This is a genomic window from Thermoanaerobacter thermocopriae JCM 7501, assembly GCF_001310975.1.
Classification (GTDB): Bacteria; Bacillota; Thermoanaerobacteria; order Thermoanaerobacterales; family Thermoanaerobacteraceae; genus Thermoanaerobacter; species Thermoanaerobacter thermocopriae.
The window spans coordinates 1-57,671 of sequence record NZ_BAZY01000007.1 but is presented as its reverse complement, the minus strand read 5'-3'; the positions used below and the strand labels follow the sequence as shown (position 1 = coordinate 57,671).

General features: G+C 32.2%; 45 protein-coding genes and 20 pseudogenes (1 of these 65 running past the window's edge). 56 read left to right on the top strand and 9 right to left on the bottom strand.

Going from position 1 to position 57,671, the window contains the following annotated elements; genetic code table 11:
- From spo0A to safA, 35 genes and pseudogenes are all read left to right on the top strand, one after another.
- Positions 1 to 742 carry the 3' portion of a sporulation transcription factor Spo0A gene (spo0A, locus tag JCM7501_RS04495; RefSeq protein WP_028991924.1) on the top strand. The gene continues 41 nt to the left of window position 1, outside the view, so only the last 742 of its 783 coding nucleotides appear in the window; the start codon falls outside the window, past its left edge; the stop codon is at positions 740 to 742.
- 205 nt (positions 743 to 947) lie between these two features.
- A complete protein-coding gene (gene steA, locus JCM7501_RS04490; protein WP_028991923.1) occupies positions 948 to 2,069 on the top strand; it encodes a putative cytokinetic ring protein SteA in 1,122 nt (373 codons plus the stop codon).
- Between the two features lie 11 nt (positions 2,070 to 2,080).
- Positions 2,081 to 3,007 (top strand): copper transporter, encoded by a 927-nt coding sequence (locus tag JCM7501_RS04485; protein WP_013150280.1) that lies wholly within the window; start codon positions 2,081 to 2,083, stop codon positions 3,005 to 3,007.
- A 10-nt stretch (positions 3,008 to 3,017) separates the two neighbouring features.
- A pseudogene (locus JCM7501_RS04480) lies at positions 3,018 to 3,703 on the top strand (glycosyltransferase family 2 protein).
- A gap of 117 nt (positions 3,704 to 3,820) precedes the next feature.
- The gene (locus tag JCM7501_RS14170; RefSeq protein WP_256201139.1) at positions 3,821 to 4,000 is read left to right on the top strand and encodes a hypothetical protein; all 180 of its coding nucleotides are present in this window, start codon (positions 3,821 to 3,823) and stop codon (positions 3,998 to 4,000) included.
- A 118-nt stretch (positions 4,001 to 4,118) separates the two neighbouring features.
- Positions 4,119 to 4,523, top strand: coding sequence for an MraY family glycosyltransferase (locus JCM7501_RS14165; RefSeq protein WP_256201138.1), 405 nt, complete (start codon positions 4,119 to 4,121; stop codon positions 4,521 to 4,523).
- Between the two features lies 1 nt (position 4,524).
- Positions 4,525 to 5,601: a DUF3866 family protein gene (locus tag JCM7501_RS04470; RefSeq protein WP_013150283.1), complete on the top strand. Its 1,077-nt coding sequence runs from the start codon at positions 4,525 to 4,527 to the stop codon at positions 5,599 to 5,601.
- 323 nt (positions 5,602 to 5,924) lie between these two features.
- Positions 5,925 to 6,464, top strand: a complete 540-nt coding sequence (locus JCM7501_RS04465; RefSeq protein ID WP_028991921.1) for an NUDIX hydrolase — start codon at positions 5,925 to 5,927, stop codon at positions 6,462 to 6,464.
- A complete protein-coding gene (locus JCM7501_RS04460) occupies positions 6,461 to 7,630 on the top strand; it encodes an endonuclease Q family protein (protein ID WP_028991920.1) in 1,170 nt (389 codons plus the stop codon). Before JCM7501_RS04465 ends, JCM7501_RS04460 begins: the two co-directional genes overlap by 4 nt.
- A gap of 65 nt (positions 7,631 to 7,695) precedes the next feature.
- Complete coding sequence (spoIIM, locus tag JCM7501_RS04455; protein WP_028991919.1) at positions 7,696 to 8,319, top strand: stage II sporulation protein M; 624 nt, start codon at positions 7,696 to 7,698, stop codon at positions 8,317 to 8,319.
- 82 nt (positions 8,320 to 8,401) lie between these two features.
- Positions 8,402 to 9,274 (top strand): site-specific tyrosine recombinase, encoded by an 873-nt coding sequence (locus JCM7501_RS04450; protein ID WP_013150288.1) that lies wholly within the window; start codon positions 8,402 to 8,404, stop codon positions 9,272 to 9,274.
- A 64-nt stretch (positions 9,275 to 9,338) separates the two neighbouring features.
- A pseudogene (locus JCM7501_RS04445) lies at positions 9,339 to 10,483 on the top strand (D-alanyl-D-alanine carboxypeptidase family protein).
- 113 nt (positions 10,484 to 10,596) lie between these two features.
- Positions 10,597 to 10,932 (top strand): anti-sigma F factor antagonist, encoded by a 336-nt coding sequence (gene spoIIAA / locus JCM7501_RS04440; RefSeq protein WP_013150290.1) that lies wholly within the window; start codon positions 10,597 to 10,599, stop codon positions 10,930 to 10,932.
- A 13-nt stretch (positions 10,933 to 10,945) separates the two neighbouring features.
- Positions 10,946 to 11,377 (top strand): anti-sigma F factor, encoded by a 432-nt coding sequence (gene spoIIAB / locus JCM7501_RS04435; protein ID WP_012995175.1) that lies wholly within the window; start codon positions 10,946 to 10,948, stop codon positions 11,375 to 11,377.
- 9 nt (positions 11,378 to 11,386) lie between these two features.
- Positions 11,387 to 12,125: pseudogene (gene sigF, locus JCM7501_RS15820) on the top strand (RNA polymerase sporulation sigma factor SigF).
- A gap of 61 nt (positions 12,126 to 12,186) precedes the next feature.
- Positions 12,187 to 12,544, top strand: a pseudogene (locus JCM7501_RS16535) (dodecin family protein).
- A gap of 52 nt (positions 12,545 to 12,596) precedes the next feature.
- Complete coding sequence (gene spoVAC, locus JCM7501_RS04420) at positions 12,597 to 13,043, top strand: stage V sporulation protein AC (protein ID WP_012995178.1); 447 nt, start codon at positions 12,597 to 12,599, stop codon at positions 13,041 to 13,043.
- A gap of 15 nt (positions 13,044 to 13,058) precedes the next feature.
- Positions 13,059 to 14,072, top strand: a complete 1,014-nt coding sequence (gene spoVAD / locus JCM7501_RS04415) for a stage V sporulation protein AD (protein WP_028991918.1) — start codon at positions 13,059 to 13,061, stop codon at positions 14,070 to 14,072.
- Positions 14,073 to 14,082: 10 nt separating this feature from the next.
- Positions 14,083 to 14,439, top strand: a complete 357-nt coding sequence (gene spoVAE / locus JCM7501_RS04410) for a stage V sporulation protein AE (RefSeq protein ID WP_012995180.1) — start codon at positions 14,083 to 14,085, stop codon at positions 14,437 to 14,439.
- Between the two features lie 101 nt (positions 14,440 to 14,540).
- A pseudogene (locus JCM7501_RS04405) lies at positions 14,541 to 15,708 on the top strand (CCA tRNA nucleotidyltransferase).
- A 2-nt stretch (positions 15,709 to 15,710) separates the two neighbouring features.
- Positions 15,711 to 16,319 (top strand): site-2 protease family protein, encoded by a 609-nt coding sequence (locus tag JCM7501_RS04400; protein WP_013150291.1) that lies wholly within the window; start codon positions 15,711 to 15,713, stop codon positions 16,317 to 16,319.
- Between the two features lie 2 nt (positions 16,320 to 16,321).
- Positions 16,322 to 17,053, top strand: a pseudogene (locus tag JCM7501_RS04395) (segregation and condensation protein A).
- Positions 17,043 to 17,549, top strand: coding sequence for an SMC-Scp complex subunit ScpB (gene scpB, locus JCM7501_RS04390; RefSeq protein WP_012995184.1), 507 nt, complete (start codon positions 17,043 to 17,045; stop codon positions 17,547 to 17,549). The pseudogene JCM7501_RS04395 and the gene scpB overlap by 11 nt, the downstream one beginning before the upstream one ends.
- A gap of 17 nt (positions 17,550 to 17,566) precedes the next feature.
- Positions 17,567 to 18,436 (top strand): DUF1002 domain-containing protein, encoded by an 870-nt coding sequence (locus JCM7501_RS04385; RefSeq protein WP_013150293.1) that lies wholly within the window; start codon positions 17,567 to 17,569, stop codon positions 18,434 to 18,436.
- A gap of 254 nt (positions 18,437 to 18,690) precedes the next feature.
- On the top strand, positions 18,691 to 19,299 hold the full coding sequence (locus JCM7501_RS04380) for a DUF2953 domain-containing protein (protein WP_028991915.1): 609 nt from the start codon (positions 18,691 to 18,693) through the stop codon (positions 19,297 to 19,299).
- Positions 19,300 to 19,305: 6 nt separating this feature from the next.
- A pseudogene (gene ytfJ, locus JCM7501_RS04375) lies at positions 19,306 to 19,754 on the top strand (GerW family sporulation protein).
- A 43-nt stretch (positions 19,755 to 19,797) separates the two neighbouring features.
- A pseudogene (locus JCM7501_RS04370) lies at positions 19,798 to 20,945 on the top strand (D-alanyl-D-alanine carboxypeptidase family protein).
- 143 nt (positions 20,946 to 21,088) lie between these two features.
- A pseudogene (locus tag JCM7501_RS15810) lies at positions 21,089 to 22,059 on the top strand (sulfide/dihydroorotate dehydrogenase-like FAD/NAD-binding protein).
- A complete protein-coding gene (locus JCM7501_RS04360) occupies positions 22,052 to 23,335 on the top strand; it encodes an FAD-dependent oxidoreductase (RefSeq protein WP_013150297.1) in 1,284 nt (427 codons plus the stop codon). The pseudogene JCM7501_RS15810 and the gene JCM7501_RS04360 overlap by 8 nt, the downstream one beginning before the upstream one ends.
- A 21-nt stretch (positions 23,336 to 23,356) precedes the next feature.
- On the top strand, positions 23,357 to 24,067 hold the full coding sequence (locus JCM7501_RS04355; protein WP_028991911.1) for a pseudouridine synthase: 711 nt from the start codon (positions 23,357 to 23,359) through the stop codon (positions 24,065 to 24,067).
- Positions 24,068 to 24,070: 3 nt separating this feature from the next.
- Positions 24,071 to 24,448 carry a GNAT family N-acetyltransferase gene (locus tag JCM7501_RS04350; protein ID WP_028991910.1) on the top strand — a complete coding sequence of 126 codons (378 nt, stop codon included), beginning with the start codon at positions 24,071 to 24,073 and terminating at the stop codon, positions 24,446 to 24,448.
- A 47-nt stretch (positions 24,449 to 24,495) separates the two neighbouring features.
- Positions 24,496 to 25,329, top strand: a complete 834-nt coding sequence (gene speE / locus JCM7501_RS04345; RefSeq protein ID WP_013150300.1) for a polyamine aminopropyltransferase — start codon at positions 24,496 to 24,498, stop codon at positions 25,327 to 25,329.
- Positions 25,330 to 25,331: 2 nt separating this feature from the next.
- Positions 25,332 to 26,198, top strand: a pseudogene (gene speB, locus JCM7501_RS04340) (agmatinase).
- A gap of 79 nt (positions 26,199 to 26,277) precedes the next feature.
- Complete coding sequence (locus JCM7501_RS04335; protein WP_028991909.1) at positions 26,278 to 27,675, top strand: oxaloacetate decarboxylase subunit alpha; 1,398 nt, start codon at positions 26,278 to 26,280, stop codon at positions 27,673 to 27,675.
- A gap of 225 nt (positions 27,676 to 27,900) precedes the next feature.
- Complete coding sequence (gene safA, locus JCM7501_RS12555) at positions 27,901 to 28,374, top strand: SafA/ExsA family spore coat assembly protein (protein ID WP_175576950.1); 474 nt, start codon at positions 27,901 to 27,903, stop codon at positions 28,372 to 28,374.
- A gap of 29 nt (positions 28,375 to 28,403) precedes the next feature.
- Here the strand turns inward: safA and JCM7501_RS04325 are convergent, their stop codons facing one another.
- Positions 28,404 to 29,042: a hypothetical protein gene (locus JCM7501_RS04325; protein ID WP_013150304.1), complete on the bottom strand. Its 639-nt coding sequence runs from the start codon at positions 29,040 to 29,042 to the stop codon at positions 28,404 to 28,406.
- 78 nt (positions 29,043 to 29,120) lie between these two features.
- On the opposite strand from JCM7501_RS04325, the gene surE reads away from it, so the two are divergent.
- From surE to JCM7501_RS04220, 21 genes and pseudogenes are all read left to right on the top strand, one after another.
- Positions 29,121 to 29,882, top strand: coding sequence for a 5'/3'-nucleotidase SurE (gene surE, locus JCM7501_RS04320; RefSeq protein ID WP_013150305.1), 762 nt, complete (start codon positions 29,121 to 29,123; stop codon positions 29,880 to 29,882).
- A gap of 307 nt (positions 29,883 to 30,189) precedes the next feature.
- On the top strand, positions 30,190 to 31,053 hold the full coding sequence (locus tag JCM7501_RS04315) for a MurR/RpiR family transcriptional regulator (RefSeq protein ID WP_012995199.1): 864 nt from the start codon (positions 30,190 to 30,192) through the stop codon (positions 31,051 to 31,053).
- A 154-nt stretch (positions 31,054 to 31,207) separates the two neighbouring features.
- Positions 31,208 to 32,146, top strand: a pseudogene (locus tag JCM7501_RS04310) (Glu/Leu/Phe/Val family dehydrogenase); the annotation flags it as partial.
- A 57-nt stretch (positions 32,147 to 32,203) separates the two neighbouring features.
- Positions 32,204 to 32,911, top strand: a complete 708-nt coding sequence (locus tag JCM7501_RS04305; protein ID WP_012995201.1) for a hypothetical protein — start codon at positions 32,204 to 32,206, stop codon at positions 32,909 to 32,911.
- Between the two features lie 18 nt (positions 32,912 to 32,929).
- Complete coding sequence (locus tag JCM7501_RS04300; RefSeq protein ID WP_012995202.1) at positions 32,930 to 33,553, top strand: histidine phosphatase family protein; 624 nt, start codon at positions 32,930 to 32,932, stop codon at positions 33,551 to 33,553.
- Positions 33,554 to 33,557: 4 nt separating this feature from the next.
- Positions 33,558 to 34,776, top strand: a pseudogene (locus JCM7501_RS04295) (NAD(P)/FAD-dependent oxidoreductase).
- 70 nt (positions 34,777 to 34,846) lie between these two features.
- Positions 34,847 to 35,308, top strand: coding sequence for a hypothetical protein (locus JCM7501_RS04290; RefSeq protein WP_012995203.1), 462 nt, complete (start codon positions 34,847 to 34,849; stop codon positions 35,306 to 35,308).
- Positions 35,309 to 35,379: 71 nt separating this feature from the next.
- Positions 35,380 to 35,726: pseudogene (aroH, locus tag JCM7501_RS14130) on the top strand (chorismate mutase).
- 10 nt (positions 35,727 to 35,736) lie between these two features.
- Positions 35,737 to 36,402: a (d)CMP kinase gene (gene cmk / locus JCM7501_RS04280; RefSeq protein WP_054644795.1), complete on the top strand. Its 666-nt coding sequence runs from the start codon at positions 35,737 to 35,739 to the stop codon at positions 36,400 to 36,402.
- A gap of 2 nt (positions 36,403 to 36,404) precedes the next feature.
- The gene (locus tag JCM7501_RS04275) at positions 36,405 to 36,983 is read left to right on the top strand and encodes a lysophospholipid acyltransferase family protein (protein ID WP_013150310.1); all 579 of its coding nucleotides are present in this window, start codon (positions 36,405 to 36,407) and stop codon (positions 36,981 to 36,983) included.
- A gap of 10 nt (positions 36,984 to 36,993) precedes the next feature.
- Positions 36,994 to 37,859, top strand: a pseudogene (locus JCM7501_RS04270) (4-hydroxy-3-methylbut-2-enyl diphosphate reductase).
- Positions 37,860 to 38,044: 185 nt separating this feature from the next.
- A complete protein-coding gene (gene speD, locus JCM7501_RS04265) occupies positions 38,045 to 38,419 on the top strand; it encodes an adenosylmethionine decarboxylase (RefSeq protein WP_012995208.1) in 375 nt (124 codons plus the stop codon).
- Between the two features lie 76 nt (positions 38,420 to 38,495).
- Positions 38,496 to 39,298: pseudogene (locus JCM7501_RS04260) on the top strand (CheR family methyltransferase).
- Positions 39,288 to 40,704 (top strand): annotated as a pseudogene (gene miaB / locus JCM7501_RS04255) (tRNA (N6-isopentenyl adenosine(37)-C2)-methylthiotransferase MiaB). The pseudogenes JCM7501_RS04260 and miaB overlap by 11 nt, the downstream one beginning before the upstream one ends.
- A 63-nt stretch (positions 40,705 to 40,767) precedes the next feature.
- Positions 40,768 to 43,366, top strand: a pseudogene (gene mutS / locus JCM7501_RS04250) (DNA mismatch repair protein MutS).
- Positions 43,366 to 45,213 (top strand): DNA mismatch repair endonuclease MutL, encoded by a 1,848-nt coding sequence (gene mutL, locus JCM7501_RS04245; RefSeq protein WP_028991906.1) that lies wholly within the window; start codon positions 43,366 to 43,368, stop codon positions 45,211 to 45,213. The pseudogene mutS and the gene mutL overlap by 1 nt, the downstream one beginning before the upstream one ends.
- Before the next feature lie 15 nt (positions 45,214 to 45,228).
- Positions 45,229 to 46,154: pseudogene (gene miaA / locus JCM7501_RS04240) on the top strand (tRNA (adenosine(37)-N6)-dimethylallyltransferase MiaA).
- 63 nt (positions 46,155 to 46,217) lie between these two features.
- Positions 46,218 to 46,478 carry an RNA chaperone Hfq gene (gene hfq, locus JCM7501_RS04235; protein WP_012995214.1) on the top strand — a complete coding sequence of 87 codons (261 nt, stop codon included), beginning with the start codon at positions 46,218 to 46,220 and terminating at the stop codon, positions 46,476 to 46,478.
- A gap of 69 nt (positions 46,479 to 46,547) precedes the next feature.
- Entirely contained in the window at positions 46,548 to 47,342 is a 795-nt protein-coding gene (gene proC / locus JCM7501_RS04230) for a pyrroline-5-carboxylate reductase (RefSeq protein ID WP_013150315.1), read from the top strand.
- A 2-nt stretch (positions 47,343 to 47,344) separates the two neighbouring features.
- Positions 47,345 to 47,803, top strand: a complete 459-nt coding sequence (gene rnhA, locus JCM7501_RS04225; RefSeq protein ID WP_013150316.1) for a ribonuclease HI — start codon at positions 47,345 to 47,347, stop codon at positions 47,801 to 47,803.
- 175 nt (positions 47,804 to 47,978) lie between these two features.
- Complete coding sequence (locus tag JCM7501_RS04220) at positions 47,979 to 48,965, top strand: tyrosine recombinase XerC (protein WP_012995217.1); 987 nt, start codon at positions 47,979 to 47,981, stop codon at positions 48,963 to 48,965.
- Positions 48,966 to 49,013: 48 nt separating this feature from the next.
- Here the strand turns inward: JCM7501_RS04220 and JCM7501_RS04215 are convergent, their stop codons facing one another.
- The 8 genes and pseudogenes from JCM7501_RS04215 to rny form a co-directional block, all read right to left on the bottom strand.
- Entirely contained in the window at positions 49,014 to 50,297 is a 1,284-nt protein-coding gene (locus tag JCM7501_RS04215) for a methionine gamma-lyase family protein (protein WP_012995218.1), read from the bottom strand.
- Positions 50,298 to 50,301: 4 nt separating this feature from the next.
- Positions 50,302 to 51,199, bottom strand: a pseudogene (gene spoVK, locus JCM7501_RS04210) (stage V sporulation protein K).
- Between the two features lie 69 nt (positions 51,200 to 51,268).
- Positions 51,269 to 52,690 carry an adenylosuccinate lyase gene (gene purB, locus JCM7501_RS04205; RefSeq protein ID WP_012995220.1) on the bottom strand — a complete coding sequence of 474 codons (1,422 nt, stop codon included), beginning with the start codon at positions 52,688 to 52,690 and terminating at the stop codon, positions 51,269 to 51,271.
- Between the two features lie 13 nt (positions 52,691 to 52,703).
- Positions 52,704 to 53,852 (bottom strand): annotated as a pseudogene (locus JCM7501_RS04200) (pyridoxal phosphate-dependent aminotransferase).
- A 95-nt stretch (positions 53,853 to 53,947) separates the two neighbouring features.
- On the bottom strand, positions 53,948 to 54,784 hold the full coding sequence (locus JCM7501_RS04195) for a PHP domain-containing protein (RefSeq protein WP_028991904.1): 837 nt from the start codon (positions 54,782 to 54,784) through the stop codon (positions 53,948 to 53,950).
- A gap of 71 nt (positions 54,785 to 54,855) precedes the next feature.
- Positions 54,856 to 55,116: a stage V sporulation protein S gene (locus JCM7501_RS04190; RefSeq protein WP_003866776.1), complete on the bottom strand. Its 261-nt coding sequence runs from the start codon at positions 55,114 to 55,116 to the stop codon at positions 54,856 to 54,858.
- 72 nt (positions 55,117 to 55,188) lie between these two features.
- Positions 55,189 to 55,971 (bottom strand): TIGR00282 family metallophosphoesterase, encoded by a 783-nt coding sequence (locus tag JCM7501_RS04185; RefSeq protein WP_012995223.1) that lies wholly within the window; start codon positions 55,969 to 55,971, stop codon positions 55,189 to 55,191.
- Between the two features lie 128 nt (positions 55,972 to 56,099).
- Positions 56,100 to 57,626: a ribonuclease Y gene (rny, locus tag JCM7501_RS04180; RefSeq protein ID WP_028991903.1), complete on the bottom strand. Its 1,527-nt coding sequence runs from the start codon at positions 57,624 to 57,626 to the stop codon at positions 56,100 to 56,102.
- Between the last annotated feature and the right edge of the window lie 45 nt (positions 57,627 to 57,671).

Here is a 57,671-nt window from a genome sequence, read left to right as displayed (position 1 = left end):
AGAGTTTGCTACTATTTTAGCTGAGTATTTATCTACCCAAGAAAATATTGAAGTGGTAGGTGTTGCCAATGATGGCAACCAAGCAATTGAATTAATCAAAGATCATTCGCCGGATTTGTTAATTTTAGATATTATAATGCCATATTTAGACGGTATTGGTGTTTTGGAAAAGATAAATGAGGAACAATTAAAAAAGCCTAAAATTTTAGTTTTATCTGCTGTTGGCCAAGAAAAAATAACTCAACGAGCTATTGCCTTAGGAGCCGATTATTATATTTTAAAGCCGTTTGATTTAGCTATGCTATCAAAAAGGATTTCTGAAATTATGGAATCTGAGTTAGATGTAGTATCAAAGACTGTTTTTCCTGTGGTAAAGGCAAAGAAAAATTATGACCTTGAAGCGATGATTACAGAAATTATTCATGAGGTAGGAGTACCAGCTCATATAAAGGGGTATATGTATCTAAGAGATGCTATTTCTCTTGTTATAAGCAATATGGAGTACTTGAATTCTGTAACCAAAATGTTATATCCTAAAATAGCGGAAAAGTACAATACTACTCCCAGCAGAGTAGAAAGAGCTATAAGGCATGCAATAGAGGTCGCTTGGAGTAGGGGCAAAACTGAAGTTTTAAATGAACTTTTTGGATATACTATAAATGACGAAAAAGGTAAACCAACAAATTCTGAGTTCATTGCGCTTATTGCTGATAAATTGAGGTTGGGAATGAAAGCAGGGTAAAAGAGCAGATACCTGCTTTTTCTTTTTTTAGCTCTCATTTAAAAATATGATAAAACATAAAAGTAGAGCCAAAAATCCTTCTATTTGTTGAGGATTCAACAAGTGGAAGGATTTTCATGTAACTGAATAAAATGACTTTTTTATTTCCTGTAAAAATTTTTTATGCTATAATAATAAACGATGTTACTTTATGGAGGAAACTTGTATGCAAATAACAGGAACAGTGAAAATGGATAAAAGAACTAAAAATTTAGTGAAAAGATTAAATCCTGGAGAAATAGCTATAATTGATCATAGAGATATAGATGAAGTGGCTGCTGAATCTTTAGTAGAGAAAAAAGCTTTGGCAGTCATAAATGCTGATAAATCTATAAGCGGTAGATATCCTAACATGGGACCTTCCATCTTATGTGAGGCAGGAATTCCAATTATTGACGATGTAGGAAAAGACATTTTTGATTTATTGAAAGAAAATGACAAAATAACTATAATTGATAATGAAATATATAAAGACGGTCTGCTTATAAAAAGAGGAAAACTTCTCACAAAAGACGTTATAAACTATAAATTGCAGGAAAGTCGTGAAAACATAGGTGTTGAATTAGATAAATTCATTGAAAATACATTAGAATATGCCAAGAAAGAAAAATATTTTATTCTAGGGGGAGTTGAATTACCAAATGTTAAAACTCGTTTTAAGAATCGACATGCTCTTGTAGTTGTTAGAGGAAAGGATTACAAAGAAGACTTATTTACAATAAAACAGTATATAAACGATGTAAAACCTATTTTAATAGGAGTAGATGGAGGGGCAGATGCTCTTTTAGAGTTTGGTCTTGTACCTGATATAGTCATTGGTGATATGGACAGTGTAAGTGATGAGGCTTTAAAAAAGGCTCGCGAAATCGTAGTTCATGCTTATCCCAACGGAAGAGCACCGGGCTTAGATAGAGTAAAGGCATTAGGCCTTAAAGCAGAAATTTTTAAGGCACCGGGTACAAGTGAAGATATAGCTATGCTGTTGGCATTTGAAAAAGGTGCTGACTTAATTGTTGCTGTAGGGACCCATTCCAGTATGATTGATTTTCTGGAAAAAGGGAGAAAAGGAATGTCCAGCACTTTTTTAGTGCGATTAAAAGTGGGAGAAAAATTAATCGATGCCAAAGGAGTAAATAAGCTGTACAGGGAAAATTTTAAAATTTCTTATATATTAAGCATTATACTGGCAGCGTTGATTCCTCTGGGAGTAATAGCGTATTTTTCTCCACCTATGCAGCAGCTGTTGAAATTATTACAACTTAGAATTCGTCTTTTAATTGGATTTTGAGGAGGATTTTTATGAATATAAATATTAAATACTATGTTTTAACAATTGCTTCTATTTTTGTTGCTTTAGGAATTGGCATTTTTATAGGCTTTATGTTAGATGGCCAAAAGGTTTTTTCGGAGCAACAAACTGCAATTATAAACGAATTAGAACAAAAGTTCAAAGATTTACAAACAGAAAATGATAATCTGAAAACCACTATTCAAGAATTAAATAAAAGGATAGGGTATTACAATCAGTTTCATCAAATTATTTTTCCTGAGTTAATAGATAATAAGTTAAGTGGAGTTAAAGTAGCAATTATTGAAACTACTAACGAATTTATATATTCTGGCATGAGGAACGCTCTTTTAAAAGCAGGAGCCACGATTGAGTCAATTACTGTTATAAAAAACAGTTTTAATACTGGTAATGAATTGGAAGTAGAAAATTTAATCAATTTCCTTTCTAACAAATATGAAGTTACACTAGATGAAAAACACCTGAACGAATTCGTAGCTTCGAAATTAGCTAATGCGATTGTAACTGGTCAGGATGTGGATCTTATTAATTATTTAAAGGCAAATGGTTATATTGATTTTACGGGGATTGCAGGTAATACAGATTTTGTGATTATAGCTGGAGGAAGTAATAATGAAGATAATAATGTAGCTTCTATAGATATTCCAATAATAAAACAAGCGAAATTACTCAATGTTCCTATTATAGGTGTTGAACAAAGCGATGCTAAATATTCCTATATTGATGCTTATAAAAAACAGCATATTTCCACAATAGACAATGTAGAAGATATAATAGGTCAAACGTCACTTATAATGGTAATGGAGGGTAAAGAAGGCAATTATGGAGTGAAGGCAAGTGCAATGAGTTTAATGCCGGATTCTTTTATAAAGTCTGACAATTCTAATCATACTTCCACTGCTAATTCTAAAAAGTGAGGGTGGATAGATGGATAAAAAAGTTAGTGTACTAATACCTGCTTACAATGAAGAAGAGAGAATAATTGATACCATAAAAGGACTAAAAGATGTTGAAGAAGTCGATGAAGTTATCGTAATAAACGATGGCTCAACTGATAATACTGCTGAAAAGTCAAAAAAAGCAGGTGCGAAAATAGTCAATATGAAGAGAAATGTTGGTAAAGGAACAGCTTTAAAGGAAGGTTTAAAATATGTAAAAAATGACGTTGTAGTTTTTCTAGATGCTGATGTAGGGCTTTCGTCGCGAGAAGTCAAAAAACTTATATTGCCTGTCCTTGAGGGAGAAGCAGATGTTACAATTGCAAAGTTTCCCAAAACAAATGTAAAAGCTGGATTTGGCTTTGTTAAAACTTTAGCTAGAAAAGGAGTAAAATATTTTACTGGATATGAAATTGAATCTGTATTGTCAGGCCAGAGGCTTTTAAAAAAAATGTTTTAGAGAGTTTAAAAACTTTTTATAAAGGTTTTGGAATAGAAGTTGGGATGACAATAGATCTATTAAAAAAAGGATACAAAATAAAAGAAGTAGAAGTGAATATGACACACTCTGTTACAGGCAGAAACTTAATAGGTTTCCTACACAGAGGAAAGCAGTTTTGGGATATTCTGAAAGTATTAATATATAAGTTTCTTTCGAAAGATATCAATGATTAGTAGGTGAGATAGTGTTTTGGACTAAAATATTGTTAACTCCTTTAATAATGACAGTTATAACAAAAAAGCTTTTTATAGTATTATTAGCAAACCTTTGTGTTTAAGAGAAAACTATAAATGATGATACCTGTTTGTGGTGGTATTGTATTTGTACCTTCTTTATTTGTGTCAATTATACTTCTCAATTTATTGGGACTTAAAATAGATTATCAAGAAGTAATTTTGTTAAGTTTATCCCTCATTTCTTTTGCCGGATTTATAGATGATGTATTAGGAGACAAAAATGTAAGAGGCTAAAGGGTCATATAACAATGCTTTTAAAAGGAAAGCCTACTACGGGCAGTTTAAAAGCTTTATCAGGAGTTTTGATTGCTTTTTTTACAAGTTTTAATATTGGAAAAATTATATAGGAGAATTGATAATAGATACCTTGATAATAGCACTTTTTACTAATTTTTTAAACCTTGTAGACTTACGACCTGGAAGGTCTGGGAAGACTTTTTTGGTTATTTCTTTAATTTTTCTAATAATAGGCAAAACTCAACCCTATTTCTTGGTTTTACTAACTATGATTCTTTTAGTGTATTTACCGGAAGATTTAAAAGCCAAAGTAATGATGGGGGATACCGGATCAAATGTTTTAGGAATGTCTTTAGGAATAAGTAGCATCCTTATTTTTGATTTATACGGCAAGTTAATAATATTAACATTGCTAATTTTATTACATATTTTTACAGAAAAATATTCGTTAACTGCTTTGATCGAAAAAAATAAAGTTTTAAACTATCTCGACATGTTAGGAAGAAAAGGAGAAAGATAACGTGATTAGCGTTTATTTAGCTAAAGTAAATAAAATTGTGTCACAAAGAGAAGGCATAACTGTTGTGGAGGTTGAGTCAGAGGACGAAAAGGCACTGGCTTTGAATTATGACGATGTAACCGGAAAAATAGAGGTAGGAGATAAAGTTTATGTAAACCGAACTGCTCGCCTTTTAAATCTTGGAACCGGTGGATATGATTTTATAATGGCAAATCTCAGACATTCTCAATTCGATGCTATAAGTAAAGGACATATTATGAAATTGAGATATACACCTTTTCAGATAAATGTACTAAGCATGGAGGAACAAAACAGTCCTTATCATACTGCTTTTGAAGAGTTTGAAAGTTTAGAAGATTTACCTGTAATAGTTGGAGAACTTCACAGTATGGTAGCGCCTGTAGCCTTAGTGCTAAAAAGTACAAATCCTAACCTTAAAATTACATATGTAATGACAGATGGTGGATGCCTACCTATAAGTTTTAGCAATACAGTTTTTGAACTTAAAAAGAGAGGAATAATAGATAATACAATTACAATTGGCCATGCTTTTGGAGGAGATTATGAATGTGTAAATATTTATACTGCTTTGATAGGTGCAAAGGAGGTATTACAAACAGACGTAGTTATAGTGGCAATGGGGCCAGGAATAGTAGGTACGGGAACTAAGTATGGTTTTTCAGGAGTAGAACAAGCCTATATAATAGATGCTGTAAATAAATTGGAAGGTAATCCTGTACTTATCCCAAGAATTGGATTTAATGACAAAAGAAATAGGCATCAAGGAATTAGTCACCATACTATAACTGTTTTAGAACTGTGTAATAGTTCCTGCGTTTTGACTTTTCCTACAATGGAAGAAGAAAAAGAAAAAATAATAAAAGAGCAGATAAATTCAAATCCTGTATTTTCACGATATAGAATAGAATTTATTGAAGCTGAAATTATAAGAAAATATATAGAAGAAACTGACTTTAACTTGACAACAATGGGAAAAAACTATGAAAGTGAGCCAGACTTTTTTAATGCTTGTGGAGCTGCAGCCCTTTATGTGTCTTTTAAATTATTGGAAAGCTGATTTAATTACTTCGAGTCAGGGGTCAGCTTCCAGCATCCTTGCCTCTGGCCTCGCTTTTGTCTCTCAGTCTCGCTAAGTTTAGCAACTGCTCTGTCAAGTTGCTTCTCTTGGGTAAGATGTTAACTAAATGAGTCTAATTCTTGACACGGATTACTTCTCCTAAAGTTTTGTATCTTTTATTTAGTTCCTTTAATAAAAATAATAGAGTAGAAAATTTTCCAGCATAATAAAGACTGTTTCCTATTATAATCATTTTATCACCTCATTTCTATAGTATGTTATGTAATTATTGCTAAAAATATACATAGAAAGGAAGATGAGTTTTGAAGCAAAAAGAAGTTACAGTCGGTACCAATAAGATTTTTGAAGGAAAAATAATAAATTTAAGAGTAGATGAGGTAAAATTGCCTAATGGAAAAGTTACTACGCGAGAAATAGTTGAGCATCCCGGCGGTGTATCCATAGTAGCAGTTACCGATAAAGAAAAAATTTTGTTAGTGAAGCAGTATAGAAAACCTGCTGAGGAATCTTTATTAGAGATACCAGCAGGAAAGTTAGAAAAAGGCGAAGAACCTTTGATTTGTGCTAAAAGGGAATTATTAGAAGAAACAGGTTATGAAGCAGGTTTTATAAAACATTTGATTACTTTTTATACTACTCCTGGATTTTCTGATGAAAAAATGTATTTGTATTTTGCAAAAGATTTAAAAAAATACACTGCTCAACCTGACGAGGACGAATTTTTAGAGGTATATGAGTATACTCCAGAGGAATTGTGGGAAATGATTTTGCAAAATCAGATAAAAGATTCTAAAACAATAATTGGAATTTTATATTATTTTAAAATGAGGAATAGCCTATGAAATTTTACGGGGATTTGCATGTTCATGTTGCAAGGAGTAAAGGTGCTCCCATAAAAATTGCAACCTCAAAGAATTTAACTGTTTTAAATATATTAGAAAAAAGTATATTAAAGGGAATTGATATAGTGGGAATTGTAGATGCTGCCTCTCCTCTTGTTTTGGAGGAAATAAAAGAATATGTACAAGAAGGAACATTATTTCCTCTTGAAGAAGGAGGGCTTAGGTATAAAAATAAAGTTACTTTGATTTTAGGCTGCGAAATTGAAATTGGTAAAGAAGAAAAGGGCTCTCCCCACTTAACTTGTTATTTTAAAGATATTGAAAGCATTTCTCTATTTTCTCAAGAAATTTCTAAATACATAAAAAATATAAATTTAAGTTCTCAGCGAATAAATCTTACAAGTGTGCAGGTTGTTGAAATCGCCGAAAAATACAATGGAGTTGTGATTCCCGCCCATGTTTTTACTCCTTTTAAAAGTTATTATGGCAGTTGTACTGATAGACTTGAATATGTCTTTAAAGATTTTAATCAATTTATTTATGGAATAGAATTAGGCCTTAGTGCAGACTCTGATATGGCGGATCAGATTGAGGAATTAAAAGGCAAAACTTTTCTTTCCAATTCAGATGCCCATTCCTTAGAAAAAATAGCCAGAGAGTTTAATGTTTTTGATATAAAAGAGGCAAATTTTGAGGAGATTTTACTGGCTATAAAAAGAGAAAAGGGAAGAGAAATTATAAAAAATTACGGTTTAAATCCTAAGTTAGGGAAATACCATAGAACTTTTTGCTTGGATTGTGGCTATATTGCAAGGGAAAAACCACCAGTTAAAAAATGCTTAAAATGTGGAAGCGCAAATATAGTTTTAGGTGTAAGGGATAGAGTAGAGGAAATTAAAGATTATGATACTACCCATCCTTCTTTTAGACCTTTATATATTTATCAAATCCCTTTAGAATTTATTCCTAATATTGGGAAAAAGTCTATCGAAAAATTAGTAAATTATTTTGGCAGTGAACTGTATGCTTTGCATGAGGCAGCTTATGAAGAATTAGAAAAAGTAGTGGGAACTTCTAATGCCCTAAATATTTTAAAGGCAAGAGAAGGGAAATTGGAGGTTTCAGCTGGAGGAGGGGGAATATACGGGAAAGTTACTATAACTTAAAGGAATATTGTCCCCTTTTGACTCATAAATTTAAATTAGCTTTATAAAAATAGGGGGCAATATTCTTGAAGTTTTTAAAAGGAAACCTTCATCTGCATATTAAAAATAATTTTTTGCTGTATGTGTTAGCTGTAATGTCATTAATGATAGGAGTAGCAGCGGGATCTTTTACTGTTAATAATCTAACTGATATACAGATGGAGCAAATAATAGGGTATATCTCAAAATTTTATCAAATTGCAAAATTTGTAAACTTGAATTCTAGCCAAATTTTTAAACAATCTCTTTTAAATAATTTTGTCACTGTGTTTGTCTTATGGATTTTAGGGGCTACAATTATAGGAATTCCTTTTATATTTTTGCTTGTGGGGATAAGAGGCTTTATTTTAGGATTTTCTATTGGAGTTTTAATAAAAGAATTTGAGACAAAAGGGGTATTACTTGTATTTATGGGAATTTTACCTCAAAATGTTTTTATCTTGTTGGGAATTTTGTTTATATCTATAACGGCTATTAATTTTTCTTTATATCTTTTAAAAAATCGTAAATTTTATTTTGAAGAGTTAGTATCACAATTTGTTTCTTATACTTTTATGGTATATGCAGGGTTTTTAGTTATATCAATAGGTTGCTTAATAGAATCTTATCTTTCACCCTATATATTGCTTTTACCGATTTTTTCGCCATAAAAGAAGGAAAATGACGATTTATGTTGAATATTTATAATTAAATGCTTTATTATAAAATTCATGAATTGTAGGGGTAAAGAATATGTTAAATAATGTGGTTGGGGAGTTTCTGGATTTTTTAAAAAAGAACAAAAAACTGTCCAAAAACACTCTAGAATCTTATAACAGAGATATAAAGCAATTTTTAAATTATCTTGAAGAAATCGGAATAAACTATTATAATGTCAAAAAATCGACAATACTAAATTATCTTTATTATTTGAAGAAAAAAGGTAAATCGCAAGCAACTGTTTCTCGAAATGTTTCTTCTCTCAAAGCCTTTTATCATTATTTATTTATGAAAAAGAAAATAGAAGAAGACCCAACATACATGATTAATACCCCGAAAGTAGAAAAAAAGCCACCTACTGCTTTAACAGTTGAACAGGTAGATATGCTACTTTCAATAGACTTTGGGAATGATGAAAAAGGACTTAGAGATAAGGCTCTTATTGAATTACTTTATGCTACAGGACTTAAAGTCTCTGAAGTTATTTCTTTAAAATTAGAAGATGTGAATTTATCTTATGGTTATGTAGTTATTCGTTCTAATAAAGAAAGAGTTATTCCTATAGGCTCTCATGCAATTGAAGCTTTAAAAAATTATATTGAAAAAGGAAGAAAAGCAAAAAATGGAGAAAATACTCTTTTTTTAAATTTGCGTGGAGAAAAACTTACAAGACAGGGATGTTGGAAAATAATAAGAGAATATACTGATAAAATTAATCCTGGATTTCCTGTTACTCCAAATACATTAAGACAATCTTTTGCGCAACATATGCTTCAAAACGGTGCGGATATTAGAGCTGTCCAAGAAATGTTAGGCTATCAAACAAATCTAAATACAAATTTACTTTCTTTAATTTCAAAATCGAAAATAAAAGAAGTATATAATAAATTTCACCCTCGGGCTTAAAATATAAAAAAGTATAATATTCACCCTCCAGCGCAAAATAAATAGTGATGAGGAGGGTGATTTTATGTCTAAAAAAATTTTAACATTATTAGTAAGTATGATAATAGCCATTTCTTTTATTTTAGATGTTACAGTATATGCTGATACTTTAAATTTAAAGGCAAAATCTGCTATTTTGATGGAGGCTAATACAGGACAAATTCTTTATGAAAAAGATAGCCATAAGCCATTGCCGCCTGCCAGTGTTACCAAGGTAATGACTCTTTTACTGGCGATTGAAGCAATAGATTCTGGTAAAATAAAAATAACAGATAAAGTTGTCACTAGTAAACATGCTTTTGATATGGGAGGTACACAAATATATTTAGAAATAGGTGAGGAAATGACAGTAGATGATTTAATGAAAGCTATAGCGATGAATTCGGCAAATGATGCTTCTGTTGCTTTAGCTGAGTATATTGCGGGTACGGAGGAAAATTTTGTTGAAATTATGAATAAAAGGGCTAAAGAATTAGGTGCAAAGAATACTACTTTTAAAAATGCAACTGGACTACCTGATGAAGGTCACTTGACAAGTGTATATGATATTGCGATGATTTCAAGAGAATTAGTAAAACATGAAGTATATTTAAATATTTGACCAATAAATTAGATTCTTTAAGAAATGGGAAATTTAGTCTCATAAATACTAATAAATTATTGTGGCGCTATAAAGGAGTAGACGGAATTAAAACAGGTTCTACTTCGGAAGCACTTTATTGTATGGCAGCAACAGCTAAAAGAGCAGATACAAGATTAATAGCGGTGGTGTTCGGGGCACCTGATTCTGAGACGAGATTTAGTGAAACGGCTAAATTGTTAGATTATGGATTTGCTAATTATGAAAGCGTAAAAATAGCTTCAAAAGGGCAAAGTTTTGGTAATGTTAAAGTTTTAAAAGGGAAAAAAGAAACTGTTAGCGGTGTATGCCACGATGATGAGTATATACTTATTAAAAAAGGAGAAGGTAAAAATATAAAAACAGAGGTAGAGCTAAAGAATGCTGTATTAGCTCCTCTGGCTAAAGAGGTTCCAATAGGCACTGTAAAAATAACTCAGGATGGCAAGGTTATAAAGACATTTAACTTATATCCGCAAAAAGCAGTAGAAAAAGCAAATTTTTTTGAAAATCTCAATAAAGTTTTTAGTGGATGGTTAAGATATCAGTAGTTTACTTAAGCACTAAACAGTCGTTTAGTGCTTTTTATAATTTTAGAAAAATATTGTAAAAAAAGGAGGAATTTTAAAATTTATATCGAATATAATAGGGGGAGGTTGATAAGATGGGAGTAAAATTTGCAAAAAGAAAGGATACCTTGATAGCAAAAATTGAAGGTGAGTTAGACCATCATGTAGCGGAAAACATAAAAAATGTGATCGATGAAGAATATACAAAAAAGTCATGTAAAAATTTAATTTTTGATTTTAAAAATGTAAATTTTATGGATAGTTCAGGAATTGGTGTTATAATAGGTAGATATAAGAAAATCAAAGAGAACAATGGTAAGGTAGCTATAGTAAGTGCCAACAAGCAATTACATAAAATTATTGAAGTTTCTGGATTGTTGCGTATAATTAAATGTTATAATGACATTGAAGAAGCCTTAAAAGAAATATAAAAGGGGGATTACCATGGAATACACGAACATGATGGAGTTAAAATTTTTAAGTAGGTCGCAAAATGAGTCTTTTGCAAGAACTGTTGTTGCAGCTTTTGCTGCTCAACTAGATCCGACAATTGAGGAAATTGCAGATATAAAAACTGCTGTTTCAGAAGCAGTTACCAACTGTATAATTCACGGATATGAAAGTAAAATTGGTATTATTACTATTAAAGCTTTTGTTTCAGGCAACAAACTAACAATTGAAATCATAGACGAAGGAAAGGGAATTGAAGATATTGAAAAGGCTATGCAACCCTTATTCACAACTCGCTTAGAAGAAGAGCGAGCCGGAATGGGTTTTACTGTAATGCAAACCTTTATGGATGAATTAGAAGTTGAATCAACTCCAGGGAAAGGAACTCTAGTTCGGATGACAAAATATATAGGGTCTGATAAATGAGGTGACTTTATGAAAGAAGGGAATTTTGAAAAAAGTGATGACAATTTGACATTGATAAGAGCAGCGCAAAAAAATGATAAAGAAAGCTTGGAAAATTAATTTTAGAAAATAGTGGTCTTATTTGGAGTATTGTTAAAAAATTTTCTAACAGAGGATACGAATTGGAAGACTTATATCAAATAGGTTGTATGGGTTTTGTGAAGGCAGTTCAAAAATTTGATGAATCTTACAATGTAAAATTATCTACCTATGCAGTACCTATAATAATGGGAGAAATTAAGAGATTTTTAAGAGATGACGGGCTAATAAAAGTAAGTCGCTCTTTAAAGGAGCTTTCTACAAAGGCCTTCTATCTTAAAGAGGTTTTAAGCAGTGAATTAAACAGAGAACCGACAATTAATGAAATTGCTGAAAGATTAAAGGTGAGCCCAGAAGAAGTTGCTATGGCTTTTGAATCAGCTGCAACTGCTGAGTCATTGTATGACAACGCAACTCATGACGAAGATGATAGGCTTTTAATTGAATGGTAAGTGAAGAGGAAAAAGAAGTTGATATAGACGATAAATTAGCTTTGCAGATGGTTATAAATAAACTTAAACCGCGAGAAAAACAAATAATATTTTTGAGATATTTTAAAGATATGACGCAGATGGAGATAGCAAGTATTTTAGGGATTTCACAAGTGCAAGTATCGAGAATAGAGAAAAAAGTTTTACAAAAATTAAGAAAAGAATTGGATGAAGTGTAGTATTTTAACATAAATACTACACTTTTTTTGAATTAATTTTGATTATCTTCACATACTAATAATGGTTGGTGAAATAAAAATGAAAAAGACGTTAATTATAATGGTGGCAATATTGCTAATTTTTGCTATTAGCTATTTTTATATGCATAAGACCAATAAAAAATACCTGACAGTGCTGATTTGGTATTTAAGGAGGAGGAAATCCTATGGCAGTTGTGAAAGTTTTAAATGTTGTAGGTGACTCAACGGTCAGTTGGGAAGATGCAATACACAAAGCTGTAGAAGAGGCAGCTAAAACTATTGACAATATATCGGGAATTGAAGTTGTTAATCAAACAGCTAATGTAAAAAATGGAAAAATAGTAGAATATAAAGCTAATATACAAATAGCTTATAGGGCAGACCAAGGTTTGGATTAAAAATAAAAGAGCACCGTCTATGGTGCTCTTGTTATAAAAAGGGGTGAGAACAATGGAAAGAGATGTGAAAAAGGAACAAGAATATAAAGACATAGCACAGAAATATGAACCTCAACCTACTTTGCTTAAAAATTTGGTAATGGCTTTTATAGTAGGAGGCTTGATAAGCGACATAGGACAGTTATTTTTAAATTTTTATCTATCAAGAGGTTATTCTATGCAAGATGCAAATACTCTTGTAGCAATTACTATGGTATTTATTGGAGCTTTTTTGACTGGAATTGGTGTGTATGACGATATAGGGAAATTTGCAGGAGCAGGTTCTATCGTTCCAATAACAGGTTTTGCAAATTCTATTGTGTCACCGGCAATGGAGTTTAAAAGAGAGGGCTTCGTCTTTGGGGTGGCAGCAAAGATGTTTATAATTGCAGGACCTGTTATTGTATATGGTGTCAGTACTTCAATTATTATAGGTTTGATATATTATTTTTTGAAGTAAAAGGGGAAGTTAGATATGGCAGAGAAAAAGCTTGGTTCACAGACGGTTAAGTTTAAAAATCCTCCATCTATAATAGCCGGAGCTACTATTGTGGGACCTAAAGAAGGAAAAGGGCCGTTAAAAGGTTATTTTGATATGATTTTAGTAGATGATACTTATGGTGAAAAAAGTTGGGAAAAAGCAGAATCAAAAATGTTCCAAGATGCTGTGAATTTAGCATTAAAAAAGGCCAACCTTAAGATTTCAGAAATTGATTATCTGTTAGGCGGCGATTTGTTAAATCAAATTATAAGTGCCAATTTTGCTGCGCGACAATTGAATGTGCCCCATTTTGGATTGTATGGGGCTTGTTCTACTATGACAGAAGGATTGTCTTTAGGTGCTATGCTTATTGATGGTGGCTATGCTGACTATATAATAGCTGCAACTTCCAGTCACTTTTCTACTGCAGAAAGGCAATATAGATATCCTTTGGAACAGGGTATTCAAAGGCCTTTTACCTCGCAGTGGACAGTAACTGGTGCAGGAGCTACAATTTTAGCCTCCACGGGAGAAGGCCCTTATATTACTCATGCTACAATTGGCAAAGTTGTAGATTTGGGAATGAAAGATGCTAATAATATGGGAGCGGCAATGGCACCTGCTGCGGCAGATACAATTATCACTCATTTTAAAGATACGGGTTTTACAATAGAAGACTATGACCTTATTATGACAGGAGATATGGGTCGAGTAGGCAGAGATATACTTTTAGAGTTGCTGTATAAAGAAGGGTATGATATAGAAAGCAAGTATAAAGATTGTGGAATAGAAATTTTTGATGAATCACAAGATGTACATTCTGGTGGCAGTGGTGCTGCTTGCTCTGCAGTTGTATTAAACGGATGGCTGTTATCACAAATACGAAATGAAATATATAAAAAAGTTTTATTTATGGCAACAGGAGCTCTTTTATCTCCTACTAGTAGTTATCAAGGGGAATCTATTCCTGGAATTGCCCATGCTATTACAATATCGACAACATTATAAGGAGGTCAATATGGATTATATAAAAGCGTTTTTAATAGGAGGTTTGATTTGTGCTATTGCACAAATTTTAATTGATAAAACAAAATTAACTCCTGCAAGAATATTAGTAACGTATGTGACATTAGGTGCTATACTAGGAGGATTTGGAGTTTATAAAAAATTGATAGATATAGGTGGAGCAGGAGCTACTATACCCATTTTGGGTTTTGGAAATTCCCTTGCCCAAGGTGTAATAAAAGCTGTTGAAAAAGATGGATTGATTGGAGTTTTTACAGGTGGATTGACAGCCACTGCCGGAGGAATTTCTGCAGCAATATTTTTCGGATACATTTTTTCTTTGATTTTTAATCCAAAGACTAAAAAATAAGTATAAGTTAGCAAATCTTAACTTATACTTATTTTTTTAACTTATCCTATGGTATAATATAAAAAGCAAGGAATTATTTTATTAGTAAAAAGGTGGTTTTTTTGCGTATACTGGTTAACGGAATTGATTTAATTAGACTGCTAAAAGAAATCTCTTTAAAAACAAAAATTAAATCTTATATTGTAGGTGGAGTGGTAAGAGATTTTTTGTTAGGGGTTAAAAACCTTGATATTGATGTAGTAGTGGAAGGAGACGGTATTGAGTTTGCTTATATATTGCTTTCTTATTTAAAAGGTGATATTGTAGTGTATGAAGCTTTTAGAACTGCTACTTTGAGTTATCACAATTTTTTCTATTGATATTATATCCGCTCGCAAAGAGTATTATGAATGCCCTGCTGCGCTGCCAACAATCGAATTTTCAAATATATACGATGACATGGCAAGAAGAGATTTCACTATAAATGCTTTGGCTTATGATGTAATGGAAGGAAAGATTTTAGATTATTTTAATGGATTAGAAGACTTAAAAAAAGGTTTAATTAGGGTTCTCCATTCTAAAAGTTTTATTGATGACCCCACTAGAATATTTAGAGCTATAAGATATGCTACTAGATATTCTTTTGAGATTGAAGAAAAGACGCACAATTTGATGAAAGAATCAATAGAAAATATCAGACTTTTGTCTGCCGATAGAATAAGGAATGAGCTTCTTTTAGTCTTGAAAGAAGATAAAGCAAAAGAAATGATTGAAAAAATTATTTCTTACGGTATCGATAAGGTTATTTTCGATGAAATTACACTTAATACTCAAAATCTCGATACAGTATATACAAATATAGAAGTTGAATTGTACAGATTTTTAGTGCTTTTTTACTATCTAAAAGAAAAAGATATTAATGAAATTGAAAAAAAGTTGAGAATAAATAAAATTTATTTCAAAGCTTTAAAAGATTTGTTTTTTTTAAGAGAGCAGCTCAATTGCCAAAATAAAAATATTAGAAAAATAAGAGAAACTATAGATAAAACAAAAGAAGAAGTTTTAAGAGCTATTGAAGTAATGGAAGGAGAAAAAGCCGAAAAAATTATAAAAGGCAAATTAACTGTAAGGGGAAAAGACATAAAAAATTTAGGACTTCCTCCCAGTCCTTTATATGGAGAATTACTGGACAAGGTGTTTGAAGCGAAAATTAATGGGATTATTACTACAGGAGAGGAAGAAATAGAATTTTTGAAAAGATTAATAGAAAAATTAAAGAAAGGGGAATAAATTTGATAGATTTTATGGATTTTTTATATAGAATACCTGCACTTTTTATTGCTATGAGTTTCCATGAATTTAGTCATGGCTATGTGGCAGATAAATTGGGGGACCCTACTCCAAGACAGAGCGGTAGGCTTACCTTAAATCCGCTAGCTCATATTGACCCCATTGGCCTTTTAATGCTTTGGCTTTTAAGGTTTGGGTGGGCGAAACCTGTTCCTATTAATCCTCTGTATTTTAGTGATAGAAAAAAAGGAGTATTGCTTGTATCTTTAGCAGGCCCTTTTTCTAATGTTTTACTGGCTATCCTTTCTCGAATATTGATGATGGCATTTAAAGATGTTCCAATATTATATCCACTTTTGTATCTATTGTACATTTACAATTTAGTTTTTGCTGTTTTCAATATAATACCTGTACCGCCTTTGGATGGTTCAAAAGTATTGTGGAGTTTATTACCTCCAAGAGAAGCTTATATGATTTCTCAATATGAAATGTATGGACAGGTTATTTTGCTCCTTCTTGTTTTCACTGGAGTAATAGGACAAATCATGGGGCCTCTTATGAATGCTTTGGACTCTTTTATAACTATTATTTTAAAACCTTTTGGGGTGTGAAGATGTACAACGTAAAATTAGAAGTGTTTGAAGGACCTTTTGATTTACTTTTTCACCTTATAGAAAAAAATGAAATTGATTTAATGGATATACCCATTTCAGTTATTTAGATCAATATATGGAATATATTAAAACTTTACAGGAAATGGATTTAAATGTGGCTTCAGAATTTATTGTGATGGCAGCTACTTTATTAGAAATTAAATCTAAAATGTTACTTCCCAAAAAGCAGTTTGAGGAAGAACAGTTGGAAGTAGAAGAAGTAGATCCAAGAGAAGAATTGGTGACTAAATTGATTGAGTACAAAAAATATAAAATTATTGCCCAGACTTTTAAAAAAATGTGCAAAATTGGTTCTCGTTTTTTTAGAGAAGAACCTGAAGTAAAATATATAGATAAAAAAATTGCTCTAAACTACTCTAGCGAAGACTTATATAAAGCTTACCTTAAAGTTGTTTCAAAAAATAACACCAGAGAAGATGAAATAGAAATACAAAAAGATGAATATACTGTAGAAAACAAGATTAAGGAATTATTGGTTAAATTAGTAAAAAAACCTTTATTTTGGTTTAGTGAACTTATAAAAAAAAAGTCGTGCAAAGGGAGAGATTATTGTATCTTTTATTGCTGTTTTGGAATTGGTGAGACTTAATAAAATTGTAGCAGAACAAAAGACTACTTATGGAGATATACTTATTAAATCCTTTAGGAGAGGAGAAAAAAATGAGCAATGAAGGAAAAATAGAAGCTATATTGTTCGCAGCAGGTGGTCCAGTAAAATTAAAAACCCTATCCGAAGTGGTTGGACTTTCTCAAGAGGAAATAATAAATGTTGCGACTAAATTAAAAGAATATTACAATAAAGAAAATCGTGGTTTGAATATTATATTTTTTGAAGATAAAGTTCAAATGTGTACAAATGATAGTTATGGAGAAATAGTCAGACAAGCTTTGGGATTAGAAATAAAACAAGGACTTTCACAAGCAGCCTTAGAGGTGCTGGCTATAATAGCTTATAATCAACCTATTACTAGGACAGAAATTGAAAGAATTAGAGGGGTAAAAAGCGATAAAGCTATAAATACTTTGCTTGAATTTAATTTGATCAAAGAAAGTGGTAGGGCTTTATCTCCTGGTAGGCCAATACTTTATGCTACAACAGAGGACTTTCTAAAATATTTTGGAATTAAATCTTTGAAAGAATTACCGCAAGTCGAAATTATACCCTAAAAAGGAGGGTTTAATGGATGAAAAGAAACTCATTACTTGTTTTTTTAATTGGGTTTGCTTTTACTCTTATTTCAACAAATTTTGCCTTTGCAAATGAAAAGGAAATAGTAAGTTTAGGGGCAGACCTTACTCCTAAGCAACAGCAAGAAATGATAAAATATTTTGGAGCTAATCCAGCCACTACTAAAATTATCACCGTTACAAATGAGGAAGAGAGAAAATATTTAAAAGGACTGGTACCTGATAAACAGATAGGTAGTAGAGCTATTTCTTCAGTGTATGTAAAGCTTCTTCCACAGGGAGAAGGAATTATGGTTGATACTCACAACATAAACTGGGTCTCTAAAGAGATGTATGCCAATGCAATGGTGACAGCAGGCATTAAAGATGCAAAGGTGGTAGTAGCTGCTCCATTTGATGTATCTGGAACAGCAGCTCTTACAGGAATAATGAAGGCATTTGAAGAAATAACAGGGGAAAAATTAAGTGAGGAAGCAAAAAAAACAGCTAATGAAGAATTGGTCATAACAGGTATATTAGGAGAAAAAATAGGAAAAGATAAAGCAGTTGAACTTATACAAAAGGTTAAAGAAGAGGTAATTGCAAGAAAACTTACAGATGAAAATGAAATTGCAAATCTTATAAAAGATGTTGCTAAACAGCTCAACATAAAACTAACTGATGAACAGATATCTCAGATTGTACAGCTTATGAAGAAGATAAATCAGCTCAATTTAAATGTTGAAATGATAAAAAAGCAATTAGAAAAAATAGGAGTAGATATTGATAAAATAAAAAAGACACTGGAAGAACATAAAGGTATATTAAAAGCAATTTTAGACACTATAAAAAGCTTTTTTGATTGGCTGGCTTCTCTTTTTAAATAATTAATGGAATATAAAAGCAGGTGCTCTTTTTATAAAGAGCTGACCTGCTATAATTTTATCTAGAAGTTTTTAGTAATTATACTTGCTGTTTTTTTTCAAAAAGAGATTATCATATATTAAGATACTATATTTCCTTTATATGGATAAAAAGTAGGCAGTTTTTAATAAGCATCAATCTTTTTACCAAAAATATAATAAAGACCTAAATTTTTATTAAAAAGATTTATAAATAGTGGTGTATGAGGTGTAAAAAGATGAGATATTTATCTGCGGTTTTTATACTCCTTATTTTTTTGATATTACTATATTTTGTGCCTATTAAAATTAAATTAAAAGCGTATAAAGAGGAGAAAAATATTTCCCTAGAAATAACAACTAATATATTTTTAGTAAATTTTTTAACTATTAAAATACAAAAAGAAAATGAAAAAGAGCAGTTGGATTTTAAGATTTTTGGTATCAAGATGCATAAAAGTGAAGATGCACAAAAATTAAATAGACTTAATAAAGAAAAGAAGTTTTCGACGTTAGATATAAGATGTGAAGATTTTTTCAAGATTATAGAATTTCTAAAAGATATGCTAAAAGATGCCATAGTGCATAAATTTTATCTAAATATAAGAATTGGCTTAGAAGATGCAGCCTGGACCGCTATTTTGAGTGGCTTTTTATGGGGCATAGTATATCAAGCTCTTATGCCGATATATAATAATGCTACCTTTACTGCTGCTCCTGAGGTTCATATTACACCCTCTTATGGCCAAAATATGCTAGAGGGAAATTTAATTTGCATATTTAAAATAAGCTGTGGTAATATTATTATTAATGGAATAAAGTTTGTGGGTAGTTTAAAGGGGAGGTGAAAATATATGAGTGACCACCCAATCGATGCCTTGATGAAAACAACCATGGAAAGTTTAAAAGACATGATAGATGTCAATACAATAGTAGGAGATGCTGTAGAGACTCCTGATGGAACAATAATAATCCCTATCTCTCGTGTTACTTTTGGCTTTGCTGCTGGAGGTGGGGAAATTAACCTGCCAAAGAATGATAAAAAAGGTACTACAGAACAAGATTCATCTCAAAGCATGCCTTTTGCAGGTGGCAGTGGAGCAGGAGTTTCTGTACAGCCTGTTGCTTTATGGTAGTCGGACAAGGACAAATCAGACTCTTGCCAGTTACTCAAAGCGCTATGTTGGAGAGGATAATAGACCTGACACCAAAATTGATAGAAGAAATACAAAGTTTATTTAATAAAGGTAAGTCGACAAAAAAGTTACACAATTCAACAATGAACAACAATACTGAGATATAAAAAGTGGGGAACCCCACTTTTTTGTATATAAAGGAGGCATAAAATGAAAAAATTTGTGTTTTATCTTTTTATTTTACTGTATTTTATGTCTTCTGTAAAAGTGTATGCGAATAGCGATTATCCTTCTATTTTTGCTAAATCAGCAATTGTAATAGATCAAGAGACAGGAAGAGTGTTGTATGAGAAAAATTCCCATGAGAAACTGCCAATGGCAAGTACTACAAAAATAATGACTTTGTTGGTGGCTTTAGAAAAAGGTAATTTGAAGGATATTGTAACTGTTAGCAAAAGGGCTGCAAGTGTTGGAGGTTCCTCCATCTGGCTTTCGCCAGGAGAAAAAATTGATATGGAAAGCTTGCTTTATGGACTCATGTTAAATTCTGGGAACGATGCGGCTACAGCTATTGCAGAACATATAGGCGGTAGTGTGGAAAATTTCGCTAAAATAATGAACGAAAAGGCAAAGGAAATAGGGGCATATGATACGCATTTTGTTACTCCTTCTGGTTTAGACATTGGTATTGATGACCATTATACTACTGCTTATGATTTAGCTTTAATAACAAGATATGCTTTTAGATATCCTAAGTTTGCAGAGATTGTATCAACAAAAGAAAAGACAATTCCTTGGGAAGGAAAAGAATGGGATAGATATTTAAGGAATAAAAATAAACTCTTATGGATATACGAAGGAGCTGATGGAGTAAAAACTGGATTTACTAATAAAGCAGGTAGATGTCTTGTATCTTCTGCAACCAGAGAAGGGAGGAGATTTATTGCAGTTGTTTTAAATAGTCCTCCAATGTGGGAAGATTCTATAAAAATATTAGATTATGCTTTTTCAAAGTATAAGCTTATAGAGTATTAAAAAGAGAGGAGCTAATTAAAAAGATAGAAGTAAAAGGTGGAAAAGAAAATAGCATATCGGTTGTAAGTGAAACAGAATGTATTATTCCAGCATCAGAAGAAGAGAAACAGAAGGTAAGTTTAGAATTTCATCTCCCTGAAAGTGTAGAAGCTCCTATTGAAAAGGGTGAAAGAATAGGCTATGTGACAGTAAAAATAGGGGAAGAAAAAATATGTGATGTCAATTGTATAGCTTTAAAGAAAGTGGAACAAGAAGATTTTGGTTTCAATTTTCAAAAAATAATAAAAAATTGGTTAAGGGTATTAAATCCCCCATGTATATAATTAAAAAGGCATTTGAATTTGCTGACAAACATTTGTTTTTCATCTGAAACCCTCCTAAATACAACCTAGGAGGGTAATTTATTTTGTCACAGTTTTTATGCTTGACGAATATTTTATTATTGTGAAACTGGAGGTGAGATAAATTGGCACATAGATTAGAATGCATTGACGCAGGTACTGATTATTGCCCTTGCTATTTAGCAGAATTGAACGAATGCATAGTATGTCCACAACTTCAAGGAAAAAATTTTTGTGATTGTAATTGGAGAGGCGTTTGTATTTTTCAGGAATTTGTGTGGGGAGGATACAAAGCTAAAGCCACCCGCAGTACGATTTTTTCTAAGGTATTAAAAAAGGAAAAAATTAACGAAGAAGTTATAATTTTGACTCTTAAAGTACCAAATAAAATGGCGCGAGATTTGAATGAACCAGGTTCTTTTGTTTTTTTAAGGGGTATTTCCAGTCCATCTTTTTTGATACTCCAATGTCAGTAATGTATGCTGACGAGCTTGAAGGGATAATCAAAATAGCTATACAAGTTAGCGGTCCAAAGACAAAATTAATTCAAAAAGCTGAAAAAGGAGAAGAGGTTTATTTAAGAGGACCTTATTGGAATGGACTTTTAGGCCATAGATACATTAAAGGAACTCACAATTCTAAGGCCTTAGTTGTTTTGAGAGGAATTGCTCAAGCTCCAGGGGTAATTGTGATTTCAAAACTAATAAACAACAAAAACAAGGTTATTACTATAGTAGACAAGGGAAAAGTAGGAGTAAATTTTGTAAATAACTATTTAAAAGATTTCAACATAACGATAATTGAGACAGACCTTTTAAGTGAGGAGGGGCAAAAAATTTTAAAGGAGATAATTAAAGACATAGAGATAACAGTTGTGTTTAGTGGAGGTTCTGATGAACAACATATCAATATTTTAAATTATTTGGACTTATATAATCCAGAAGCCTATTTAGCAGTTTCAAACAATAACACTATATGCTGTGGTGAAGGAATTTGCGGTAGTTGTGAAGTTCAGATAGGAAATCAAAAAATAAGAACCTGTAAAGTTCAGGTGGATATTAGAAAAGCTTTAGAAAGGAAGATGTTACATGGTTAAGGTTGTTGTAATTGGCGGAGGTTGGGCCGGTTGTGCAGCTGCTTTAACGGCTCGAAAAGCAGGTGCAGAAGTAGTGCTTTTAGAAAAAACTGATATGCTTTTGGGATGCGGTCTTGTGGGAGGAATAATGAGAAATAACGGCAGATACACTGCTGCAGAAGAACTTATATATTTAGGTGGCAATGAACTTATTGAAATAACAGATAAAGCAGCGAGACATGTAAATGTAAATTTTCCTGGTCATGCACATGCAAGTTTGTATGATGTGACAATGGTGGAACCAATGATTAGGAAAATGTTACTTGAAAAAGGTGTTACTATTAAATTGATGGCGAGAGCGGTAGATGTGGTAATGGAGAACAACAAAAGAATAAAAGGAATAGTTTTGGCTGATGATACTATAGAATATGGAGATGTTTTTATAGAGACTACTGGTTCAACAGGGCCTATGGGTAACTGCCTAAGGTATGGAAATGGATGTGCTATGTGTATTTTAAGATGTCCTTCTTTTGGTCCTCGAATTAGCATAAGTTATAGGGCAGGTGTAGAAGACCTTTTAGGAATGAGGACAGATGAAGTTTACGGCGCTTTTAGTGGTTCGTGCAAATTAAATAAAGAATCTTTAAACAAAGAGATAAGAGAAAAGCTGGAAAGAGACGGAGTAGTAGTATTGCCTGTGCCTAAAGAAGATATTAACATGGAAAAATTGAATTTGAAAGTGTGCCAACAATATGCATTGCCAGAATACGCAGAAAATGTTATACTATTAGATACTGGTTATGTAAAACTCATGACACCTTTTTATCCATTAGAAAAACTTAGAAAAATTCCGGGTTTAGAAAGAGCGCGTTATGATGACCCTTATTCTGGGGGAAAAGCCAATTCTGTAAGATATCTGTCAATGGCACCGCGAGACAATACAATGAAAGTTATAGGTTTAGATAATTTATTATGTGCAGGCGAGAAGTCTGGCTTGTTTACTGGACATACTGAAGCTATGGTGACAGGATGTCTTGCTGGGCATAACAGCGTAAGATTAGCTCTTGGCATGCCTCTTTTGGAATTACCAAGGAATTTAGCTTCTGGCGATTTGATAGCTTATGCTAATGAATGCATAAAAGCCAAAGAAGGATTGAAAAAGAGGTATACTTTTGCAGGGGCGGAATATTTTGAAAGGATGAAACAATTAGGTCTTTATACTACTGATACCAACTTGATAAAGGAAAGGGTTGTGAGAAATAATTTATTAAAGATTTATGAAGAAAAACTTGTATAAGGGGAAAATGGGTGAACACAAATGGTAAGGTTGCAAAAATACTTAGCAGAATGTGGAATAGCATCACGAAGAAAGTGTGAAGAATACATTTTACAAGGTCGTGTAAAAGTAAATGGAAAAGAAGTAAAAGAATTGGGAGTAAAAATCAATCCTGATGTTGACATAATTGAATTTGATGATAAAATTGTGAGAAGAGAAAAGAAAAAAGTTTATATTATGTTAAACAAGCCAACAGGATATATTACTTCTGTTAAAGACCAGTTTGGTAGGGCTACGGTAATGGACTTAGTTAAAGTTAAGGAAAGAATATATCCTGTTGGCCGCTTAGATTATGATACTTCGGGGCTTTTGTTGCTTACAAATGATGGAGAGATAGCCAATATACTGATGCATCCTCGACATGAAATTGCAAAGACGTATATTGCAAAAATTAAAGGAATTCCAACAGAAGAAGAGTTAGAAAGGTTTAGAAATGGACTTTTAATAGAGGACTATGTGACTTCAAAAGCAGAAATAAAGGTTTTAACAGTCAAAAAGGGGACAAGTGTTGTGGAAATAAAAATTCATGAAGGGAAAAATAGACAAGTTAGAAAAATGTGTGAAGCCATTGGTCATCCTGTTATTTCTTTAATGAGAACTAAAATTGGAGAGTTATCTTTAGAAGGGTTAAAACCAGGAGAGTGGAGGTATTTGACAAACAAAGAAATAAATTATTTAAAAAGCTTGAGGTGAAACATGTTTTCAATCAAGTTCGCCAAAGCAGAGGATTTTGAAACTATTAAAAAAATTGCTAATGAGTGTGGGATAAAAGGACCATTAAATTTCTTAGAAGAGATTTTCATGGTTGCAAGAGAAGACAAGCCTTTTGCTTTTATTTCTATGAAAGTAGAAAATAATAATGCTATAATAAGTAATTTGGCAATTTTGCCTTCCTACAGGGATAAAGGATTTGAAAATTTAATGGTAAGAGCAGTACTTAATCATGCACTAGATATGGGGTTAGAAAATGCTTGCGTCAATATGCCTTTCTATAAAGATTTTTTTTGTAAATTAGGTTTTATGGAAAAAGGCGATTTTCAAATGGTTAAATTAAAAGAGTTTTTTAGAGAGTGAAAATTTTTTTCAATAAAACTAACAAAAACTTGTGGAGGTGTTTTATAATGGAATTGTGGTTTACAGAAAATCAAGACGAAAATTTGAGATTCTCTTTGAAAGTTAAAGAAACATTGGTAGTAGAAAAAACACCTTATCAACATTTAGCAATACTTGATACATATCAATTTGGAAGAATACTAACTTTGGATGGGATACTTCAAACCACTGAAGAAGATGAATTTGTATATCATGAAATGATAGTACATGTACCACTTTTCACTCATAAAAATCCAAAAAGCGTATTAATTGTTGGGGGCGGGGATGGAGGCTCAGTAAGAGAGGCCTTAAAGCACCCTTCGGTAGAAAGAGTGGTGTTGGCAGAAATTGATGAAGCTGTAGTGAGAAATTCTAAAAAATATCTTCCTACAATAAGTCAGGCATTAGATGACCCAAGAGTAGAAATAATGATTGGAGACGGAATTAAATATGTTAATGAACACAAGAATGAATTTGATGTAGTGATCGTAGATTCTACTGACCCAATTGGGCCAGCTGTAGGGCTTTTTACTTCTGACTTTTATAAAGCTGTATATGAATGCTTAAAAGAAGATGGTATTATTGTTGCTCAAACAGAATCACCTTTTATTTATGGGAAATTGATAAACAAGCTCAGCAAAATGTTCAAAGAAATATATCCTATTACAAAAGCATATATAGCAACAATACCGACTTATCCAGGAAGTTTGTGGACTTTTACCATGGGTTCAAAAAAATATGACCCTGAAGAAGTAGACATAAATTCTATCCCAAGAATAGAAACAAAATATTATACCCCTGAAATTCACAAGGCAGCCTTTGTACTGCCTAAATTTGTGAAGGATATTTTTGATGAGGTGTAACAATGATAGAAGGGAAATCTCTTGTCAATCCAGGAAAGTTTTTAGGGGCTATTGGAGAATATGAAAAGGCAAATGTAGTTATAGTAGGTTTGCCTATGGATTACACAGTGAGTTTCAAGGCTGGAAGCCGCTTTGGACCTGCTTCGATAAGGCAAGCTTCTTATGGTTTAGAATGTTACAGCGTATATTTAGATAGAAGATTGGAAGATAAGAAATATTATGATTTGGGAGATTTAGTACTTCCTTATGGAAATGTGGAAAAGAGTTTAGATTTAATCTCAAAAACTACAGAAAACATTTTAAAAAGTGAAAAAAAAAGGAATATTCTTGGGTGGAGAACATTTAGTGACTTATGGAATTTTAAAAGAGTACTTAAAAAAATATGGAGATAACCTTGTAATTCTTCATTTTGATGCCCATACTGATTTAAGAGAAGAATTTTTTGGTGAACCTTATTCTCACGCCACAGTTATGAAAAGAGTGTGGGACATTGCGAATGGTGCTAAAATGTATAGTTTTGGAATAAGGTCAGGGGAAAAGGAAGAATTTGAATTTGCCAAAAAAAATATCCATATGTTTTTGTACGATGTAGTTGAACCTTTGAAAAAGTTAATTAATGATATAAAAGATTATCCAATTTATATTAGTTTGGATATAGATGTTATAGACCCTGCTTTTGCACCAGGCACTGGTACACCAGAACCAGGGGGAATAACTACAAAAGAGGCATTAGAGGTAATTCATATTTTAAAAGATTTAAATGTAGTCGGCATGGATTTAGTAGAAGTCTCGCTTCTCATGATATAGCTGGTATAACCTCTATTTTAGCAGCTAAGATTATAAGGGAATCTATTCTTTCTTTCTTTTAAAAATTTTGAGCCTTTGGGCTCTTTTTTTATTTTGTTTCTTTTGAAAAAATAGTATAATATTTTAGGAGGAGGTATTAATATGAGCAATAAAATTAAAATCACAGAAACTGTATTAAGAGATGCTCATCAGTCACTATTGGCTACTCGAATGTCGACGGAAGAAATGCTTCCAATTGCAGAGAAATTGGATGCAGTAGGATATTATTCTATTGAAGCGTGGGGAGGAGCTACCTTTGATGCTTGTATGAGATTCCTCAATGAGGACCCATGGGAAAGATTAAGAAAATTAAAAAAGAAGATAAAAAATACACCTCTTCAAATGCTTTTGAGAGGACAAAATCTACTAGGATATAGGCATTATCCGGATGATATTGTAGAAAAATTTGTTGAGAAGGCTGTCACAAATGGAATAGATATAATAAGAATTTTTGATGCCTTAAATGATGTACGAAATCTTGAAGTTGCCGTTAAAGCTACTAAAAAAGCGGGAGCCCACGCTCAAGGTACCCTTGTTTATACTATAAGTCCTGTTCACAACATTGACCATTATATTAAAGTAGCAAAAGAGCTGACAGAATTAGGAGTGGATTCCATATGCATAAAGGATATGTCAGGAATATTAACTCCTTATGTTGCTTATGAGTTAGTAAAAAGCCTTAAAGATGCAGTAAATATTCCTATACAGTTGCACAGCCATTATACGAGTGGAATGGCGGCTATGACTTATCTTAAAGCAATAGAGGCTGGAGTAGATATAATAGACACTGCTATTTCACCTTTGGCATTAGGAACTTCTCAACCTGCTACAGAAACAATGGTAGCTATTTTAAAAGGCACTCAATATGACACTGGTTTGGATATGGAGTTATTATCAGAAATTGCTTCATACTTTAAAGAAGTAAAACAAAATCACAGTAAAGAAATAGATTTATCTATGGTTATGGGCGTAGATACAGATGTATTAATTTATCAAGTTCCAGGAGGAATGCTATCAAATTTAATTTCCCAATTAAAACAACAAAATGCTTTAGATAAGTACCCAGAGGTTTTAAAAGAAATTCCTAAAGTTAGAGAAGAATTAGGATACCCACCTCTTGTTACCCCTATGAGTCAGATGGTAGGGACTCAAGCTGTCTTGAATGTAATAACTGGAGAAAGGTATAAAATGGTACCAAAAGAAGTAAAAGATTATGTGAAAGGACTGTATGGTAGACCACCAGCGCCAATTTCAGAAGAAATAAAGAAAAAAATAATAGGAGATGAAGAGGTAATAGATGTTAGACCAGCAGACCTTTTAAAACCGCAATTTGAAGCGATTAAAGAAGAAATTAAAGAGTATTATGAACAAGAAGAAGATGTTTTATCTTATGCTCTTTTCCCACAAGTAGCAAAGAAGTTTTTTGAATATAGAAGGGCAAAAAAATACCAAATAGATGAAACTCTTCTTAATAAAGAATATATGACATATCCAGTCTGACAGGGAAAACCGCTTCCCTGTTTTTGTATAAATCCCTCCTGTAACATATATTTTTATTTTTCATAACATGTAATAGAAAGTTTAAAAGGAGGGAAATAGCATGACAATAGATGAATCTTATTACGATCCCAACTATCCTAAGCATCCTTACCATCATCCTATTATCCACATCATCCTCATCCAGGGCACTGTAGGACTTTTTATACGGTGCAACCAGGGGATACCATGTGGTCAATAGCCAATAAATTTGGAGTAAGCCTTGATTGCTTAATAAGAGCTAATCCTCAAATATCAGATCCAAATTTGATATATCCAGGCCAACGGATTTGCATACCTTACTATTGCCCGCCAGTATTTCCAGAAACCTGCAAAACAATATACACAGTAAAACCGGGAGATACAATGTGGTCGATAGCTAATATGTTTGGAATAAGTCTTGACTGTTTAATAAGAGCAAATCCTCAGATATCGGATCCTAATTTAATATATCCAGGACAACAAATATGCATACCTTTTTACTGTCCACCAGTATCTCCAGAAACCTGCAAAACAATATACACAGTAAAACCGGGAGATACAATGTGGTCAATAGCTAATATGTTTGGCGTAAGTCTTGACGCATTGATAAGAGCAAATCCTCAAATATCAGATCCAAATTTGATATATCCAGGCCAACAAATATGTATACCTTCTGCCTAAAAATTGTTAAGGCACCTTTTATGGTGCCTTTAACAATTAATGTGAAGATATATAGTATTAGGATAATTGCTTACGTATTTTATAACTTTTACAATTCCGGGCTGAATGTTTTTTCCACACTTTAGGCACAGATAATTTTTGTTTTCTTCTAAATATGTATAACTTATTTTTATTTCTAATTTTCCGTATTTTTTCCAACTGTTCCACCCGGTTTTGCACAATTTAACTCTATTTTCATAATCAGCATATACCCATCTTAATAATCGATGAAAATGAAAAGGATACTTTGTGTACCTCAAAAACTTTTCTGGCAATCCTAATGATAAAGCATAATTTTCAAAAGACTTTTCTATTATTTCCTGGAGAGGATTTAATATCTGAGTACTTTCCCAATTATATTCTTCCATTTCTAACCATTTTCTAAAAATGTCAAACATATAGCCTCTACAAACTTGTATTTTTTCAGTTTTACTCACTTTAAGTTTTTTAAAGAGTTTTTTCCCAATTTCACAAGCTTTTTTTAAATACAATTTATTTTTAAAGTTTTCTTCGTTATAATATTCTATGGGAATTATATCATAAAAGAATTCTCCGGTTTCTACTCTCATGGCCCCAATATACGTCCCACCTAATAAACTACCGCTTCCTGCGTCGTCTATTTGTATCACTGTATCACTCCTTGCCTATATATAAATTTTGTAATAAAATCAAAATAATTATACGTTATTAATTATAGGAGGTATAAAATGAAAAAGATACTTCTTACTAATGACGATGGAGTACAAGGATTAGGGATGTTAAAATTAGCAGAATATCTTAAAGATAAGTATAAAGTAACGGTAGTAGCTCCTGAAAAAGAAAGAAGTGCTATAAGCCATGCTATAACTTTACATAAACCTTTAAGGCTAAAAAAGGTAAAGGAAGAAGAAAGTTTGAAAATATATGCGATAAACGGAACACCTTCTGACTGTGTAAAATTAGGGATTGAAGTTGTGCTAGGGGAAAAACCTGATATTGTAATTTCTGGCATTAACGAAGGTTTAAATTTAGGAACAGACATACTTTATTCGGGTACAGTTTCTGCAGCTATAGAAGCTGCAATTTACGGTATTCCTGCTATTGCGGTTTCTTGTGTTGAAACAGTTAATATTGAAGATAGGCTTATGTATAAATTTGTAGAAAATTTAATAGAAAAAGTTCTAGAAAAAGGTTTACCTAGAAATACCTTGTTGAATGTAAATATACCTGATTTAAAGAAGGGAATAAAGGGGGTAAAAACTACAATACTAGGCAAGAGAATATATATTGAGACTTTCCAAAAAAATTATGACCCAAGAGGAAAAGAATATTATTGGATGGCAGGAAAAATTTCGGAAATAGAAAAGGATGAAAGAACGGATATTGTTTCCGTTAAAAATGGTTATATTTCCATTACTCCTATTCATTTTGATTTAACTTGCTATGACATGATAGAGTTCATAAATTCTTGGAATTTAAAATTAGAGTAAATATTGTTTTAACTGTATATGATGCAAGAATTGTATCAAAATTATTCATGAAATTTATTATTCATCTTATAGAGGATTTTTTATTTTTATATAGAATATCAATATTGCAAACAAATTTAATGAGGGTGACATGTTGGTAAAAAATAAATAGCTCATAATAGAGAAATAGTGCAAAGGCTAACCAAGGTAGTAACAAACACTCTATAGAAAAAGCTGTTTTAAATAGAGTACCGCCCGGCACAGAGGAGATTGACAGAAGAGCATTAACAGAAGGCTATAATCTTGTAAGAAGAAAGGGGAGTGAAATATGGCAAAAAAAGATGATTTGATTAAAAGAATACAAGATAATTATACAAAATTGAGTAAAAGCCAAAAGATAATAGCAGAATACATTATAAATCATTATGATAAAGCAGCTTTTATGACAGCTGCAAAATTAGGGGCCAGTATAAATATAAGTGAATCAACTGTTGTAAGATTCGCAAATACCCTAGGGTATAATGGATATCCAGAACTTCAAAGTGCATTACAGGAGCTTATAAAAAATAAACTTACAACGGTCCAAAGGTTAGAAATGACAGAAGAAACAGATGAAATTGCTATATTGAATAATGTACTAAAAGCCGACATAGAAAATATAAAAGAGACTATAAGTGAAATAAATAAAAATGATTTTAGGAGTGTCGTTTCGGATATAATCAATGCTGCAAAAATTTATATAATAGGTTCCAGAAGTTCTATTGTCATTGCAGAATATTTGGGATTTTATCTAAATTTAATACGGCAAAATGTGTCGGTCGTTAAAGCCGGAGTGTCAGATGTTTTCGAGCAAATTCTCAGAGTTAGTGAAAATGATTTAGTGATAGGAATTGGTTTTCCGAGATACTCAAAAAGAACATTGGAAGTACTAAAATATGCAAAATCTCAAAATGCGAAAATCGTTACAATAACAGATAGTTTAATTTCTCCCCTTACTTCTGTTGCGGATGAAATATTGATTGCAAAAAGCAATATGGCTTCCTTTGTGGATTCATTAGTGGCACCCTTAAGTCTTGTCAATGCTCTTGTTGTAGCTGTGGGTCTTAAAGAAAAGGAAAAAATAGCAAATACTTTTGAAAAACTGGAGAGTATATGGGATGAATATGGGGTATATTTTTCAAAAACAAATTAATAATAAAATTTTTGAAGGACTATTAAGAAATTTGTAAAATATGTAACGTAGAAATCGATTCATTTACTTTTAAATTTTAAAATTAGGAGGATAATAAAATGTCAAAAGAATCGTTAAATCCTTTGATTATTGTGCAAAAGCAGATTAAAAATAAGCAAAAGGTGGAGTTGCAGTAAATCCCAAAGAATTGTCAAAAGAGGAGCTACAGAGGTTGAGTAGAGGTTATATAAGAGCAATAACGAGTATAATAGGTCCTAATAAATATATACCCGCACCAGATGTAAACACTAACATGCAAATTATGGCCTGGATGGTAGATGAGTACAACAAAATTGTAGGTTATAATAGCCCTGCTGTCATTACAGGAAAACCTTTGATATATGGCGGATCTAAGGGAAGAACCGCTGCAACAGGGTATGGAGTTGCGTTAATGGCACGAGAAGCTATAAAACGTTTACATACGGATTTTAAAAATTGCACAGTTGCTATACAGGGGTTTGGAAATGTCGGAAGTCATACAGCTTTAAATTTTCAAAGATTAGGTGCTAAAATTGTAGCAATAAGTGATGTTTATGGAGGCATATACAATAAAGGTGGAATTGATGTTGAAAGATTAGTAGAACATGTAAATAGGACAGGGGCAGTGTGCAATTTTGAAGGATCAACCAGTATAACAAATGAAGAACTTTTAAAATTGGATGTAGATATTTTAGCTTTAGCCGCTCTAGAAAATCAGATAACTTCTGTCAATGCTGTAGAGGTAAAAGCGAAAATAATTTGCGAAGGAGCAAATGGCCCCACCACTCCTGAAGCAGATAAGATTTTAGCAGAAAGAGGTGTGTTTGTAGTTCCGGATATTTTGACTAATTCTGGAGGAGTGATAGTTTCGTACTTTGAATGGGTACAAAATCTTATGAATTATTACTGGGCAGAAAAAGAAGTAGAAGAAAGGCAGGAGGTAAACGCTTTTAACGCTATATATGAATTGGCAAAGCTGTACAAAGTCGATATGAGGACTGCAGCTTACATGATATCAATTAAACGAATTTATGAAGCTATGAAAATTAGAGGTTGCTATAAGGCCTTCGATTGAAGGTCTTTTTTTTAATATGGTAAAATATTATAAAAAGTTGAAAGAGGAGGCTTCTTTATGGTAAGAAGTCTTCTAACTGTAGATTGGGATTATTTTGTACTTTCTAAAAATGACTGGTTTTTCTCTTCTATAGAAAATGATAAAAACTTAACTCAACTGTGGTATAAAAGATATATAAAAAGAAAATTAGAGGGAGAAGATTTAGAAAAGACTATAAAAGTAGGTAAAGTTATAAAAGGCTTCTGGGATAAAATAAAAACACAGCTTAAGTTTGATAAAAACATTAAAGTTTTTGTCTCCGAATCCCACAAAGTTGCCTATTATTTAGCAAAAAATTTTGGATGTTCTGAAGTAGTTTCTTTTGATGCCCATTCTGATTTAGGATATGGGGGACTACCTTCACTGGATTTTGAATTAAATTGTGCTAATTGGCTAGGTAAGCTTTTAAAAGAAAATATAGTAAAAGGAGCTAAAATTGTATACAGTCCTTATTCCTTTGAAAAACCTTCAGATTTTGAGGAGTTTAACAATATTTACAACATAAAGTATTATAAATCAGTAGAAGAATTACCAAAAGAGAATTTGATTGGAGTTATTCACATTTGTAGGTCGGGTATTTGGGCGCCTCCTTGGCTAGATGAAAGATTTGAAAAGTTTATTATTGAATTGGGCTTGCCTTTTAAGAAAATTGCAATAAAACAGAGAAAGTGGGAAGTATCAAGACTTTCTTACGCAGATCAAATTTTTTACCTGAATTTTGCATAAAATTTAAGGAGGAATTGTATGACTACGCGATTGTATATAGTACGCCATGGTCAATCAGAGTGGAATTTACACAATAAAATGCAAGGAATACAAGATATTGATTTGACTCCTACAGGTTTAAAACAGGCTAAACTACTGGCAAGTCGATTAAAAAATGAGAAAATAGATTGTATATATTCAAGTGATTTAAAAAGAGCTTATATAACTGCGCAAATAATTGCAAAAGAATTTGGATTAGAAGTTCATAAAGTTTCTGAGTTGAGAGAAATGTCTTTTGGTATATGGGAAGGACTTACAGCAGAAGAAATTAATGAATTGCATAAAGAAATTTATACATTATGGAAAACAAATCCTATTAAAGCTAATATAGAAAAAGGAGAAACTTTAGAAGAAGTTCAAAAGAGAATGTTAAAAAAGACATGGGAAATAGTTAAAGAAAATGATGGTAAAAATATATTGATTGTTTCTCATGGGACTTCTATAAAAGCTTTGATTTTAGGACTTTTAGGAATTGAGTTAAGTTTTTATCCCAAGTTTAGACTAGATAACGCTTCTCTTAATATAATAGACGTTAAGGAAGATGGGAAAACTGTTTTAGTACTATTTAACGACGCTTGCCATTTGGAAAGAGAGGAAAAATAATAAAATGAAAAAAGTATTTGTAGTAGGCGGCGGCCCAGCAGGAATGATGGCAGCTTAGCAGCAGCTATGATGGGAAAAGAAGTAAGTATATTTGAGAGGAATAACATTTTAGGTAAAAAGTTGTTAGTTACAGGTAATGGAAGGTGTAATATTACCAATTTGCTGACAAAGAAAAATTTTTTGAGAATATTCCAGGAAATAGTAAATTTTTATATAGCGCTTTTAGCAAGTTTTCAAATAAGGATTTAATAGAGTTTTTAAATAAAAATGGGCTTAAAACTAAAATAGAAAGAGGATTAAGAGTTTTTCCAGTTTCAGATAAATCGATAGAAGTGAGAGACTTTTTTGTAAATATGCTTAGAAAATATGGAGTAAAAGTAAATTATAATTGTAGAGTAAATGATATAATAGTGAAAAATAAGCAAGTAAAGGGCATAAGTGTTGGTGAAAGTGTTTTAAACTGCGATAGTGTAGTATTAGCAACAGGAGGAGTATCATATCCTACGACTGGTTCTACTGGTGATGGGTATAAAATAGCTAAGAAATTGGGACACACAATTGTAGAGCCTTTTCCTTCTCTTGTACCAATTGTTACATATGAAAATGTAAGAGAATTGATGGGGCTTACTCTTAAAAATGTCAAGGTTTCTGTTTTTTTTGGAAAGAAATTGATAAGAGAAGAGTTAGGGGAAATGCTTTTTACCCATTTTGGACTGTCAGGTCCTGTAATACTTACATTGAGTAGGTTTTTACATGACTACTTAGGTAAGGGAGAAGTGGTAATAAAAATTGACTTAAAGCCGGAACTTACTATTGAAAAGCTGGAGGAAAGAGTATTAAGAGATTTTAATAAGTACCAAAATAGAAATCTGAAAAATGCCTTGGAAGATTTATTGCCTCATTCATTAATCTTATATGTTATAAAAAGGGCTAATATACACCCTGATAAAAAAGTTAGAGAAATAACAAGGAGCGAAAGAAAAAGTTTGGTCACCAATTTAAAAAATCTTACTTTTAAAGTAAAAGATCTAAGACCTATAAGAGAAGCTATTGTTACAGGTGGTGGAGTAAGTATAAAAGAAATAAATCCCTCTACGATGGAGTCTAAAATAATAAAAGGTCTATTTTTTGCTGGTGAAATTATAGACGTAGACGGGCTTACTGGTGGCTTTAATTTGCAAATCGCTTTTTCTACGGGGTATGTAGCAGGAATCAATGCATGAATGTGAAATGCGGGAAACCGCATTTTTTTATTTATTTTGCATAAGATATAATAAGAAAAGGAGGATAAATATGGGAAAAAGAGTTAAAAGAAAAAAATACAGATATGTTGACAGTGAAAGTATTCTTTTAGTATTGATAATGGTAGGACTTTTAAGTATAGCTATAACTCAGCTTTTGATGACGAATGATGACATAAGAGTTTTTTTAAGTTCTACACAGAAGTTGGAGGGCATTAATTTAGACTCTAATCTTTCACAAGAAGGTAAAGTGACAATTGAAGTTGTAAACAAGGATAAAGCATTAAATTCCTTTGTATTGCTAGACGGAGAGCCAGTTGCAAATTTTTTTGCCAAGTCTATTACTATTTCAGTAAGGCCAAATCAAATTCTTGAAATAGATGGCACAAGAGAAAAGGAATCTCTTCATTTTAAGGTGGTAGCAGTTAGTGAAAATGTAATTGAGCCGCAAAATACCACTGTAGTTAAAGTAGATAAGAATATACAAAAAATATGTATGATTAGGCTTAAATAATTTATTTGTAAGGGGTAATTATGCTATAATATAAAAAAAAGACAAAAGATAATAGGAGAGGAGAATGCCCTATAAAAGTCATAAGAGGTGCTATAACTTCCCAAAATACAAAAGAAGATATTTTAAAGGATACTACTATTCTCATTGAAGAAATTATTAAAGCAAATGAATTAGAAGAGAAAAACATAATTTCTATTTTTTTTAGTGTAACTTGTGATTTAGATGCGGTTTACCCTGCCGAAGCAGTTAGGAATATGGGTATGACCTCAATACCTATGATGTGCTTACAAGAAATGGAGGTAAAAGCAGTCTCAGTCATTGCATAAGAGTTGCGGTTTTTACAAATTTAAGTGATGATAAAGAGGTAAAACACATTTATTTGAAGGAAGCAAAAAAGCTTCGTCCAGATTTAGTTTGAGGTGATAGTATTGACTATAAAAATAGCGATAGATGGACCAGCAGGAGCTGGTAAGAGCACTGTTTCAAAAAAATTAGCTAAGCTTTTAAATTATACCTATATAGATACAGGTGCTATGTATAGAGCCATTACGTATAAGGCCCTACAAAAGGGAATAAAATTTATTGAAGAAGATAAAATATCTGATATTGCGCAAAGTACAGATATTACTTTAGAAGGAGAAAAATTTTTTTTAGATGGTAAAGACATTTCTGAAGAAATAAGAAAACCTGAGGTTTCTGAAAAAGTTTCTCTGGTGTCTAAAATACCTAAAGTTAGAGAGATTTTAGTACAAAAACAAAGAGAAATTGCCAAAGGCAAAAATGTAGTAATGGATGGAAGAGATATAGGTACAGTTGTGTTGCCTGATGCACAGTTCAAATTTTTTTTAACTGCTTCTTTAGAAGAAAGAGCAAAGAGGCGTTATAGAGAACTTAAAACTAAAAATGTAAATGTGAGTTATTATGAAGTGGTAAAAGAAATAGAAAACCGTGATACCATAGATTCCCAAAGAGAAACATCACCTCTAAAAATTGCTAAAGATTCTATTGTCATTGATACTACCTATCTTTCAGAAGAAGAAGTTGTAGAAAAACTGTACAATATCATAAAGGAAGGATTAAAAGGGGAAATTTAAGTATGTTTTATTATATTGCTAAAATTATTGTACGAGCAATTATAAAAGTGATATTTAAAATAGAAATAAAAGGACTTGAAAATATTCCTAAAAAAGGCCCGGTAATCATTTGTTCTAATCATATAAGTTTTTTAGATCCTCCTGTAATAGGTGCACTTTTAAATAGGCGAATATATTTTATGGCAAAAGAAGAGCTTTTTAAAAATCCCTTTTTAAGGCTTCTTTTAGGGACAGGCTTAGGAGCTTTTCCCGTTAAAAGAGGTACCGCTGATTTATCAGCTATTAAAACTGCTTTAACTTACTTAAAAAAAGGAAAAGCAATTGGAATTTTTCCGGAAGGTACAAGAAGTAAAACTGGTCAGCTTCAAAAGGCTGAACCAGGAGTTGCTATGTTAGCCATTAAGGGAAACGCCCCAGTAGTACCTATAGCGATTAAAGGTAGATATGGTCTCTTTTCTAAAATTATTATAAATATCGGTAAACCAATGAATTTTGATAAATATGCTAATTCTAGACTTTCATCTCAGCAACTTTTTGTTATTGGAGAGGAAATAATGAAAGAAATTGCAAAATTGTTGTAGGAGGTCAAGAATGAAAATATTGATTGCTGAGTATGCAGGTTTTTGTTTTGGCGTAAAAAGAGCCATTGAAACTGCATATTATGAAATTGAAAAAAACTCAGGCCGGAAAATATACATGCTAGGTGAAATCATTCATAATCCACAAGTTATATCGGACTTATCGAAAAAAGGGGTTAATATTATTGAAGAAGAAGAGCTGGATAAATTGACTGAGGGCGATAAATTAATTATCCGAAGTCATGGGGTGTCTAAAAAATTATACGACTTTCTTGCTAAAAAAGGAATTGAGGTCATAGATGTTACCTGTCCATTTGTAAAAAAAGTCCAAGATATAGTTTATGAGCACTACCATAAGGATTACTCTATTATTATTGTAGGAGATAGAAATCATCCAGAAGTAAGAGGAGTAAATGGATGGTGTGATGACACTGCCTATGTGGTAAATTCAATTGAAGAAGCTCATAAATTACCTAAATTGGAGAAGGCATGTGCAGTTGCGCAAACCACCCTCATTGGAAGGTATTGGGAAGATATTTTAGAAGTAATAAAGCTAAAAGTTAAAGACCTTGTTTTTTTAATACTATATGCGATGCTACCCAAAAAAGACAAGGATCTGCAGAGCAGCTCTCAAAAAAAGTAGATGTGATGTTTGTGATTGGTGGAAAGCATAGTTCTAATACTCAAAAGTTAAAAAAGATATGTGAAAAAAATTGTAAAAATACCTTTCATATAGAAGATGCTAAAGAATTGACTCTTGAGATGGTAAAAGACCGAGAGATTATAGGGATAACAGCAGGAGCTTCAACTCCTGATTATGTAATAGAAGAGGTAATAAAGAAAATTAGATTTTTAAAAGGGGAAAAGGAAAAAGAGTGATTTTTTAAAGGTTATTGTGAAGATATTGTACAAATAAAGCATTAAAAGTTAGAATTAGTGTAGGAGGAATATTTAATAAAAATTTTTAAACTGTCATGTAAAAAACCTTGACAAAAGAAAAAAATCTGATAAAATTAAAATCATTGAATGTATACATTATTTTAGTAAAGGAGGCAGGATACAAAATGAATGCTTTGGGTCGCCACATTTTGGCAGAGATTTATGGGTGCGATAGCGACATTTTAGACAACTTGGAATTAATCGAAGACATAATGGTTCAGTCTGCAATAGTATCAGGCGCAGAGATACGGGAAGTAGCTTTCCATAAATTTAATCCCCAGGGCGTAAGCGGAGTAGTGGTCATATCAGAATCTCATATAACTATCCATACTTGGCCAGAATTGGGTTATGCCGCGGTTGACGTATTTACTTGTGGCGATGATGTCAATCCGTGGGATGCCTGTAACTATATAGCGAAAATGTTAAGAGCACAAAACATGACTGCAACAGAGGTAAAACGTGGAGTATTCGAAAAACCAGTGAAGGTGGTTAATTACTAATTTAATTTCATCCGAAAAGTTATTAAATTGTGGCTTTTAAAGCCACTTTTTTCTATAATTAGAGGTGAACATATTTATGGTAGGTTATGAGGACTTTGTAAAAAAAATACATAAATTAACTGGAATAGATTTGTCTTTATACAAGGAAAAGCAAATGAAGAGAAGATTAGAATCTTTGATTACTAGCCGTAAATTTAGTTCCTATGAGGAGTATTATAATGAACTTACTATCAATAAAACATTATATGAGGAGTTTCTAAATTACATTACCATTAATGTAACTGAATTTTTTAGAAACCCTTCACAATGGGAAATCTTAGAGAAGGACCTTTTACCCCACATTATAAAAAAAGGTTTTAGAGTATGGAGTGCCGCTTGTTCTACTGGAGAAGAACCTTATTCTGTAGCTATGCTTTTGACAAAATTTATAGATCTAAAAGATGTGACAATTATTGCTACTGATATAGATGTAAGCGTACTAGAAAAAGCTAAAAAAGGTATATATTCGGTTGAGACTGTTAAAAAAGTACCTCAAGAATATTTAGGAAAATTCTTTAGAAAAAATGATGACAAAAGTTATCAGATAACTGAGGATATTAGAAAAAGTGTGCAATTTGAAAGGCATGACTTATTGAATGACGAATATCCAAAAAATATAGATTTATTAATTTGTAGAAATGTGTTAATATATTTTAATGATGCAGCTAAAGATAAAATATATAAAAATTTTATGAGTCTTTAAATGACGACGGAATATTCTTTGTGGGTAGTACAGAGCAAATAATATTGCCATATAGATACAATTTTGAACCAATTAAAACTTTTTTTATAGAAAAATTACTCCCCAGAGATAAAAGAGGTGTTAATAATGTCTACTAACATTTATGTAACTAAGGAAGAATTAAAAAAACAAGAAGATATAATGAAAGAAATTGCAGAAAAAAATAAGGGCAAAGACCTTTATTATCATATTGAAACTTATGGATGCCAAATGAATGTCCATGATTCAGAAAAACTGGCAGGTATGCTAGAAAAAATGGGATATAAATATACTGAAAATCTGGAACAAGCTGATGTTTTACTTTTTAACACTTGTGCTGTAAGAGAACATGCTGAAATAAGAGTATTAGGAAGAGTCTCACAAATGAAAGAATTGAAGGCTAGAAATCCTAATTTAATTATTGGTGTATCTGGCTGTATGATGCAAGAAAAAAATGTAGTAGAAGCTATTAAAGAAAAATATTCCTATATAGACATTGTTTTTGGAACTCATAATATATATAAATTTCCACAGCTTTTATGGGAAGCTTTAAACTCTCAAGATATAGTGATAGATGTTATAGAAGATACAAAAAAATGTAATTGAAGAGTTACCTGTCAAGAGGGACAGCAATTTAAAGGCATGGGTTAATATTATTTATGGTTGCAATAATTTTTGCACCTATTGCATAGTGCCATATACAAGAGGCAGAGAAAAGAGTAGAAAGCCAGAAGATATAGTAGCAGAAGTAAAAGAATTAGCTCAAAAAGGGTATAAGGAAATCACTTTATTAGGACAAAATGTAAATTCCTATGGGAAAGACCTTGATGAAAATATAACTTTTGCAAAACTACTCTACAAGCTAAATGAAATTGAGGGAATTGAAAGAATAAGGTTTATGACCTCTCATCCTAAGGACATTTCTGATGAATTAATATATGCTATGAGGGATTTAAATAAAGTTTGTGAACATTTGCATTTGCCTGTACAAGCTGGTAGCAATAAAATTTTAAAAAAGATGAATAGAAAATACACCAAAGAGCACTATTTAGAAATTATTGATAAAGTAAGAAGTAACATTCCAGATATTGCAATAACAACAGATATAATTGTAGGTTTCCCAGGTGAAACAGAAGAAGATTTTTTGGAGACGTTGGATTTAGTACAAAGAGTACGATTTGATGCCGCTTATACTTTTATATACTCTAAAAGAGCAGGTACTGTTGCGGCGAATATGCCAGACCAAGTAGATGATGCTGTAAAACATGAGCGTTTAGAAAGACTTATAGAGTTACAAAACAAAATCAGCTTAGAAAAAAGTGCAGAATTGAGAGGAAAAATTGTGGAAGTATTGATAGAAGGGATTAGTAAAAGAGACAGCAATAAATTGACATCTCGAACTCGAACCAACAAAGTAGTTCACTTTGTAGGAGATGAAAGCCTTATTGGTAAACTTGCCAATATTAAAATAACCGAAACCAAAGCTTGGACAATGCAGGGAGAATTGGTAGAAGTTATAAGATAAAAGTGCGCCTATATGGGCGCTTATTTTTATGATATAATAAAAAGGAGTCGGAGGTGCAAAAAAATGGCCGTCACTCCAATGATGGAACAATACCTTAAAATAAAAGAAAAATATAAAGATGCAATACTATTTTTCCGCTTAGGGGACTTTTATGAAATGTTTTATGAAGATGCAGAAATTGCTGCTAAAGAGCTTGAAATAGCTTTGACAGGAAGAGACGCAGGAACGGAAGAAAGAGCCCCAATGGCTGGTGTTCCTTATCATGCAGCAGACTTTTATATAGACAAGTTGATAAAAAAGGATATAAGTTGCTATTTGTGAGCAATTGGAAGACCCTGCAAAAGCAAAAGGATTGGTAAAGAGAGATGTAGTAAGAATATACACTCCGGGGACAATAATAAATCCTGAATCAATGGATGAAAAAACAAATAACTATCTTGTGTCTGTCTTTAAAGAAAGGGACAATTATGGAATTTGTGCTGTTGATGTAACAACTGGAGATTTATACGCCACAGAAATTAAAAATTGTAAAGACAACAAAAAAGTTTACGATGAAATAATAAAGTACGCTCCTTCAGAAATAATCGCCAACGAAGATTTTTTAAAAAACAATAAGTATATAAAAATCTTTAAAAGTAACAATTGTGCTGTAAACACTTATGAAAAAAAACTTTACTATGAAGAAAAGAGTAAAATAATAGAAAATCAGTTTAATAAAAAACTTGAAGAATTAGGAATAAAAGATAAGCCCTATGTAGTAAATTCACTATCTGCTCTTTTCTGCTATTTAAACGAGTTGCAAAAAACTGCTTTAAAGCATATAAACAAACTGCTTATATATGAGGATAACTCCTATATGGGATTAGACAGCAATGCAATAAAAAATTTAGAAATATTAGAATCCAATAAAAACAAGTCAAAAAAAGGTTCTTTATTAGGAGTTTTAGATAAAACTGTGACTCCGATGGGGGGAAGGCTTTTAAAAAAATGGCTAGAAGAACCTTTGCTTAACAAAGAGCATATTGATGCTCGGCTGCAAGCAGTAGAAGAGCTTTTTAATGATTATAAAAATCGTCAGGATTTAAAACAACTTTTAAATAAAATCTATGATTTAGAAAGATTGAGCAGCAAAATTGTTTATCAGAGTATTAATCCAAAAGATTTTATTTCTATAAAATTATCTCTTCAAAATTTGCCCTATATTAAGGAAATATTGCAAAGATTTAGTTCGCGGCTTTTGAAAGATATATACGAAAAGTTTGATACCTTACAAGATATATACGAATTAATAGATAAGTCGATAAAAGATGATCCCTCAACTCAATTAAAAGAAGGAAACATCATAAAAGATGGATACAATGAAACAGTAGATAAGCTGAGAAAGGCTTCGGTAGAAGGCAAAAATTGGATTGCAAACCTTGAGGCTGAGGAGAGAGAAAAAACCGGCATAAAAAATCTGAGGATAGGTTACAACAAAGTTTTTGGTTACTATATCGAAGTTACAAAATCTAATATACCACAGGTTCCTGAAAGATACATACGAAAACAAACGTTGGCTAATGCAGAAAGGTACGTAACGCCTGAGCTTAAAGAAATAGAAGAGGCTATATTGGGAGCAGAAGAAAAATTAATAGAGCTTGAATATCAGCTTTTTAACGAAATAAGAGAAAAAATAGAACTCCAAATTGTAAGGATACAAGACACAGCCAAGTATATAGCTACAATTGATGTACTTATTTCCTTTGCAGAAGTTGCAGAAACCAATCGATATACAAAGCCCATAGTAGATTATAGTGACAGAATAGTTATAAAAGAAGGCAGGCATCCAGTAATAGAGACTATTTCTGATGAATCATTTGTAGCAAATGACATAGATATTGGTCCTGAAAATCCTATCATGATAATAACGGGCCCTAATATGGCTGGTAAATCTACGTATATGAGACAGGTTGCTTTAATTGTATTGATGGCACAGATAGGTTCTTTTGTCCCCGCTTCTTACGCTAAAATTGGGATTGTGGATAAAATTTTTACAAGAGTAGGAGCATCCGACGACATCTTTGCAGGGCAGAGTACCTTTATGGTGGAAATGTCTGAAGTGGCAAATATATTAAAATCTGCTACTAGTAAAAGTTTAATAATACTAGATGAGGTAGGAAGAGGTACAAGCACTTATGATGGTATGAGTATAGCTCATGCAGTTATTGAATATATTCATGAAAAGATAAAGGCTAAAACTTTGTTCGCTACTCACTATCATGAATTAACAAAACTTGAAGGCAAGATGAAGGGAGTAAGGAATTATAATGTCTCAGTAGAGGAAAGAGAAGATGACATAATATTTTTACGGAAAATAGTACCTGGTGGTGCGGACAAAAGTTATGGAATTCAAGTTTCAAAATTAGCAGGGTTGCCCTATAGCATTGTTGAAAGAGCAAAAGAAATATTAAAAAGTTTGGAAAATGATACTGTTATAAAGTTCGAATTAGAAAATGCAACACAGCAACTAGCGTTTACTCAAATAGACATTTTTTCTACAGCTAAGGATTCGTTAATTGAGGAAATAGCCAATTGTGATTTAGATAACATGACTCCAATTCAAGCTCTAAATTACTTATATAAATTAAAGGAGAAGGCAATTTCTCTAAGGAGCGGAGTATGATGAATAAAATTCGCCTTTTAGATGAAAAGACAATAAATAAAATTTCTGCAGGAGAAGTTGTTGAAAGGCCGGCTTCTATAGTAAAAGAATTAATTGAAAATTCTATTGATGCAGGTAGTAAAAATATTACTGTAGAAATTTTGGAAGGTGGTATTCCTTATATAAAGGTATCTGACGACGGCTGTGGAATGAATGAAATAGACGCTATTCTAGCTTTTGAAAGACATGCCACCAGCAAAATTAAATCTGATAATGACCTTTATAATATAGGGACATTAGGGTTTAGAGGAGAGGCCTTAGCCAGCATTGCCGCAATTTCTCATGTAACTTTACAGACTAAAGAAGAAGGTGCTTTATTTGGCACTAAAGTTGTTGTGGAAGGCGGGAAAGTAATAGAGAAAACTAATTGCGGTTGTGCAAAAGGATGTAGCGTTGAAGTACGAGATGTGTTTTTTAATACACCTGCACGAAGAAAGTTTTTAAAAAAACCTTCAACAGAGGCCATGTATATAACTGATACCGTAACTAAATTGTGCCTTTCCCATCCTGAAGTTTCTTTTAAATACGTAAAGGACAAAAAATTACAATTTATAACATCAGGAAAAGGAGATGTAGAAGATGTAATTTTAAGACTTTTTGGAAATGAAGTTTATTCTTCTCTCATGTCAGTTTCTTTTCAAACAGAAGATTTAAAACTGAAGATTTTAGCAGGTAAAAATTCTTTAAATTATTCTAATAGGAATATGCAGTTTTTTTATGTAAATGGAAGATACGTAAAAAATAGGACCCTCTCAGCCGCTATCGATGAAGCTTTTAAGACTTATATACCTGTAAATCGATATCCTGCTGTTTTTTTGTACATGGAAATAGACCCAAGGCAAATTGATGTGAATATACATCCTTCAAAATTAGAGATAAAATTTTCAGATGAAAGAAGGGTTTTTGAAACTGTTTACAAAACTATAAAGGATAGCCTTCATAAATATAACTTGATACCAGAAGTAAAAATTGAAGAAAAGAAAAATATCTTTAAAATTGAGACTCCAACTATTTCAGCTGAGCAGACGAAATTATACTTGACTTCTTCTGATAAAGAATTAGAAGAGGAAAAAAAGAAACTTGACAATGAATTTAGAGGTAAGAATGTTTTTTTAAAAGATAATGTATTAAAAGAAAATAGTAAAAATAGTAGTTTAGACAACCATTTGGCAGTTTATGAGGAATATGAAGATGAAAAAGAAGAACTAAATAAAAAAAATGACATTACTAAAAAAATAAGTGATATAAGAATAGTAGGTACATTGTTTTCTACTTATATAATTGTAGAAAAAGAAGATGTGTTTTATATAATTGACCAACATGCTGCCCACGAAAGGATTTTATACGAAAAGTTTACTTCCCAATATGAAAAAATTCAAACAAAGCAGGTAACATTTCCTATTGTAGTAGAATTGCAACCAGGAGATTTAGAACTTGTTCAACAAGAGAAAAAACTCTTAAATAAGTTAGGTTATACATTTGAGGAATTTGGGAATAATTCTATTATATTAAGGGAAGTACCTGTAATTTTAGGACAACCAGAAGCAAGGCAGTTATTTATAGAGATAGTAGAAAAACTTAGAGATAAGGAACTTATCAATAAAATATCTTTAAAAGAAGAAAGCATTATAATGATGGCTTGTAAAGCTGCAGTAAAAGCCATGGATAATTTATCTGAAAGAGAGATTTATAAACTCTTTGAAGATTTGAAGATTACAGAAAATCCTTACACCTGTCCTCACGGAAGACCTGTTATAATCGCTATAACAAAGACTCAATTAGAAAAAATGTTTAAAAGAATTATGTAATATAAGGGTGATGGGATGGCTATACAAATTGTGCTTATTGTTGGACCTACCGCCTCTGGCAAGTCTAAATTAAGTGTAGACCTGGCAAAAGAATTTAATGGAGAAATCATTTCTGCTGATTCTATGCAAATTTATAAGTACATGAATGTTGGTACAGCAAAGATCACAAAGGAAGAAATGCAAGGTATCCCTCATTATTTGATAGATATTGTAGATCCGAATAAAGAGTTTAGTGTTGCAGAATATGAAAAAAGAGCAAAAGAGATTATAAAGGATATTCACAAAAGAGGGAAACTTCCTATAATTGTAGGTGGAACTGGTTTATATATCAATTCAATAATTTATATCATGCACTTTTCTGATTTTAAAGGAAGCAAAGAATTTAGAGAAAAAATGAAAGAATTAGCAAACAACTATGGTAATCAATATCTTTATGAAAGATTAAAAAGTGTGGACCCAGAGGCAGCAAAAAAAATCCATCCAAATGATATTAGAAGAATCATCAGGCTTTGGAAGTTTATGAATTTACAGGCAAACCTATTTCTTACTATCAAAAAATGAGTGGTATGCGTTTAAATCCAGAGTATCAGCCAATAATGATAGGGCTTAATTTCAGAAACAGACAAATTTTATACGATAGAATTAATCAAAGAGTAGATGAAATGATAAAAAATAATTTGGTTGAAGAAGTGGTAAACTTGCTAAAAATCGGGTATAATAAAGACAGTACCGCTTTGCAGGCTTTAGGATATAAAGAAATTGTCGAATATTTAAAAGGAGAGATTTCTTTAGAAGAGGCTGTTGAAAAAATTAAAAAAGGGACAAGGAGGTATGCAAAAAGACAGATCACTTGGTTTAAGGGTTATGAATTTATCAAATGGTTTTTTGTAGATGACTATAAAAATTATGAAGAACTCAAAAAAATATTATTAAATATTTAGCAGGAAAATTAAATTTTTGATAGAATATAACTAATGATACATAATTAAAGAAGGGGGATAAAGATGGCAAGTTCAAAAGCAGCTATTAATTTACAGGATATTTTTTTGAATCAAGTAAGAAAAGAGCATGTACCAGTAACCGTCTACTTAATTAATGGATTTCAATTAAAGGGTTTAGTAAAAGGATTTGATAATTTTACAGTGGTGCTGGAATCAGAAAACAAACAACAACTTCTTATCTATAAGCATGCTATTTCGACAATAACGCCACAAAAGCCTGTAATTTTCTCTGGTTCTGATAAAGATGAAAAGAAGGAGGAGTAAACAACAAAAAAACAGTATTAGGGCAACTAATACTGTTTTTTGAAATAACAAAGCAAGGGAGTTTTTAAGATGAAGATTGGCTTTATAGGCGTCGGTAATATGGGACTTGCTCTTATAAAGGGCATATTAAAGTCAGATTTTATAGATGCTGAAGATTTAATTCTTTACGATCCGGTGAAAGAAAAAACAGCAGGATTAGAAAAAGAATTTGGTGTTATTGTAGCAAAAAGCAATGCTGATCTAACTGAAAAGTCAGATATTGTCATTTTAGCAGTAAAACCTAATATTTACGATGCTGTATTAGAAGAAATAAAAGCAAAAGTAACTGCTAAAAAAATAATAATTACTATAGCTCCAGGCATAACTATAAGTCATGTCAAAGATATCTTAAAAACAGGAAAAATAGTGAGAACAATACCTAATACTCCTGCTTTAATAGGAGAAGGTATTACTGCTATAAGTTACTCACAAGAGATCGAGCAAGAGGATAAAGAGGTTGTGACAAAAATTTTTAAAGCCTGTGGGGAAATTGTAGAAGTGGAAGAAAAGCTGATTGATGCTGCAATGGCTGTCTCTAGTTGTAGTCCAGCATTTGTGTACATGTTTATTGAAGCATTGGCAGATGGTGGTGTATTATTGGGATTACCAAGAGATATTGCATATAAATTAGCCTCAAAGGCTGTAGCTGGTGCAGGTAACATGGTACTAAAAACAAGTTTTCATCCTGGTCAATTAAAAGACATGGTGACATCTCCAGGTGGTACAACTATTGAAGGTATAAGAATTTTGGAAAAAAATGCAATGAGAAGCGCGGTGATTGAAGCGGTTTCAGCTGCATATCAAAAAACAAAGGGACTGAAGTAAAGATGGAAAATAATATCGATATTGTTGAAATATACACAGATGGAGCTTGTAGTGGTAATCCTGGTCCAGGTGGCTGGGCAGCAGTTTTACTATACAAAGAAGCAAGGAAAGAAATATCAGGATTTGAAGAAAATACTACAAATAATCGAATGGAATTAAAAGCAGTAATAGAAGCTTTGAAAGCCTTAAAGAGGCCTTGTAAAGTTAATTTATATAGTGACAGTAGTTATGTGATAAATGCCTTTAAAGAAGGCTGGCTTGAAAAATGGCAGAAAAACAATTGGCTAAAATCAGATAAAACGCCAGTAGAAAATCAAGAGTTATGGAAGGAGCTTTTAGAGGTTTCAAAAAGACATCAAATCAATTGGATTAAAGTAAAAGGTCATGCAGATGATGAATTCAATAATTTATGTGATAGACTGGCTACAGAGCAAATAAAAAGAAATACTAAAAAGTTATAAGAGTTTTAAGCTCAAGGAATCTTAGTTTAGTAAGGTTCCTTGAGCTTTTTAATAATTTTGAACGTTAGTCTAAAAATAGCTTGATTTAAGCATTATATATATGGTATCATATATACAAGTAATTATACGAAATAACTATTTCGTATAATTAGAATTTTAGAAAGGAGTTTTGAGAATGTCTAATGAAGCTTCTAATATTTCTAATAATGGTTTTACTAAATACCCGCCTCTTCTTGAAGAATTTTTAAACTACTTTTCGACGGTAAAAGCCCGTTCTTATAATACTGTAAAAGCTTATGCCTATGACTTGGTTTTGTTTTTACGCTTTTTAAAGCAAAGACGCGGAAAAGTAAGCCCTGATGTTGAATTTGATGAAATAGATATTTCTGATGTAGATGTTGACTTAATAGAATCTGTTGATTTAAACGATTTATATGCTTACCTCAACTTTGTAACTAACGAAAGGTCTAATACTCCCCCTGCTCGTGCTCGAAAAGTAGCAAGTTTAAGGTCATTTTATGATTATCTTTACAAAAAAGCTAAAGTAATAAATAAAAATCCTACTCAAGAATTAGAGTCGCCGAAACTTTCTGTAAGACAGCCTATCTACCTTACTCTTGATGAAAGTAAAAAACTTTTGGATTCTATAGATGGACCTTTTAAAGAAAGGGATTATGCTATCATAACTTTGTTTTTAAACTGTGGGCTTAGGGTTTCTGAACTGGTGAATATAAATATAGACGACATTAAAGACGATAAACTAACAGTTATAGGAAAAGGAAATAAACAAAGAACAGTTTATTTAAATGACGCCTGTATTAATGCAATAAATGCATATTTGAGAGTAAGGCCTAAAGAAGGAGTGAAAGATAAAAAGGCTTTGTTTTTGAGCAAAAGATTAAAAAGAATAAGTGTAAAAACCGTACAATATACTGTGAAAAAACATTTAAAAAATGCTAATTTAGGAGGAAAAAAATATTCTGCCCATAAATTGCGCCATACAGCCGCGACTTTGATGTACAGATATGGTAATGTAGATATAAGGACTTTACAAAAGCTCTTAGGGCATTCTAACGTTTCTACGACGCAAATTTATACCCATGTAGATGATTCACAATTAAAAGAAGCTGTAAATAAAAATCCTTTATCACAAAAGGAATAGCAAATAAAGACAGACACAAAGCGTTTTTTACTTCGTGTCTGTCTTTATTTAATTTTCCAATTGATTCTTATAAATATTATTTAAGGCAATAGTTATTGCCAATTTTACTTGAGGATAAGTAAGGCCACCCTGCACGTATGCGATATAAGGTTCTCTTATAGGGGCATCTGCACTTAACTCTATAGAAGAGCCTTGTATAAATCCTCCTGCTGCCATTATGACTTTATCTTGATATCCCGGCATGTCCCAAGGTTCAGGAATTATATGAGAGTCTACTGGGGAACCCATTTGTATTCCCTGGATAAAAGATATCAACTCTTCAGCAGTTTTAAATTTAATAGCTTGAACTATATCAGTTCTTTCTTCGTCATATTTTGGAATAACTTCATAGCCTAAGTCTGACATAATTTTCGCTAAAAGAACAGCTCCTTTTAAAGCTTGTCCTACCACTTGAGGTGAAAGGAATAACCCTTGTAAAATCAATCTATTTAAATCTAAAGAAGGACCTACTTCTTTTCCAATACCAGGAGCGTATAATCTGTAAGAGGCATTTTTTACCAACTCCTTTTTACCTACTACGTATCCACCAGTAGGAGCAATTCCCCCACCCATGTTTTTTATAAGAGAACCTGCTATAATGTCGGCTCCTACTTCTGTCGGTTCTTTTATCTCAGTAAATTCTCCATAGCAATTATCTACAAATATAATTACATCTTCTTTTACCTTTTTAATTTCACTAATTGCCTTTTCTATATCTTCTATCTTCAAAGACTTTCTATAGTCATATCCTTTTGATCGTTGAATCATCACCATTTTAGTTTTTGAGGTTATTGCTTTTTTTACCCTTTCTATATCTATTTCTCCATCTTCGAGGAGGGGAATTTCTTTATATATGACTCCATATTCTTTTAAACTTCCCCTCCCCTCCCCTTTTATACCTATTATTTCTTCTAACGTATCATAGGGCCTTCCACAAGCCGAAATTAGCTCTTCATTTGGTTTTAAATTGCCAAATAGGCATAATGATATCGCATGGGTTCCAGAAACGATTTGAGGCCTTACTAGAGCGTCTTCTGCGGCAAATATTCCTGCATATATCTTTTCGATTGTCTCTCGCCCTATGTCACCATATCCATAGCCAGTTGTGCCATTAAAATGGATATCACTTAATTTGTTCCTTTGGAAATGATATATGACCTTATACTGATTGTACTCTACAATCTTATCAATCTTTCTAAATACAGGATGACAATCTTTTTCTGCTTTTTCTATAACCTCGATTATTTTTGAGTTTATATGGAAATTGTTCTGCAAAAATTTTTTTGTGTCCATTTTCTCAGTCCTCTCTAATGTCTATACTGTCAATTGTTATTAAATCTTCTTTGGTTATATTTATTTTGTTTAAAACTCTTACAGCCTGTTTTCTGATTGCTCTTTCTATGATATTCCTTACAAGGCGCGCATTTCCCATTTCTCTTGAATTGTCGTCACGAATCAATATTTTCATTAATCTTCTCTTTGCACTTTCTGTAAGCTTATATTGCCTGTTCTTTACCATGAGTTCCGCAATCTGAAGAAGTTCATCTATAGTATAATCAGGAAAATCTATCTGGATTGGAAATCTGGAGCGAAGTCCGGGATTGGTATTTAAAAAATATTCCATTTCGTGTTTGTAACCTGCTAATATAAGTATAAATTTATTCCTATTGTCTTCCATTTCTTTGACAAGAGTATCAATAGCTTCTTTGCCAAAGTCTTTTTCTCCACCCCTTGCCAAAGAATAAGCTTCATCTACAAACAAAATTCCTCCCAAAGCTTTTTTTACATTTTCACGAACTCTGTGAGCAGTATGCCCTATGTATTCTCCTACTAGATCAGCTCTCTCTACTTCGACTACATGGCCTTTTTCTAAAACTCCTATACTTTTTAAAAGCTTTCCTAATATCCTTGCTACAGTAGTTTTGCCAGTTCCTGGATTGCCTTTAAATATCATATGTAATACTATAGGTTCAGTGGCTAATCCTTCCTTTTTACGCTTTATTTGCAGTTGCGAGAAAGCGTAAATTTCTTGTATAATTTCTTTCACTTTATTAAGGCCTATCAAAGAATTTAGCTCTTTTAAAGCTTCTTCTTGTAATTTTTTTATCATCCACAGTTGTTGTAACTTCTTTAGGTTTGTCTTCTGACTTTTTTTCTATTTTATATCCTTCAAAAAAAACTGGCCATATTCCCATCTACCACCACATCCCAATACCATTTTTATTGTTATTCTATGATATTGGGATGTGGAAAGTGAACAAATTTTATACTTCTACTTTTGCTTCTACATCTTCTTTAAAATCTGCTAAAATAGGGTTTACAATTTCCTCAATGTATTCTTCAGTCTGGCTTACAGCTCTTCCGGTAAATTTTATAGGGTCAACTAATTCTTTAATTTCTTCTTGGGAAAGTTTAAATCTTTGGTCATTTTGTATATAATAAAGTAATCTATTTTCTTCTCCATTTTTAACTTCTTCTGCTGCTTTTAAGGAATATACTCTTATGGCTTCATGTAATTCTTGCCTATCTCCCCCTTTAAGTACAGCTTCCATCAAAATCTTTTCTGTAGCCATAAAAGGCAATTCCTTCATCACATTTTTTTCAATTATTTTTTTGTTTACTTTTAAACCAGACGCAATGTTTATGTAAAGATTTAATATAGCATCTGTGGCAAGGAACATTTCAGGTATTACAATCCGCCTGTTAGCCGAATCATCCAAGGTTCTTTCAAACCATTGAGTAGAAGAAGTAATTGATGTATTTAAAAGTGTTACAATAACATACCTACTTAAAGCTGCCATTCTCTCGCTTCTCATAGGATTTCTTTTATAAGCCATTGCAGAGGAGCCTATTTGTTTTTCTTCAAAGGGCTCTTCAATTTCTCTTAAATGTTGCAAAAGCCTCAGGTCGTTGCTGAATTTGTGAGCACTTTGAGCAATACCGCTTAAAACAGACAAGAGCATAAAGTCATATTTTCTCGTATAAGTTTGTCCTGTCACGGGGAAGGATTTTTTGTATCCCATTTTTTCTATTACTAATCTGTCTAGCTCTTTTACTTTTTCTTCATTACCACCAAAAAGTTCCATAAAACTTGCTTGTGTACCAGTAGTACCTTTTACCCCTCTTAACATTATGTTTTCTCTTCTATATCTTAAGTCTTGTAAATCGAGAATTAAATCCTGGATCCAAAGGCATGCTCTTTTACCAACTGTAGTAAGTTGAGCTGGTTGAAAGTGAGTATAACCTAAAGTAGGTAAATCTTTATATTTTAAAGCAAATTCGGATAGAACTTTTATTACTTTAAGAAGCTTCTTTTCAATTAGCTTAAAAGCTTTATCCATCAAAATTATGTCAGTATTGTCATCTACAAAAGCAGAGGTAGCTCCTAAATGGATTATAGGCTTTGATTTTGGGCACAAAAGACCATAGGCATGTATGTGAGCCATAACATCATGCCTAAACTCTTTTTCAAATTTTTCCGCATCTTCATAGTTTATGTTGTCTATATTTTCTTCCATTTCTTTAATCTGTTCATCTGTAATATTAAGCCCTAATTCTTTTTGGCTTTTTGCCAAGGCTACCCATAATCTTCGCCAAGTTTTAAATTTTTCATCATCAGAGAAAATTTGGGCCATTTCTTTGCTAGCATATCTTGTTATTAACGGATTCTGGTAAGTGTCTCGCATATTTACCTCCTCATTATACTTTATTTAAAAATTCTTCAATTCTATTTAGACCTTTTTCAATATTTTCAAGGGAAGTAGCATAAGAAATCCTAATGTAATTGTCCATTCCAAAAGGCAAAGCAGGAACAACTGCTACATTTGCTCCTTCAATTAAAACTTTTGCAAAATCTATTGAACTTTGGATAATCTTTCCATTTATCTCTTTTCCAATATATTCATCTATATTTACCATTACATAGAAAGCCCCTTGAGGATTATTTGATTTTAATCCCTTTATTTTATTTAACCTTTCTACCATATAAACTCTTCTTTTATTGAATTCTTCTGCCATTCTTTTAATAACTGTTTCATCTTCTGATAAAGCGGCTACACTGGCATATTGAGCAATTGAATTGGGATTTGAGGTGGTGTGACTTTGAATGTTTGACATAACTTTTGCTAGTTTTAAAGAAGAAGCAGTATATCCAATTCTCCATCCTGTCATAGCATAAGTTTTAGACATGCCGTTTACCAAAATTGTCAGTTCTTTAATTTTTTCATTTAAAGAGGCGATACTGATGTGACTGCTTCGTAAATTAATTTTTCGTATATTTCATCTGAAATGACAAAAAATATTTGCTTCTTCAATAATTTTTGCAAGTTTTTCTAACTCTTTTTTAGTATACACTGAGCCAGTTGGATTGTTGGGGGTATTTAAAATTAAAGCTTTTGTCTTAGAGGTAATAGCATTTTTTAATTCTTCGGCTGTAATTTTAAAGTCATTTTCTGCTTTTGTTTTTACAAAGACAGGCTTTCCATAAGCCAGCCTTACCATCTCAGGATAGCTTAACCAATAAGGTACAGGAATTATAACTTCGTCGCCAGGATTTAAAATTGCACAAAGGGCATTATATATAGAGTGTTTTGCACCATTTGATATGACAATCTGTTCTGGTTGATATTTAAGGCCGTTATCTCTTAAAAGTTTGTCACATACTGCTTTTTTTAACTCAGAAATGCCTGAGGAAGGAGTATATTTAGTATAGCCATTTTTTATCGCGTCAATTGCAGCTTCTTTTATGTAATCGGGTGTATCAAAATCTGGCTCTCCTACTCCGAAATCTATGACGTCTATGCCTTTGGCTTTTAGCTGTTTTGCCTTTGCTGTTATTTCTAATGTCATAGAAGGGGTAATTTGTAAGGCATTTTGGGATAAATTCAATTTTTACACCTCCAGAGGGTCTGGTTATACAAGTCACAAATATTATTTTACCTTAATTATTTTGATATTTCTACAAAATTTTTAGCTTTACTTTTCAATATTTCAATATATTCATAGTCTAATTTTATGGTTCCTAAAAGGTCTCTGCCATCTACTTCTTTACCGTGAAAGTCTGAACCTCCAGTTATAATTAATTTGTATTTTTTTGCTTTGTTTAGATACTTTTTCACATCTTCAGTAGTGTGTTTTGAATGGTATACTTCTATTCCTATCAATCCCTCAATTGTCAATTCCTCAATAATACTATCATCTTGAAGTAAACCAGGATGAGCTAAAACAGGAACACCTCCATTTCCTAAAATAAGCTTTATTGCTTCAAAAGGGGTGATTCTATATCTTTCTACATAAGCAGGGGCACCAACTCCTATGTATTTTTCAAAAGCTTCTTTTACACTTTCTACATAATTCTTTTTCATCAGAGCTCTTGCTATATGAGGTCTTCCTATGAATTTTTCATTTGTAAATTCCAACACATCTTCTATAGAAATATCAACTCCTAATTCATTTAACTTTTTTAAAATCGCTTTGGCTCTATCACTTCTTAACTTTTTCATTTCGTCTAACTTTTCAATAAATTTTTTATCTTTATAATTTATAAAATAACCTAATATATGGACTTCTTGATTTTGATAATAGCAATTAAACTCAATTCCAGGAATAACTTCAATCTCGTATTTAAAAGAAATCCAAACGGCTTCTTCAAGACCATCAATTGTATCGTGATCTGTTAGAGAAATGCAGCTAAGTCCGTGTTCTTTTGCCAATCGAACTACTTCAGAAGGCGAATTAGTTCCATCGGAGGCTTTTGAATGTATATGAAGGTCTGCAAACATATAATATCACAACCTTTCTCTAAATCTTGCCTTTAATAATTTAAAATAACCTGCAAAATGCAGGTTATTCTTTATCTCGGCTCTACAATTAATTTTATTGCTGTCCTTTCTTCACCGTCTATTTCGATGTCTGTAAAAGCAGGAATACAAATTAAGTCAATTCCGCTGGGAGCCACAAACCCTCTTGCGATTGCAACAGCTTTTACAGCTTGATTTATTGCACCTGCACCTATTGCTTGAACTTCTGCACCTCCACGCTCCCTTAGCACCCCTGCCAACGCTCCTGCTACAGCATTTGGATTAGACTTTGCTGAAACTTTTAACACTTCCATTGTTTTTCCCCCTTAAAGACAAATGATTTTCTCCTTGTTAATATTCTACATTTGTTTTAAAAATCCTTCTTTTTATGAATAAATTTTATTAATGCGTTCTATGCTATAGCATTTTCCTGTTAATTCATTAACAGAAATTACAATGGCATTAATTTGGGCAGGACCTTTTTTTGCAACTTCAAAGCGTACAGGTACAGATGATGTAAATCTTTTAATTATTAATTCTTTATCTATTCCTAATATAGAATCACTAGGACCTGTCATACCAACATCAGTTATATAAGCTGTTCCATTTTGTAATATTTTCTCATCAGCCGTTTGTACATGAGTATGAGTTCCAAATACGCAACTTACTTTTCCATCTAAAAAATATCCCATAGCTATTTTTTCAGAAGTAGCCTCTGCGTGAAAATCTACAAGGATTATATTGGTCTCAACTCTTAATTTTTCTACTTCTTCTAAGGCTACAAAAAAAGGATTTCTATTACAAGGCATAAAAGTAATTCCCTGCAAATTTATAATGCCAATTTTTGAATTTTTAAAATTAAGCACTATAGAACCTCTTCCAGGTGTTTCCTCTAAATAATTAGCAGGCCTTACAATTCGCACTTCTTCATCAATAAATTTTAATATTTCTTTTTGATCCCAAACATGATTTCCCATTGTTAATGCAGCAATTCCCATTTCAAAGAGTTCATCAGCAACTTTACGGGTTAGACCATTCCCTCCCGCAGCATTTTCGCCATTAGCTATAACAATGTCAACATTATATTCTGATATTAGTTCTTGCAAACGCTCTTTTAATATATCTCTACCCAATCTTCCAACAATATCGCCGATGATAAGTATCTTCATTGGTAACCTCCAAAAAATAATTTTCTCAAATTTATTATTACACAAACCTACTTATTAAAACAATAAGTTTATGAAAATTTATAATGAAACTTTTAAAGCGTGCTTATCGCACGCTTTTTTTCAATGCTTTATTTTGCATAATCTACCGCTACTGTCTCTCTTATGACAGTCACTTTTATTTGACCTGGATATTCAACTTCTTCTTCAATTTTTTTGCTTATATTTCGTGCTAAAATGACAATATCATCATCATTGACAATTTCAGGTTTTACCATTATTCTGATTTCTCTTCCTGCTTGTATAGCATAAGACTTTTCTACACCTTCGAAAGAATTAGCGATTTGTTCCAACTTTTCTAGACGCTTAATATAAGCCTCTAATGCTTCTCTCCTTGCCCCTGGTCTTGCAGCAGAAATGGCATCTGCTGCTTGTACTAATACTGCCTCAACAGTCTGAGGTTCCACATCATTATGATGAGCCATTATAGCATGAATAACAGTGTCAAATTCGTGATACTTTTTAGCGAGTTCTGCACCTATCATGACATGAGGACCTTCTACCTCATGGTCTACGGCTTTACCTATATCATGTAAAAGTCCTGCTCTTTTGGCCACCAAAGCATCTGCACCTAATTCATAAGCCATAAGCCCTGCCAAATGAGCTACTTCGACAGAATGCTTTAAGACGTTTTGCCCGTAGCTAGTTCTAAATTTAAGTCTTCCTAATAACTTAATAAGCTCGGGATGCAAACCGTGAATTCCTACTTCAAAAGCCGCTTCTTCGCCTGCTTTAATTATCATGTTGTCTACTTCTTTTTTAGCCTTTTCTACCATTTCTTCTATTCTCGCAGGATGTATTCGCCCATCTTCAATCAATTTTTCTAAGGCAATCCGTGCAATTTCCCTTCGTATAGGGTCAAAGCCTGAAATGACAACAGCCTCAGGAGTATCATCTATTATAAGGTCAATTCCCGTCAAAGTCTCTATTGTCCTTATATTTCTACCTTCCCTACCTATTATGCGACCTTTCATTTCATCATTAGGAAGAGTAACAACGGATACAGTTGTTTCAGCGGCATGATCAGCTGCACAGCGTTGAATGGCAGTGCCAATTATTTCTCGCGCTTTCATTTCTGCTTCTTCTTTAGCTTTGTTTTCCATTTCTTTAATCATTACAGCCGTTTCATGCTGTATATCTTTTTGAACACTTTCAAATAAAATAGCTTTTGCTTCTTCACGGCTCAGTCCCGAAATTCTTTCTAACTCTTCTATCTCTTTTTGATGGAGCAATGAAATTTGTTCTTCCAATTGTTGAATCTCTTTTTGCTTTTCTTCAAGAAGATTTTCTTTTTGTTCTAAAGTTTCGGATCTTTTATCCAAAGTTTCTTCTTTTTGAAGGAGTCTTTTTTCTAAACGTTGCAGTTCACCTCTGCGATCCCTTATTTCTTTTTCTAAATCGCTTCGCATACGGTGAATTTCTTCTTTGGCTTCTAATAACAGCTCTCTTTTTTTATTTTCAGCGTCTCTTTTCGCACTTTCTAATATGGTCCGCGCTAAACTTTCTGCACTTTTTATTTTGGATTCTGCAATAATCTTTCTTGCTAAATAACCAATTAGAAAGCCGACTACTATTGCAATAAGTGCTGTGATTATCAATTGAACATAGCTAATATTCTTACACCTCCTTAGTAGATATTCATT

Excerpts from the sequence above, each read along its gene's own strand:
- JCM7501_RS04195 (WP_028991904.1), bottom strand. The coding sequence starts at position 54,784 with ATGTTTGCAGACCTTCATATACATTCAAAAGCCTCCGATGGAACTAAT.
- JCM7501_RS04315 (WP_012995199.1), top strand. The coding sequence starts at position 30,190 with ATGGCAAAAAAAGATGATTTGATTAAAAGAATACAAGATAATTATACA.
- spoVAE (WP_012995180.1), top strand. The coding sequence starts at position 14,083 with ATGGATTATATAAAAGCGTTTTTAATAGGAGGTTTGATTTGTGCTATT.
- JCM7501_RS04290 (WP_012995203.1), top strand. The coding sequence starts at position 34,847 with ATGGGAAAAAGAGTTAAAAGAAAAAAATACAGATATGTTGACAGTGAA.
- surE (WP_013150305.1), top strand. The coding sequence starts at position 29,121 with ATGAAAAAGATACTTCTTACTAATGACGATGGAGTACAAGGATTAGGG.
- JCM7501_RS04460 (WP_028991920.1), top strand. The coding sequence starts at position 6,461 with ATGAAATTTTACGGGGATTTGCATGTTCATGTTGCAAGGAGTAAAGGT.
- JCM7501_RS04450 (WP_013150288.1), top strand. The coding sequence starts at position 8,402 with ATGTTAAATAATGTGGTTGGGGAGTTTCTGGATTTTTTAAAAAAGAAC.
- JCM7501_RS04380 (WP_028991915.1), top strand. The coding sequence starts at position 18,691 with ATGAGATATTTATCTGCGGTTTTTATACTCCTTATTTTTTTGATATTA.
- JCM7501_RS04185 (WP_012995223.1), bottom strand. The coding sequence starts at position 55,971 with ATGAAGATACTTATCATCGGCGATATTGTTGGAAGATTGGGTAGAGAT.
- JCM7501_RS04275 (WP_013150310.1), top strand. The coding sequence starts at position 36,405 with ATGTTTTATTATATTGCTAAAATTATTGTACGAGCAATTATAAAAGTG.
- JCM7501_RS14170 (WP_256201139.1), top strand. The coding sequence starts at position 3,821 with ATGATGATACCTGTTTGTGGTGGTATTGTATTTGTACCTTCTTTATTT.
- scpB (WP_012995184.1), top strand. The coding sequence starts at position 17,043 with ATGAGCAATGAAGGAAAAATAGAAGCTATATTGTTCGCAGCAGGTGGT.
- JCM7501_RS04190 (WP_003866776.1), bottom strand. The coding sequence starts at position 55,116 with ATGGAAGTGTTAAAAGTTTCAGCAAAGTCTAATCCAAATGCTGTAGCA.
- spoIIAB (WP_012995175.1), top strand. The coding sequence starts at position 10,946 with ATGGAATACACGAACATGATGGAGTTAAAATTTTTAAGTAGGTCGCAA.
- spoIIAA (WP_013150290.1), top strand. The coding sequence starts at position 10,597 with ATGGGAGTAAAATTTGCAAAAAGAAAGGATACCTTGATAGCAAAAATT.
- spoVAC (WP_012995178.1), top strand. The coding sequence starts at position 12,597 with ATGGAAAGAGATGTGAAAAAGGAACAAGAATATAAAGACATAGCACAG.
- JCM7501_RS04300 (WP_012995202.1), top strand. The coding sequence starts at position 32,930 with ATGACTACGCGATTGTATATAGTACGCCATGGTCAATCAGAGTGGAAT.
- JCM7501_RS04215 (WP_012995218.1), bottom strand. The coding sequence starts at position 50,297 with ATGGACACAAAAAAATTTTTGCAGAACAATTTCCATATAAACTCAAAA.
- safA (WP_175576950.1), top strand. The coding sequence starts at position 27,901 with ATGTGGTCAATAGCCAATAAATTTGGAGTAAGCCTTGATTGCTTAATA.
- JCM7501_RS04335 (WP_028991909.1), top strand. The coding sequence starts at position 26,278 with ATGAGCAATAAAATTAAAATCACAGAAACTGTATTAAGAGATGCTCAT.
- JCM7501_RS04305 (WP_012995201.1), top strand. The coding sequence starts at position 32,204 with ATGGTAAGAAGTCTTCTAACTGTAGATTGGGATTATTTTGTACTTTCT.
- hfq (WP_012995214.1), top strand. The coding sequence starts at position 46,218 with ATGGCAAGTTCAAAAGCAGCTATTAATTTACAGGATATTTTTTTGAAT.
- JCM7501_RS04355 (WP_028991911.1), top strand. The coding sequence starts at position 23,357 with ATGGTAAGGTTGCAAAAATACTTAGCAGAATGTGGAATAGCATCACGA.
- JCM7501_RS04360 (WP_013150297.1), top strand. The coding sequence starts at position 22,052 with ATGGTTAAGGTTGTTGTAATTGGCGGAGGTTGGGCCGGTTGTGCAGCT.
- proC (WP_013150315.1), top strand. The coding sequence starts at position 46,548 with ATGAAGATTGGCTTTATAGGCGTCGGTAATATGGGACTTGCTCTTATA.
- speD (WP_012995208.1), top strand. The coding sequence starts at position 38,045 with ATGAATGCTTTGGGTCGCCACATTTTGGCAGAGATTTATGGGTGCGAT.
- purB (WP_012995220.1), bottom strand. The coding sequence starts at position 52,690 with ATGCGAGACACTTACCAGAATCCGTTAATAACAAGATATGCTAGCAAA.
- JCM7501_RS04350 (WP_028991910.1), top strand. The coding sequence starts at position 24,071 with ATGTTTTCAATCAAGTTCGCCAAAGCAGAGGATTTTGAAACTATTAAA.
- spoVAD (WP_028991918.1), top strand. The coding sequence starts at position 13,059 with ATGGCAGAGAAAAAGCTTGGTTCACAGACGGTTAAGTTTAAAAATCCT.
- JCM7501_RS04485 (WP_013150280.1), top strand. The coding sequence starts at position 2,081 with ATGAATATAAATATTAAATACTATGTTTTAACAATTGCTTCTATTTTT.
- JCM7501_RS04385 (WP_013150293.1), top strand. The coding sequence starts at position 17,567 with ATGAAAAGAAACTCATTACTTGTTTTTTTAATTGGGTTTGCTTTTACT.
- mutL (WP_028991906.1), top strand. The coding sequence starts at position 43,366 with ATGAATAAAATTCGCCTTTTAGATGAAAAGACAATAAATAAAATTTCT.
- steA (WP_028991923.1), top strand. The coding sequence starts at position 948 with ATGCAAATAACAGGAACAGTGAAAATGGATAAAAGAACTAAAAATTTA.
- JCM7501_RS04220 (WP_012995217.1), top strand. The coding sequence starts at position 47,979 with ATGTCTAATGAAGCTTCTAATATTTCTAATAATGGTTTTACTAAATAC.
- speE (WP_013150300.1), top strand. The coding sequence starts at position 24,496 with ATGGAATTGTGGTTTACAGAAAATCAAGACGAAAATTTGAGATTCTCT.
- rnhA (WP_013150316.1), top strand. The coding sequence starts at position 47,345 with ATGGAAAATAATATCGATATTGTTGAAATATACACAGATGGAGCTTGT.